We start from the raw sequence: 52,755 nt of genomic DNA, 5'->3' as shown, positions 1-52,755 counted from the left end.
CCAACGCCGGTCAGGGGGTCGGTGATCGCCATGCGCGCCAGCTGTTCATTGGTTGAGCGCAGTTTTTCGATGCGTTTTTTTCCGGAAAGAAAGCGCAGAATGCGGGCCCGCAGTTCCCGCTCGGGGATGCGCAGGGAGAGGCAGTCGGCGGCTCCCGCTTCGATGCAAGAAACCCGGTCTTCGGGCTGTTGCGCTGAAGAAAAAACCAGGATAGGAATATCCAACCAGGAGTCGTTTTTTTCGAGGCGACCTAGCCAAGAGAGGCTTTTCCTTGAGACCTGCCGAGTGCCGTGAAAAATTATGTCGACTCCGTTTTGTTCAAGACACTTCACGGCCACGCGCCCGGTCGCACAACAAAGCACCTGATCGAAGCATCCGGTTCCGGTGACGAGGTCCTTGAGTTCACGGAGGCGGTCGGTGGATTTGTCTATAATCAGGGCGGTAGCGGTCATGGTTTATCCTCGAGAAAGGATTGAGCGGTGACTTTGAGTTGCTAACTTGATTAGCAGTTATTATGCCAGCAGAAAGGTGAGTAAATAAAAATGAGGATATTTTTTTAGGCCAATTCTGAAGGATGCCATTAACATCCTGAAAAATAAGGGCCTATTGATTATTTTAGGCGGCTTGGCGAGTGCCCCGATTTTCCAGTTACAAATCTGATAATTTCCTGCTGTCGGTATTTTGACTTTTGCTGGGGTTTGTTGTGCTTTTCCGAGGTCTACGAAACGGGCTGTCGAAATGTTGACACCTTCCGTGCAGGATGGTCGACGTATACGCCATCCGCCTGGAATCAGGACTTTTCCCCGTTTACAATCAGGGGTTCCTTTCGTATAGTTGTCGCACTATCCAAGGAGGTCAGGACGTGAATAATCTTATTGATGGCAAAGCTATTGCCGAACAGATCCGTCAGACGATCGCCGCTGACGTCAGCGCGCTCAAAGCGCAAGGAACAACTCCTGGTTTGGCGGTGGTCTTGGTGGGAGAGGATCCGGCCAGCCGGGTCTATGTGTCGATGAAGGAGAAAGCCTGCGCCCAGGCGGGGATTTTCTCCGACGAGCATAAGCTTTCCGAATCGACCAGTGAAGCCGAGCTGTTGCAGTTGATCGATCAGCTTAACCAAGATTCGCGCATCGACGGCATTTTGGTACAGCTGCCCCTGCCCAAGCAGATCGACGAGAGCAAGGTACTGGAAGCGATTTCCCCCAAGAAGGATGTGGACGGGTTCCATCCTTACAACGTCGGTCGACTGGCGACGGGCAATCCTCTCTTTCGTCCCTGCACCCCCTATGGTGTGATGAAGATGCTGGAACATACCGGGGTGGATCTCAAGGGGAAGGAAGTGGTGGTCGTCGGTCGCTCCAATATCGTCGGCAAGCCGGTAGCGCTCATGTGCCTGGCCGAACACGCTACCGTCACCATCTGTCATTCCCGCACCCAGGATCTTCCTGGGCATGTCGCCCGGGGCGACGTGGTAATCGCTGCCGTCGGCCAGCCCGAAATGATCAAGGGCGACTGGATCAAGCCCGGTGCGGTGGTGATCGATGTCGGTGTCAATCGGGTCGGTGAGAAGAAGCTGGTGGGGGATGTGGAATTCGCCGCCGCCAAGGAGCGGGCCGGTGCCATTACCCCGGTGCCAGGCGGGGTCGGGCCGATGACCATCACCATGCTGCTCTACAACACGGTCGAGAGCGCCAAGCGGCGTGTTGCCGGCAAATAAAACCCCAAGACGGCGCCCGAATCTCTGCAACGGATTCGGGCGCCTTTGTCTCTGCACGGGACCACGGCGATGATCATCAGCGAACAGAAGAGCAAGGAAGAGTTGCTGGAAATTTTGGACGGCAAGGAGCGACTCTTTATCGTCGGTTGCGGGGCCTGTGCCACGGTCTGCAAGTCCGGGGGGGAGGAAGAGGTCTTCCGTATGCAGGAATGGCTGGCGAGTCTCGGCAAGGAAACGACCGGAACCGTCATTATCGACGAAGCCTGCCATATCATGCGCGCAGGGCGTGATCTGCGTCAGCTCAAAGCGCAGGTTGAGGCAGCCGATGCCCTGCTGGTCATGGCCTGCGGCGCCGGAGTCCAGTCCATCTCCAGCAACAGCGACAAGCGCGTGCTGGGCGCGCTGAATTCCCTCTTTCTCGGCAACATCCGCCGCTTCGGTCAGTATGAGGAGAAATGTTCCCTGTGCGGGGAATGTGTACTCAATGAAACCGCCTGCATCTGTCCGGTGACCAATTGCGCCAAGGGACTGCTCAACGGCCCCTGCGGCGGGATGGAGGAGGGCAAATGCGAGGCCGATCGTGAACTGGACTGCGCCTGGCACCTGATTTACGAACGGCTCAAGAAGCAGAACCGCAAGGGAGTGTTCGCGCGAACGGTCCCACCCAAAAACTGGGGGAAGGTACAAAAGCCCGGTCGCCATAAAATCCCGGGCTGATCCCCGACCCTTTCGGAAGAGCGAAGATGTCGAGACTTGCCGAACAACTGGCCGCCGGCCGCTTTGTCGTCACCGCCGAAATCGCCCCGCCCAAGGGGATCGATATCTCTCCGGCCTTGGCAAAGGCCCGGCTGATGACGGAGCTGGCGGCGGTGAATGTTACCGACAACCAGGGGGCGAATATGCGTCTTTCCCCCCTGGCGCTGTCCGCTCTTCTCTTGCGCGAGGGGATCGAGCCGATTCTGCAGCTGACCTGCCGGGATCGTAACCGTCTGGCCCTGCAGTCCGATCTGCTCGGCGCGGCCGCCCTGGGAATCGAAAATCTTCTGCTCCTTTCCGGCGATCATGCCTGCTTCGGCGATCACCCGCAGGCCCGGTCGGTTTTCGATCTCGACTCCATCCAACTGCTGGCGGCGGTGCGGGGACTCTGTGCGGGGCACGATATGGCGGACAAGCCGTTGCGCGGGGTCCCGCACTTTTTCGCCGGCGCCGCGGTGACCCCCGAGGCGGAGCCCTTTGAGCTGATGTTCCAGAAATTCGCCAAGAAGGCCCAGGCCGGGACCGCGTTTTTTCAGACCCAGGCGGTTTATGATGTGGACAAGCTGACGCGCTTCATGGAGGCGGCCGCTCCGTTGGGAAAACCCGTGCTGCTCGGGGTGCTGCTCCTTAAAAACGCGCGCATGGCCGAATTCCTCAACCGCTCCATTCCCGGGGTCCGGGTTCCGGCGCGGCTGATCGAACGGCTCGATAACGCAGCTGATCCGCTGGAGGAAGGAATTGCCATCGCCCGTGAGATGGTTGGGCATGCACGTCGGTTATGCCAGGGGGTGCATCTCATGACCCTGGGGCATGAGGAACGCATCGGCGACATTATCGCTTGACGGTTCCGCCGCCCGCGGGGCGGTCGGAACCTGTTTCCTATCGCAGGAGGAGAGTATGGAATTTCCCGAAGAATTGAAGTACACCGAAGAGCATGTGTGGGTGCTGCTGGAGGAGGGTCTCGCCACCATCGGCGTGACCGATTTTGCCCAGGATTCTCTGGGGGATGTGGTCTTCGTGGAGTTGCCCGAGGAGGGAACGCTGCTGGAATGTGGCAAGCCTTTCGGCGTGGTCGAGTCGGTCAAGGCCGTCTCCGATGTTTACGCGCCCCTTTCCGGTGAAGTCATTGAAGTCAACGAAGAACTGCAGGATGCGCCGGAGTTGGTCAACACCTCCCCTTACGAGGATGCCTGGATGGTCAAAATCCGTCTGGCGGAGAACGCCGATCTCGACGAGTTGATGGATGCGGACGAGTATCAGGAGTTCATGGCCGAGGAAGAATAAACGTCGCGCGGTCGGCGCCCGGGCGTTCAATAGAGCGACGGGCGCCGATCGAGAGCGTAATGGAAAAAAACCATGATGTTCAACTCGTCCTTGGGATAGGCGGTGGGCAGGGGGCCGTAGGAGGCGCCTTTGCGCACCGCGTTCATGGCCGCGTTGTCCAGCAGCGGATAGCCGCTGCTTTCCTTGAGAATCACCCCCTTCACCTCCCCCTCCCGGGTGATCGTCACCCGCAGCAGGCAGACCCCTTCCTGCCCCAGTTGCCGAGCCCGCTCGGGATAATTCCAGACCATATAGACATTGTCGCGGAAACGTCGGAAGAAGGAGATGAGAATGTCCTTCTCCGTATCCAGCCAGACCGTGTCGCCCTCGTCGACTTCCTCCCGGTATTTGCGCCGCCACTGCTCCCCGACGTTGGCGGCGGCGGTCTTGGCCGAAGCCAGCAGCGGAAGATTTTTCAGCTCTTCGGCCGAACGCCGCGGGGTCTGAGGCTGGGCCGGGGCGGATGGAGCAGGTGCTGTCTCCTGAGTCGCCGCCGGCCCTTCTCCCGGAGGACGCTGGGGTTGTTTCGGGGCGGGTTTGACCGCCTTCGGCGTCGGCCGAGGAGGCGTTTTTTCCGCTTTCGGAGCAGGTTTGACCGGCTTGGGGGCCGGTTGTTTCGGTGGCGCCGGTGGGGGTGTCGGGGGGGGCGCTTCGGCCTTGGGGGTGCTATCCTCAAAATCTCGCCCCTTGGGGGCACTTTCTTTTTCCACCTGGCGATCCACTTCCGCCAGGCGTTTGGCCGGGGTTTCCCGAGGTGTTTCCGGTGTTTGGGGGGTCGGCAGGTCGAGTTCCCGGCTCAGGGGTTGCGGTGGGCGCAGATCGACATAAACCGGCTTCTTCTCCGCCTCGGCCGGTACCCATGTCTGTTTGGGGGCTAGAAACAAAAAGAGCAGGTGTAAAAGCAGGGAGAGGAGGATGAATCCCAGCAGGAAGATGTCCGAGCGACGGTTCTGATTCATGGGTCCATACAAAGGGCGCTTAAATTCGTAATGCGTCGCGCCAGTATACATGAAGGCGGGAATTTTCGGCGAGGAATCTGCGGCGGGAAGGAAGAGGATATTACGGGAAAGGAGTTGACCGTCAACCCCCTATCGGTTATAAGTGTTTTCTAAATTCAAACCTTGTTTTGAAGGAGGTATTTACATGCACTTGGTGGAGAAAATCAAGGCGAAGGCACGCGCCAGTCTGCAAACCGTGGTTTTGCCCGAAGGCTATGACGATCGGATGGTGCAGGCCGCCGGGCGGATTGTCAAAGAGGGGTTGGCCAAAGTCGTGCTGCTGGGGAACCCCGATACCCTGAAGAAAAAAGCCGCCGAACTTGGCGCTTCCCTGGACGGGGTCGAGTTGCTCGAGCCCAAGGACTCCCCGCGCCTGGGCGCCTATGTCGATGAGCTGGTGGCCTTGCGCAAGAGCAAGGGCCTGACCGCCGAGGAAGCGAAGAAGCTTTTGACCGGGGCGGACAACCTCTACTATGGCGCAATGATGGTGCGCCTCGGGGATGCCGGCGGGGCCGTTGCCGGGGCCGACAATACCACAGGCGACGTGCTCCGCGCCGCCTTTCAGGTCATCGGCACCGCCCCCGGCATGAAGACCGTCTCCTCGGTCTTTTTGATGGTGACCAAAACGCCCGAATTCGGCGAGAATGGCGTCATCTGTTTCGCCGATTGCGCCGTTAATCCCAATCCCGACGCCCAGGCGCTGGCGGAGATTGCGGTCAGCACTGCCGGCAGCTGCAAAAGCTTTCTCGGAGTCGATGCCCGGGTGGCCATGCTCTCCTTTTCGACCAAAGGCAGCGCCGCCCACGACGATGTGGATAAGGTGCTCAAGGCCCTGGAAATTGCCAAAGGGATGGCTCCCGGCCTCCAAATCGATGGTGAACTGCAGGCCGACGCCGCCCTCTTGCCCAAGGTCGGCGCCAAGAAGGCGCCCGGCTCCTCCGTCGCCGGCAAGGCCAACACCCTGATCTTCCCCGACCTGGATGCCGGCAATATTGGCTACAAGCTGGTCGAGCGCTTGGCCGGAGCCGAGGCGGTCGGGCCGATCATCCAGGGACTGGCCAAGCCGGTGAACGATCTCTCCCGCGGCTGCTCGGTCGAGGATGTCATCAGCGTCGCGGCGATCACGGCGGTGCAGGCGCAAGGGTAACAGTCTTGTGAATGATGAGTGATGAATGCTGAACACAAAAAAGCCGGCGAAGATCTCGCCGGCTTTTTTGTGTTAAAAATCAGCAATCACGGCCTTTTCAACAGGCCGCTTGCCCAAGAAAGGCCGACGCCAAAGCCGCAGATGACGATGTTGCGGGCATTTCCGGAAAGTTCTTCCGCCAACAGAATCGGTAGGGTCGAAGAGACGGTATTGCCATAATCGTAGGTGGCGTAGGGGGCCTTATCCCGGGGAACCGGTAACTTGTCCGCAATCGTTTCGACGATGATCTTGCTCCCCTGATGCAACAGAAAGAGGTCGATCTGCTCCAGGGTCAAGGCGTTTTTGGCGACCACCTGGCGGATGTCGTCGGGAATGACCTTCGCAGCGAAATTGAAGACGGCCCGACCATGCATGAAGAGGACGCCGTCGTTGCAGATGAGCTTTTCATGTTCGGCGCCGATCGTGCCGAAAGTAAAGGCGCCGGAAACCAGTTTGGGCTGATCGCTGATCAGAGTTACCGCCGACGCATCGCCGAAGAGCAAGGTGGTGTTTTTGTCGTTGGGATCCGTGATTTTTGAATAGGGATCAGCGGTGAAAAGCAGTCCCTTCTTCATGCCGTTGGCCGCCATGAACGCCTGGAAGATGGAGAGGGCGTAGACAAAACCGGAACAGCCGAGGGAGATATCGAAACAAGCACAGCGGTTGGGGAGCGCAAGCTTGCCGTGGAGGATGGCTGAGGTGTGGGGGATGTTGCGGTCGGGGTTCTGGGTAACCACGACCATGGCTTCGATGTCGTTCAGGTCGATGGCGATCTTGTCCCGGAGGTTAGCGAAGGCCTTGACGCATAGATCCGAAGTCTCTTCATCGGGGCTTTTCAGGGAAACCTGACGGACCCCGATCTTTTCTTCGATGAAGTGATCGTCGATGCCGAACTGGGTTTTTCTGTCGTAATTAGAGATTCTTCCCTGGGGAATGTAATAGCCGATTTCCTCGATGCCGAGCATGTATAAATTACCTCCGTGGTGCCTGAACGATGGGCGGGTTCGTCTTTGGGGGGAGCTGCGACCGTGACGACGAAGACCGACGGAGCTCCGTCGGTCTTCGGTCATCATCGCCGCAATGCCTCGGCCCCCACTCGGACCTATTTGCGCTGGAATTCTTTATTCGAAAAAGAATATTTGAACTTCATATGGTCGGTGTAGGTCCCTTCGAGGATTCCCACGACATCCTCAGTAAAGACCAACTCCTCGTCGGTTGGGATGACAAAGACTTTGACCGGCGAGTCGGGGCGGGTGATCAGGGTTTCCTTTTTGCGGGTCATGGTGTTGCGGTTGATTTCCTTGTCCAGGTAAATGCCCATGAATTCGAGCCCTTCCAAGGTCATCTCACGAATCAGCCAGGCCATTTCGCCGACCCCAGCGGTGAAGACCACGGCATCGACGCCGCCGATCGCCGCCGCGTAGGCGCCGATATATTTTTTCAGCCGGTAGGATTCGATCTCCAGGGAGAGTTTGCAACGATCGCAACCTTCGTCGGCTCCAGAAATGACATCTCTCCGGTCGGTGAAGCGCCCGGTGATGCCGAGAATCCCGGATTTTTTGTTGAGGATCGAGTCGATTTCCTTCGAGGTGTAGCCTTCTCGTTCCATGATGAAAGCGGGAATCGCAGGATCGATATCCCCGCAGCGGGTCCCCATGACAGCCCCTTCGAGAGGGGTGAGCCCCATCGAGGTGTCCACCGAAATGCCCCCTTTGATGGCCGAGTGGGAAACACCGTTGCCGATATGCATGGTGATGATGCTGCAGTCTTTCGGGTCTTTGCCAAGCAGCACCGCCGCCCGCTTGGATACGTAAAGATGGCTGGTGCCGTGAAAACCGTAACGGCGTACGCCGTAATTTTCGTACCACTCGTAAGGCAGGGGATAGGTATAGGCATGGGCCGGCATCGTCTGATGGAAGGCCGTATCGAAAATGGCGATATGCGGAGCTTCGGGCAAGACCGCTTGGGCGGCCTCGATGCCGGCGATATTGGGAGGATTGTGCAGCGGAGCGAGGTGCTGAACCTCTTTGATGGCGTCGAGTACCGCGTCATCGATGCGAACCGAGCAGGTGAATTTCTCACCGCCGTGAACCACCCGGTGGCCGACCGCCGAGATCCGGCTCATGTCCTTGACCACGCCATGTTTGGGATCGGTCAGGGTTTTGATGATGAGATGGATTGCCACCTTGTGGTCGGGGCATTCGTACTCTTCACGATAGTTGTCTCGACCGGGCACCTCATGGACAATATAGGAGTCGCCGATGGTGACGCGCTCCACCATCCCCTTGGCGACGACCACTTTCTTGTCCCAGTCAAAAAGCTGATATTTGACCGAGGAACTGCCGCAATTCAAGGCAAGAATATCCATTAAAAATAACCTCCTCCGCGAGTTTTTTGGGCTCGATAAAAATTTTCCATTCTTACAAAATCGTGTTTTACCTGGTTTGTCCCTGTCCCCGGCAGACAACCCAGACGCGGGCGGAATCGCGGCGCTAGACGCAAGAAAAGAATGGGAAAATGTTATAGAAGAGTAAAGGAAGCAAGGGGGAATTGCAAGAATTTTATGTCGCGTTTCACGCCTTCTTTGATCTGGACAGGGTAGGGCTCGTGGTGTATGTTCTTAGCGACGTAAAACAGCGTATTTGATTAACGAGAGAGGAGGTGAAACTATGGCTCATACGATTACTGACGAGTGCATCAACTGCGGCGCCTGTGAACCGGCTTGTCCGGTGGACGCCATCAGCGAGCAGGGGGATAAGCGGGTGATTGATGCGGCTCTGTGCACCGACTGCGGCGCCTGCGTGGATACCTGCCCGGTCGATGCGATTAACGCCCCTTGATGGGAGCCGGGATACCGGCGAGGATAAGAAAAAGCCGCGTTCATAAGAACGCGGCTTTTTTAATTTGGGGCGTGCTAGCGACCTTCGCCGACTTTGGAATCCGCCACCTCCACCGTGAAATGGGTGACGTTATCCGGCAGGTCACGGAAGACGATCATGTAGGGAATGGGGGTTTCCGGCGCGATGTTGACATTGGCCAGGGCGCTACCGAAGGGGTTGCTCATGATTTCCTGAATGGCGGCGAAGGGTGCGCTTTTGAGGGTTTCCAGGTCCATGGGGTTGCCGCAGAAGACCGTCTGCCGCAAGAGCACTTCCCCCTTGGCATCATGGAGCATGCCGGTTACCGAAATGGCCGAGCGGGGCTCGGTATAGCCGTTGACTGCTTCCCCCTGAATGACGAAGAGCTGGCCGGCGTGCTGGTTCATGACAAAAAAGCTGTTCGGCAGTGGCAGGCGGATATGGACGGCGGGTTCTGCCGGCAGGGTCGTCCCGGTAAGGGTTTGCAGTTGCCCGAGAATCTGCGGGAGGCTGTTGGCGCCGCCACGCCAAATGAGGAAGCCGGCGGAAGCCGCAAGTAGCAGCAGGAGGAGAGCAAAAAGCCTCAGGACCGTGACCATCGGGCCGCGTTTTGGCTCGGTTGCCTTGGGGCGTGGTTCGCTGAGCGGTTCGGGCGTCTCGTCAGCATGGGATGCCGGTAGCCGTTCCGCCGTCGGTCGCGAGGCCGCGACCGGAATGGGGGCCTCTTCTGCGGAACGGTCTATTCCCACGGAATCTTCCATGTCGGAAAATTCAAAACCCTTTTCCTCCCCTTCGGGCGTCCCGTCAGGAAAGAGGGCATCCGCTTGGGGTCCTTCGGCAAAGAAGGAATCGGCAACGCTCGAAGGCGGTTCCGGCGCAAAGAGATCCTCTTCCTGAAAGGCAAAGGTATCGCCGTCCTCCGCTTTTTCGGGCGCGAAGGAAAAGGCTTCGACTCCTTCTTCCTGGAAGGAGAATTCGGCAATGGTCTCGTCCCCGCCGGTCTCTTCCGCGAAGAGATTGTCGTCCAGGTCTTCGGTCTTGTCGATCGGGATCTCGTCGCTTGCGGAAGCTGCAGCGAAAGGATCGAGTTCGCTATCGGGGGCATCCTCGAAAGCAAACTCCTCTTCCTCGCCCACCTCTTCAAACTGGAACTCGTCCACATCCGCCATCGGGGCGGCGGTTTTTTCTGGAACGCCTTCTTCGATGGAGGCTGTCGTTTCTCCGAAGAGGTCTTCGGAGATGAGCGGTTCCGGCGTAAAAGAAGGCAACGAAAGGTCGGATTCGACCGGCGTCGGCTCTTCCTCATCCAGGCCAAGATCGGCGGCGTCGAGATCCCCGACGGCGACTCCGGCAGGCTCCAGCGGGGCGGGGCTGAATTCTTGCGCCTCTGCCACTCCCGTTGGGCCGGGCTTGGAAATCTCCGCCCCGACATCGGCAAAGCTCGATTCCAGGGCCTCGTCCCAGCTCGTTTCGCCTTGATCTGCCGGAGACTCTTCGGGAGGGGAGTCTTCCCGCATTTCGTTGAAGCTCTCGGCCCAGGGGTCCTCGGCCTCGCCGTGTTCGGTCGACGGCCGGGCCTCTTCCGCGGCGACGGAGTCGTCGGGTTCCGGTGGGAAGAGGGCAAAGATGTGTCGGCACTTGGCGCAGCGGACCTTAATCCCTTCCGGCTTGAGTTTGTCGTCGGCGAGTTTGAAGCGGGTGCTGCACTCTGGGCATTGTATGATCATGCGCGGCTCGTCCTTTCGCTCCTGGTCAGCGGCCCTGAACCAGGTGAATGTCGGGCAGATTGCGGTATCTTTCCGCATAGTCGAGGCCGTAGCCGATGATGAAGCCGTCGTCCAGGGAGAAGCCGACGTAGTCCGAGCGGATGGAAACCTCGCGGCGCGCGGTCTTGTCGATCAGGGTACAGATTTTCAGCGAGCGCGGGCCCCGGCGCAGCAGCAGGTTGTAGAGGGATTCGAGGGTGTGGCCGCTGTCGACGATATCCTCGACGATGATCACATCCCGATCCTTGATCGGCAGCTCCAGGTCCTTGCGGATTTCCACGATGCCCGACGACTGGGTATCGGAACCATAGCTGGCGATGCGCACAAAGTCGACGATGAGCGGCGAGCGGATCGCCCGGGCGAGGTCGGCCACAAAGAGAAAGGAGCCCTTCAGAACCCCGACCAGCAAAATCTCCGAGTCGGGATAGTCGTTGCTAATTTCGTCGCCGAGTCGTTTGACCTGACGGGCAATCTCTTCCTGGGAATAAAGCAGTTTCAGGTCAAGTTCGGACATGCGGATTCCATAGGTCGGAGGTTGGCGGATGGGTGAAAAATTCTCTTGATTCTATACAAGTTTAAGCAGAGGTGTCAATTTATTCAGCAACCTACAAAGCGCTGGCCAGGGCTTTCGGGGCTGTGTTATAGTTTTTGAAATTAATGATGAAAGGGATCCGTATTCACTTAAAACGGGAAAGGATAAAGTCATGCACCGAATTTCACTGCTACTGATGACGGGACTGATGCTGGTCTGGGGCATGGCGGCCTATGCCGGTGAAGCCAAGATTTTGGTGGAAAAAGGGGACTTCGATTTCGGCGAGATTTTCGAAGGCCAGAAGGTGGAACATATCTTCCGTTTTCAAAACGCCGGCGACGAGCCGCTGATTATCGATCGCGTCCGCAGTTCCTGCGGTTGTACGGTAGCGCTGCTCTCGGCCAAGATCGTCGCTCCCGGGGATGTCGCCGAGCTCAAGACGACCTTCGATTCCAACCGTTTCGGCGGTGCGGTGGTCAAGACCATCTATCTGTACAGCAACGATCCCCTGCAACAGGTGACCGAACTGCATCTGCGCGGCACCGTCAAGCGCGAAATCGTTCTGACCCCCGCCCGTCTCGATCTCTCCAGCCTGGCCGCAGGGAGCACCCGGCAGGTCGATGTGCGCCTGGTCAACCAGAGCCCCCGGGCGATTGTGCTATCGTCCCTGCAAACGACCACCCCCGAAATCAGCGCCGAGCTTACTGCCGATACGCTCGAGCCGAACCAGGAAGTCATCCTCAAGGTCCGCGTCACGCCCAAGGAAGCGGGGACGCGGCTCTCCGGCTACATCCTGCTCAAAACCGACAGCGACTACCTGCCTGAGTTGCGCCTGCCCGTTTACGGCATGGTCGCCCCCGCCAAGGGCAAATAACCTTCTGCCGGTCCCTCTTTTGTTACATCTCCAACCGGCCCAGGGAGCCATCCCGGGCCGGTTTTTTGCGTTAAGGTACGAAATTCTCTCTCAATTCAAGATAAGCGCGGCGCACGTTCGCGCCGAGAAACTGCTCATAGCCTTTGAGCTCGGCATGGTCGGGCAGGCGCAGGCTGCGCACCGTGCGCTCCAGACTGTCTCCCTGCTCGATGTGTTTGAGCACTTCCGAAACCAGAGCCCGGAAGTAGGTCTTGAAGGCGACGATCACGCGATTGTCGCTGGGCGGGCCGAATCCCGGAATGACCTGCTTCGCCCCCAGCCGTTCGATAAATTCCAGGGCCAGCAGCCAGTCCTCCATATAGCCGTCCCCCAGGTAGCCAACGCTCTCTCCGTAGACCAGATCGCTGGTGAAGAGGATTTCCGCCTCGGGAAAAAAGACCAGGGTGTCCCCCTCGCTGTGGGCGCGCCCCATATTGGTCATGATGACCGTGGTCTCGCCCAGTTTGAGGGTCAGCCCGTCGGTAAAGAAAAAAGCCGGCCGCTCGGGCTTGCGCTTCTCCTCATCCATCGTTTTCCAGGTTGGCCAGCTGATCAGCAGGTCGACGCCGGCGGGGAACTCGTAATCGATGTGATGATAGCCCCGGTGATGGTGCGCCAGAACGAAGTGGCGCAGTGGCTTGTCGGTAACCGTCGCGATGGCCGTGACCAGATGGTTCACCGCTTCTTGAGACATGTGCGCTCCGCCCGCCACCACATACTCGGGGCCGACGACGAAAAAGGCATTCGAACTCGCCTGTCCGCCGGGGAGGGTCAGGGCCGCATAGATGTTTTCCGCCAGTTGCTCCACCGCATAGCTGGGCTGGTCACCGGCCGGGTTGCGTTTCTCTTCACCTGCCCCCGGCGTCATGGTCATGACCGCCTCCCCCGAAGGAGGAGCGGACGGCGACACGGGCTGAGCCGGGGCCGGCAGCGGCGCGGGTACCGGGAGCGGCAGTGGGTTGGCCAGCGGCTCCGGCAGGGGCGGGGTGGTTGGAAGGTCGGGGGGCGAGGTGAAGTCCACCGCTTCGCCCTGATCGGTCGCATCGAGCATTTCCTCCGTCACGGGCGCGACCGGAGGAGCTTCGACCTCGGCCGCCTCCTCCAGGGTTTCCTGCACCGAGAATTCCGCCGGAGGTGCCGCGACAACCTCCGGTTTCGGCTCATCTCTTGTCTCGACGGGGGGGGGCGACTTCGGAGGCGAGGATGCGGGGGGCGGGAGGGGGAGAGAAGACGGCGCGGACGTTGATTGACCCAGAATTGACCCGGCGGCGCCCGACTGGGCCAGGGCGGCGAAACTTTTCTGGAGCTTTTTCAGCATCCAGGGATAGAGCCCCTGGCGGGCGACAAAGTGCTCGGCCGGATTCCCCGTTCCCGGCCGAGGGTGCTCCAGCCGGAAAAACTCACCGGGAAGTTGCTTCGCCAGATAACCGCCGCTGAAGGCCGCCACATCGACCAGCCGATAGCGGCTCACCCATTCGTGCAACTCCTTTTCATCCTTGAAAAATTGCACCGCCACCTCTTCCCCCATCTCCCTTTCGAGCAGGCGGGCGAAATCCTGGGCCGCCCCTTCCGAAGAGAGCAGCGATTGCGCCTGCGGCACCACGCCCAAGGTCACCTTGGCCAGCACCGGTGAAGCCAGGGGAAGCAGCAGCAAAACAAAGAACAGAATCCTGAAAAACGTCATGGGCTGATCCTGAAGAAAGGGATTAAAAAATCGGTGCGAGATTATAACAACAACCCAGGATAAGAAAAATAGCAAGTGTCATGCCAGGCAAGAAAAATCCCGAGACCGATACGCTTTTCAGAAAAAATGGTGGTTGCTTTCCAAAAAGAGTTGCGGTATAAACATCGACTCTATGCGCCCGTAGCTCAGCTGGATAGAGCGTTGGCCTCCGGAGCCAAAGGTCACAAGTTCGAATCTTGTCGGGCGCGCCATAAAAATCAAGGGGTTACGGTTGATGCCGTAGCCCCTTTTTGCGTCTGTGGCGTTTTTGTGACGGTCCTGGGACGATTCCTTTGTCGGTTTGAGCTTTGGACTGACCAGGATTGACATTTTCCGGAGTCCAAAGGTCGGGTCTAAAATGACATTTGGCTCAAGGCGCTTTCCAACCTACCGACAAAACAGCATTAACATTCGTGCCAATCTTTTTTTTCTTCGTTAATCGCGGATTTTCCCCTGATTTTGACATTTGGCTCAAGGTCGTCACAAATTTTCGATATCTAATTGAGTCGGGACTCAACCCTTACTGTTTTCGTGTAGGGGGGAGTCGTCTGGAATATATTCGACCAAGTCCTCTATCCGACAGTTGAAGAAGCAACAGAGACGTCCAAGGTTATCGGTCGTCGTGTTGTATCCTTTCTGATTCAAAATCCGCGACAATGTGGGTCTGGCAACTTTCGATTTTTCCGCCAGTTCCCCGATAGTCAACCGCCTTCCCTCCTTGAATTCCCAGTCAGAAATCAATCGTTTGAGATAAAAACGGATCATCACACCCCCTTGTTCTTTTTTTTCAACATACCCCAAACCATGCGGCTTTCCAAGCGGATTTAAACCATCCGCGAGTCGTTTGATTCAAATATGAATCAAATTACAAAAAAACAGTCTTGACAGCACAATTAAATCATTTATGATTCATATAAATCATGGACGTGCTTTTTAGGCCCAAAACTTATTGCAAAGGAGAAATCACATGGAACAGCAGACCTACATGACCACGGAAGAGTTGGCGGCCCGGCTGCGGTACGATTCGCGCTATATCCGTAGCGCGCTCAAGGATGCGGTCTTTATCGAGGGGATTCACTACATCCGTCCCTTCGGCCGGCGCCGGGTTCTCTACATCTGGGAGGCGATCGAGCGGGACATGGTCAAGGCGTCCATGGCGCAGAAGCCGGTCATTCCCATGGTCAAGGGAGGTGTCTGTTATGGGTAAGGTCAGAGTTCGCAAGGAAACGGGAAGACTCCAGTTCGACTTTTTCTATCGGGGCCTGCGCTGCCGGGAGCAGACCTTGCTGGAGGATACGCCGGCCAACCGGAAACGGTTGGAGGCCTTCATGGCGCAGATCGATGCGGAGATCAAGCAGGGGACGTTCGCGTATGAACGCTATTTCCCGAACAGCAGCAATCTGGCGAAACTGGCGCAGCCGATTCCGACTGCCGGTCGGGTGGTTGGCCGGCCCCCTTCGGCGGGAGGAAGCCAGGGACAGACGTTCCGGGAGTTTGCCGAAGAGTGGTACCTGGAGAACGAGATTTCCTGGAAGATTTCCTACCGGAAGACGGTGCGGGGGACGCTGGAAAAGCACCTCTATCCGGTTTTCGGAGAAAAAGAGGTCAGCCACATCACCAAGGGCGAAATCCTGAAATTCCGATCCACACTCGCCAAAGTCGAAATCGGAACTCGTCTCGGGTTGTCGCCTATGAGGATCAATCACATCATGACGCCTTTGCGCATGATTCTCAATGATGCAGCTGACCGGTTCAACTTTAGCACGCCTTTTGTCGGCATCAAACCGCTAAAGGTGCCGAAGACCGATGTCGACCCCTTTAGCCTCGACGAGGTGAATCTCTTCCTTTCGCGGGTGCGGACGGACTTTCGCCTTTATTATCAGGTCCGGTTCTTCACCGGGTTGCGCACCGGCGAGATCGATGGCTTGCAGTGGAAGTACGTCGATTTCGAGCGGAAGCAGATTCTGATTCGCGAGACCCTGGTGGAAGGGCGGATTGAAACCCCGAAGACCCAGGGATCGATCCGCGAGGTGCATATGTCGGACCCGGTCTTTGCCGCCTTGAAGCAGCAATGGGAAGTGACCGGGAAGCTGGGAGGTTTTGTCTTTTGCAACAGCTGCGGCAATAATCTGCATCATATCAATGTCACCCAGCGCATCTGGTATCCGACTCTGAAGTTTCTCGGGATGAAGCGGCGCCGTCCCTATCAGACCCGCCACACTACCGCGACCCTGTGGCTGGCGGCGGGGGAGAATCCGGAATGGATTGCCCGGCAGATGGGGCACACCTCCACGGAGATGCTCTTTACCGTCTACTCGCGTTTCGTCCCCAACCTGACGCGGCAGGACGGGTCGGCTTTCGAGAATTTGCTGGCGGCGCGGATGGCGGGAGGGGGTGCCCATGTCTGAGCTGTTGGCCCTGTCGAAACTGGTGCCGGGGGCGGTCTGCGGAACCTTCCGGCTGCGGGAGGCGACCCACAGCGCCACCTGGGACGGCTATCCCTATCTGCGGGTGGTTCTGGAAGACTTCAGCGGGCAGATCCATGCTTACGCCTGGACGGATGAGTTGATCGGTCAACTTGACCGGCCCGACTATTCCCTGGTGCGAATCTGTGGCCAGGTGCGCCGCTTTCGCGGGAAGTTGCGGATCGATGTCGCCTCGGTTCAGCCGCTGTCGCAGCTTGCCGAGCGCTCCGCCGCCGCGCTCATTCCGCGCGGCATCTGCCCGGTGCCGGAGTTGCTGCCGACGCTGCTGACCGCCGTCGAGCAGATCCGCCTGCCGCCGCTGCGGGGTTTCGTCGAGGCGGTCCTGGCGGATACGGGCATCAGCTTTCCCTTCGTCTCGGCGCCGGCCAGTCTTCAGCATCACCACCGCTTTCCCGGTGGGCTGCTGCGACACAGCCTCGAATGCTTCTTCCTGGTGGCCAAGCACCAGGAGTTTTCCCGGGAAAGCTGCGAGCTGGGGATGGTGGCCGCGCTCTTTCACGATATCGGCAAGATCCTCACCATGACTCATGAGATGCGGCGGACGACCCTGGGCGCGGCCGTCGACCATGACAAGCTGACTCTGGAGGTTCTCGCTCCCCACCTGCGGGAACTCGATCGGGAGTGGCCGGAAGGGGGACGGGAGCTCCGTTACCTGCTCACCTGGAAGATGTGCGAAAAGATTCCCAAATACGACATGGCCGACCTCGTCGCCTGCTGCGACCGGATCAGCACCGGGCTGAATCGCCGCAGTCCCCACGCCCATGGCCGGAATCATCCGCAACTCGGTATCGCCGATCATCCCGCCCTGCGGATGTTGTGACAAGAAGGAGAACTGCCGATGGAACCCTTGGTCGTCATCTACCTCGGCCTCAGCGTATTCTTGCTGATTGCCTGCGCGATCATTCTTCATGACCAGATCATTGACCGGCGCGTACGGAAAGAAAGCCGCGCACTCGTCTCTACAACAGGCCGGACCACGGAAAACCGCCAAGGCCCCTTGCTGCGGCAGGTGATCGCCGATCTGGAGGAACTCCCGGATGACGCTTCTTTTACGCAGATCAAAGCCGCCCTCGACCGGGCGGCTTTTCAAACCTTGCCGGAGTCTGTCCGCCGCCGTGCGCTGGAGGTTTTCGGTGACGAGGCCAGTGCGGCGGAGTGGTTGACGACGAGAATCGTTGCCTTGGGCGGACAGACGCCGGTCGACACCTTGCTGCGCGCGAATGGGGAAGAAGAGGTGCTCGCGATTCTTGGCCGCATCGAGCATGGGGTCTTTTCGTGACGACTTGAAAACCTCAAGTCGGATTAATCACTTGTCAGGAACGGGAAGGTCGGGGTAAGGTATTCACTCATGATATGACATTGACGTGATCGGCGAGGGTGGAGATGACTCACAACCTGTGACCGCAGACCATAAAGGCCGCTCGGGATTTTGAACTCCCTGGGCGGCTTTGCTGTTTGCGGGCTGGGCTTGTTCTGGTTTTTCGGTTTTTTTCGAGGGGGCGGGTTTCGTTATGGCAACGGGCATCTGGCCGCGCACGCAGCCGCGCACGACCGACTCACACGCCGAGCAGCGGGTTTACGAAGCCCTCAAGCGGCAACTGCCGCCTTCCTGGTCGGCCTGGCATTCCCTGCGCATTCGTACCACCAAGCCTGCGGGATCTGGCCCTGACCTACGAGGACTATTGCCGGCAAAGCGACCTGGCGGCCACCGTCGCCGGTCTGCTGTTGTGGCTGCAAGGATTGGCCGAGGCCGGGGAGGATGCCTGCGCCGCCGAGTCCGGTGGCGATGCCATCCAGGTTCTGACCCATCACCGCGCCAAGGGCCTGGAATGGCCGGTGGTGATCCTCTGCGATCTGCACTTTTTCAAGGAAGGTGAACTCTGGGAGATGCAGATGGTCCCCCGCCGGGAGGGCTTCGACCTGGCCGCGCCGCTGGCGGGGCGGAGTCTGCATTACTGGCCCTGGCCCTTCGGCAAACAGACGGCCGGGATTGCCGTGGATGACCGCATCGCCGCTACCGAGGCGGCCCGGGAGATCCGGCAGCAACGGCGAGCCGAGGATCTGCGCCTGCTCTACGTCAGCATCACCCGCGCCCGGGATCTGCTGGTGTTGACCCGGCAGGCGAAACAGAAAAGTCTCCCCTGGCTCGACCTGCTCGGCGCCGAGTGGCTGACCCCGACCTCGGGCACCCTGACCCTGTCGGGGGGAGCAAGCCTCCCCTGCGCGCACCGCGAATTCGAGCCCGGCGAGGGCGCGACTGCCGACGACGGGGAGCGCCCGGCGCTGACGTGGTTTGCCGGTCGCCGCCCGCACCAGGCCCGACCCCCGCGGGAGCTTTCGCCCAGCTCCATGGCGGGCACCGACGCCGCTATTGGACGAATTATCGACCTCGGCTCGCGCCTGCCGATCAACGGGAAGCCGGAAATGGATCATCTCGGCACCCTGATTCACGACCTCATCGCCGCCGAGTTCAGCGACGCCTTGGGAACGGATGCCGAGACGCGCTGCGCCGAGCTCTTGACCGCCAACAGCCTGAGCGGCGTCGTCCGCCCCGAGGAAGCGGCGGTGTTCGGTCGCCGTCTGCGGGAGACCCTGCAACGGGAGTTCGCCGCGACCGCCTTCCACCCCGAATGGCCCATCGAATGCGATCTCGGCAACGGTCAACGCCTCAACGGCTGGATCGATCTGCTGGTGGCCACGCCGCAGGGCTGGCTGATCGTCGATCATAAATCCTTCCCCGGCCGCCGCGAGGACTGGTCCGCCCAGGCCCTGGCCTATGCCGGGCAGCTGGCTGCCTACCGCCGCGCCGTCACCGAGGCGACCGGCGCGCCGGTTCTCGGCACCTGGATTCACTTCTGCATCGGCGGCGGTCTGGTGGAGGTACTCGGCGTCTGAGCGGGGGGGAAGGGACAATCGAGGCGGGGCGAGGCAGGAAAGGGAAAACGGGGGTCAGGCGTTCCAGGGATTGAGCAGGGGAACGCCGCAGCGGGCAAAATCGGCGACATTTCTGGTGACCAGTGTGAGCTGATGACAGGCGGCGGTGGCCGCCAGCAATGAGTCGATCACCGGCAGCTTCATCCCGGCCCCTTCCGCCTCTCCCTGCAGTCGTCCCCAGGCCAGGGCGACGGTGGCATCGACCGGAAGAATCCGCGTTGAAAACCGTTCCGCCAGATCCCGCTCCAGCCAGTCGCGCAGTTGATCGCGCCGGGTGGAGACCGGCAATTTGCTGATCCCCTTCTCCAACTCCCCCAGCGTCAAGCTGCTCAGAAAGAGCCCGGCTTCGTCAACCGCATCGATCCAGCCCAGAACCCTTTCGTCGGGCCGGGGACGAACAAGCTCCGAAATGACGCAGGTATCGAGCAGAAATCTCACAGCTCCACCTCGCGCCCCGTATCGCGGCTCCGCTCCAGTTCCAGCTCCACCCCGCGCAGGGGAGAGCTTTTGAAAAACTCGGAAAGGGGTAAGCGGGGCCGGGTCAGCTCCTGGTATTGCTCGAAGGAAAGGACCACGGCGGCCGGCGTCCCCCGCAGGGTAATGGTCTGCGGCTTGCCGCGCCGGGCCTCCTCGACCACCCGGCTCAGGCGGTTCTTGGCTTCCTGCAGCTGCCACTCATCGGCGTGAAGCTCATTCTTCCTGGTTGTCGACATAGGGGCCTCCAATCTGGCTAGACTGGCTAGATTATAGCTGATGCCGGGGGATTTTCCCAAAAGATATTTTCCTCCCCCTTTACGACAGCGGCTGTCGCCTGTTCCGGTTATGCTGCCCTCATCATCACGCCGAACAAAACTCGGCGCGGTGCCGGCCGATGGGAAAAGCGAATCTATCCGGCCGCCATTCCGTAGGGAGGGAAACGATGGCGCATGAGGAACGAAAGGGCGGACTCGGGGATCTCATCTTCGGCCTGCTGGTGATCTGCGCGATCTTTTGCGCGCTGCCGGGGGTGCTGTTCATGGCCCTGTTCAAGGAAGTTTCCGGCATCCCTCTGGATCTGGGCCAGATGTGGACCTTTGCCTTCGTCGTCGCGCTGGGTTTCTATTTCCTGTTGGCCCTGCTGCGCCGCTCCTTCCTCGCCGGGTTGAAAGTCTACCTGCTCGTCTGCGTCCTCATCCTCTTCGCCGGACTGGTCGGACACTTCGGCTTCAAGGCCCCCTGGCCCGCCGCCATCGTGATCCAATTCATTCCGGAAAACCTGTAAGCGGATGCCGATGCCTGAAACAAAGAGCGGTCATAACGAGGCGATCCTTGCCCGCGCCCAGGGATGTCTTCTCGGGCAGCTGGCCGGGGATGCCCTGGGCAGTCTGGTCGAGTTCCAGTCGCCGGAGGAGATCCGAAAAGCCTACCCGAACGGTGTGCGCGAACTGGCCGACGGCGGCACCTGGAAGACCATCGCCGGCCAACCGACCGACGATTCCGAAATGGCTCTGCTCCTCGCCCGCACTCTGGTCCATCGCCGCACCTATGATCAGGAAGCCGTGCGCGAGGCCTATGTCTATTGGCTTGAAACCGACCCCTTCGATTGCGGCATGACCGTCGCCTGCGGACTTCGCAGGCGCCCGAACCCTGAGAGTCAGGCCAATGGCGCGCTGATGCGGGTGAGCCCGCTGGGGATTTTTGGCGTCAACCATCCCTTGCCACAGGTTGCCGAATGGGCGCAACGCGATGCCTTATTGACCCATCCCCACCCCATTTGCCTGCAGGCTAACGCTCTCTATGCTATGGCGATTGCCCAGGCCATCCGCACCGGTCCCGATCCCCAATTCCTTTATCACGCCATCAGAACCTGGGCCGAAGCGATGCCGGTGGCACCGGATCTGTTCGCGACGATTCTCCAGGCGGCGGAACGGCCGCCGGCCGATTACCTGCATCAGCAAGGCTGGGTTCTGCTCGCCTTCCATAACGCCCTCTGGCAACTGCTGCACGCCCCCGATCTTGAGAGCGGGGTGGTCGATACCGTCATGCGCGGTGGCGATACCGATACCAACGCCGCCATCTGCGCGGCGCTCTTGGGCGCCGTTTACGGGGTGGACGCCATTCCCCGGCAATGGCGCGAAGCGGTCCTGGGCTGCCGCCCCCAGTTCGGCCGCCCCGGTGTTCTCCGTCCCCGCCCGGACTGTTTCTGGCCGGGGGATGCCCTGGAACTGACTGGACGACTGCTCGGAACGTCGGCGATCCGGTAATTTTCCACCGGTCATCCGGCGATTGATCTGAAGCGACATTCCCTGTCGTGAGCTCCCCTTATCCTGTGATCATGAACGGACGCAGGAAAAGAAGAGCGAGGCGTATCCTCAAACGCCCACAACGAAGGGGAGTGTCCATGAATCTGCCCGCCGAAGAGAAAGCCGTCATCCTTGCCTATCTGCTCAACCTGGCCGGCCATCCGGTCTGCCGCCGCGAGTTGCTCGGGGAAATCTGCGAATTTATCGTCCATTTCCCGCAGCTGCTGGACCCCTTGCGTCCTGCCGAGCGAAAGAAGCTGACGACGGTGCAGGATTTTTCCGAATCCTACGAACATGCCGCCTGCCCTCGTGAAGAGGTGGATGCCGCCAGAACCGCGCTGCTCGCTCTGCTGACGCCGCGCCGGGTTCCCGCCAAAGGTGTCGAGCTCCCCGGAGTTTTTCAGCGGAACCTGGATACGCTCGCCCACGATCTCGGGCTCGACGCCATCGAAAACGCTTTTATGGGACTGCTCAGCCGTTACCAGGGATGGCGCGGTCTGCGCTGTTTCATCGACAATGCCAACGGGAAGTTCGGTGATCCCGTCGGTCTCTGCGCGATCTTCCTCGCCATCGATGAAATGGAGCTGGCCCAGCGCCTGCGCCCGGAAAGCCGCCTGCTCTCCTCGGGGATTGTCACCCAGGAGGATTGTCAGGGGAGCGATCTCGACGACCACTACTCCCTGATCAAAAATGTCGAATCCGCCCTCTATAAACGCCGCACCCTCGGGTCGGATCTGCGCAGCCTGATTCTGGGGGCACCGCGTCAGGCGACGTTGTCCTGGGAGAACTTTCGTCACCTCGGTGAAACCCGCGACCGGTTGCGGGAGTTTCTGCGCCGCGCCCTGGATGAAGGGTTGCCCGGGGTAAACATCCTCTTCTACGGTCCGCCGGGTACGGGCAAGACCGAATTCTGCAAGACCCTCGCCCAGGAACTCGCCGTCCCCCTGTACGCCGTGGGGGAAGTGGACGACGCCGGGCACGAGCCCAATCGCCACGAGCGCATCCAGTCCCTGGAACTCGCTCAGATGATCCTCGGCAGCAAGGGGCGGGGGTTGCTCCTCTTTGACGAGATGGACGACGTCATGGGGGGAGAGTTCAATTTTTTCGGGAAAAGACGTTCCACCGGACCGAAGATCTTTCTTCATCGGATGCTCGAAAACAATCCGGTGCCGACCTTCTGGATTCTCAACGACGTCTCCAATCTGGACGAAGCGATCGTGCGCCGCATGGCTTTGGCCATCGAACTCAAAAGCCCGCCGGTCGCCTCCCGGCGTCAGGTCTGGGAGCAGGTGCTGGAGCGCCACGAGCTGGCGCTGCCCGACGCCGAGATCCGCCAACTGGTCAAACTCGATATCGCTCCGGCGGTGATCGACAGCGCCACCCGTTTCGCCCGCTGCCTCAACGGGAGCTCGGACGATCTGCGATTTGCCGCCACGAGTATCATTCGCGCCATGAACAAGGGAGTCTCCCCGCCGCTGGAGACGGTCGCCGATGCGTACCGTCCGGAACTGACCTGCAGCAGCTTGGATGTCGAAGCGCTGGCCGGACGCCTGTCGGCGAGCGACGAGAAACGCTTCTCCCTCTGCCTGTACGGTCCTCCGGGGACGGGGAAGTCCGCCCTGGTGCGCTATCTGGCCCAGCGCCTCGACATGCCGGTGTTGCTCAAGCGGGCGTCGGACCTGCTTGACCCCTATGTCGGAATGACGGAACAGAAGATCGCCAAAGCCTTCGCCGAAGCCCTCGACCTGGGTGCCTTTCTGGTCTTCGACGAAGCGGATTCGTTGCTTTCGGACCGGCGCCACGCAGCGCGCAACTGGGAAGTCAGCCAGGTCAACGAAATGCTCACTTGGATGGAGTCCCACGCGCTCCCCTTTGCCTGCACCACCAACCTGCGGGAGCACCTGGACCCCGCCTCGCTGCGCCGGTTTACCTTCAAATGCCATCTCGACTATCTGCAACCCGCCCAGGTCGAGCCGGCCTTTCGCCACTTTTTCCCCGAAGCCGAGCTGCCTGCCGGTCTGGTTGCGCTGCACGGATTGACCCCTGGAGATTTCGCGGTGGTCGCCCGCAAAGCCCGGGTCATGGGCTGTCTGAACGATGCCGGGAAGTTGCACGGACTGCTGAGCGAAGAGATTCGGGAGAAGGGGTTGAGTGCCCAGTCTTCCGCCAAGATTGGATTTTTAAACTGAGTCAGGGAGAAAACGACATGCCGACGCCAATCAAGGGAACCATCGCCTTCTGGATTGCCCCGAGCGGGGAGATCCATCTGGTCAAGGACACCCATATCCAGTACGTCATCGATCATCCGGAGCTGTTCCAGATCTCGCTGGAGGATTTGCGCCGCCGCTACGACGACTACGGTGAGGAATGGGGGAGCGAGGGCCAAGCCCGGGAAGAGAAGATTCGCGAACTGGTCACCGAGGGCTGGATCCGCATCCGCCGCTATCCGGGAGTCTATTCGGTCAACGTCCCCGACTTTGACGGACGCAGCCGCAAGCATCTCGTCCGCTTCGCCGCCAAGCTGCTCAATGACGGTTTCGACGGCCGCTACGAGCGGGATCGCTACATGGAGCTGCGCATCCGCGCCCTCGGCGCCGGAAAGACCGAGCCGGAGCGCCGGGTGGAATTGCAGCGGATGGCGGAGGAAGCGTAAGCTGTAAAGGGTGAATCGGCTGCGGCCGCTGCTGATCGAAAGGAGATATGGAATGTCTTGTAAGGGAGAAATTATGCCACCGGCGCCTGTATGCGCCATCTGTGGCCGGCCTCTGAGCGAGACCGGAGGCTGCCGATTGATTGGCCAGCAAACCCGCTGGGTGGGTTATTCGTCCCTCAAATCCAACGAGAGAGGCCCCAAGGTTTTCAGTCGCACGGTTCCTCTGGGAGAAAAAGGGGACGGCTATGCCCTGGTTCGGGGGGAAGAAAGTTTTTGTACCGAGGAAGCGGTCCAGCGGGTGTATGACGCCCTGAAAAGCGGCTTGCGACCCTGGTTCTGTCAGCGCTGCGGTAGACGGGTCTGTTATCTTTGCGGCGCGCCTATCAACATGCCCGCCGGTTCTACCCACATGCAGGATGATGGCCGCACCGGGCACTGCCCGATGCTTGGCGTCGGCCTGGGTTGCAGCAATCCGGACTGCTCCCTTTATCACCCCGTTGAAAGGTACTTCCCCCATAAGAAGCGGGAGGAGTGATGCGTTGCCGGAATCCGAGGGGTCGCCAAAATCCGCAGCGATCCTTACAACATATCCATCATTCCTGGAGGGTCTTGATGTCCCATTTTTTACCGGCCAAGAACATCCTTGAATCACGAACCGTTAACGAGTTTGTTCGTTACTCCCTGTCCCAGGCTCTCCGGGATGGTTATTCACTGCAGGATCCATACTATCCAGCCGAGGGAAAATGCGGGGTCGAAATCCTCATCAACCAAATAGGGGATGGCCCCGAATCGAAAAATCTTCTATTCGAGGCGGCCCTGCATGTGATGCAGATCCCTTTCAGCCGTCCCTGCGGCTTGACCTATCAGGTCGACACCATCTTTCGTGCCGAAGCCAGGGAGTTCAAGAAGATGCTCCGCCAGCTCTCAGGCATCGCACCGGAAAAGGATACGTGTTTCAGGGTTTGTGACTGACTTCATTCAGAATTTTTCTCACGGTTTCCGCAATCTATTGAGCGAGGGAATGATGAACTGTCATCTGATAGCGCAGGCTAAAGCAGGGAAATTGACTGACGACGTGATCCAGAATGACGTTAGAGTGACTGACTCTGTCCATGAGTCCGATCGCTTTGACGTCAGGATCGTCAAGTGCCGCACATGCGGGCAGACCTTTGCCCATTGTTTCAAGCAGTACACCTCGCCTGCCTGGGAAGATGACTACTGGACCTTCTGGATTCCGATTGAAGAACAGGAAGTCGCAACCATCAAAGGGTCGAAGTCGCTTCTGCAACTCATGGGCAAGATGGTCCACGAACGTCCCCACATCTGCTGGCACCCTGACGGTCACGTATTCTGGGCGGAGGAGGGTTTGTCGGTGGCAGTCTTCGTGTTTCAGTAATGAGTCGAGAGAAACGGACAGCCCCTTCAACACAACCTCGAACCCTATGCTCAACTGAAGCGAGGTTGCGAACGGTCAAGGTAAACTGTTCGCAGCAAAAGGACGATTGTCATGCACAGATTCCCGTTTGGAGAGCCGCTACTTACACTGCGGCAAAACCCGTTGGCTGACGCCGGAGTCTTCGTTCTGGGCGTCTACGCGAGTGCCGTTCATGCAAGATGGCTTAACCCAGACGGGTCAACCCGAGTGACAGCGCTGGCTGTGGCGAGTGAGCCATACATCTTCTGGCGCGGTGAAGGCCAAGACGAAATCATCGGGTCTATTGACATCCCCGCCGAAGCGGGTCGCCTTGTCCCTCCCGGCCCCGGCATGAACGGGCCTTCCGGGGTGGCCCTCGACGAACTCTACTTGGAGCCACTTGGTTTGTCGCGCCAGAACGCATGGCTTTGCGATCTGCTGCCGCAAAGTCGGATGAATCCAGGCCAGGCACAAGCTGTTCGCGCCAGGTACAATCCGGTGGCGCAGGCTCTTGACTTGCCGGCCGCAACAATTCCGCCAGTTCCACATCGGTTCGCGACCGAAACGCGAGTTGAGGAGATCCTTGAAGAGTTCATCTCTTCCGGCGCAGACACGTTGATTACGCTGGGTGATGTTCCTTTGAAGGAGTTTGTTGCGCCGCTGCGACTATGCGACAAGACCTCTATTGCGAATTTCGGCATCCAATCCGGTCAGTATGGGCAGCGTCACAGGTTTTCTCTGCGGGGCCGAAGTTTTTACCTGCTTCCGCTGGTTCACCCCCGCCAAGCGGCAAGACTTGGCGCGCACAACCCGATCCTCGCCGACGCGCATGAGCGGTGGATGGTCACTCCCGAGTGAATCCCATCGGCCGACCGGGACGGTGTTCCTTGGCGGCGAGTTCCTGTTTCAGCATGTCGATCAGCAGGTCCCGGTCTCCTTCGCAGCCGATGATCCGGGCTTTCTTGTCGACCAGGGCGAAGTCGCCAGGGGTCAGGCCGATCAGACCGTCCAGTTGTCTGACCGTCGCCGTCATCCCGAAGAAGCGTTCGAAGGCCAGGCAGAGTTGTTCCTCCCCCAGATAGTCGAAATGGCACTTGAAGGTGAAGCGGCGCAGCGACGCCTGATCCAGCCGGTCCATCAGGTTGGTGGTGCAGGCAAAGGGCAGGGGGTGGTTTTCCATCCAGGTGAGCATTTCGTTGACCTGGCTCACCTCCCAGTTGCGCACCGCGTAACGGCGGTCGCCGAGCAGGGAGTCGGCTTCGTCGAAAACGAGGAAGCCCCCCTTGTCCAGCGCCTCCTGAAAGGCCTTGGCGATGGATTTTTCCGTTTCGCCGACATAGGCGTCGAACAGATCCGAGGCCCGCTTCATCACCACCGGCAGATCGAGGGCTTCCGCCAGGTGGCGGACGAAGGCCGACTTGCCGGTACCCGGAGGACCGTAGAGGCAGAGGGAAAAATCCCGGCGTCCGGTGAGCTTGAGTTGGCGCGTAATCCGCTCCAGATCGCTCTGTGTCCGGATCAGTTCCGGACAGAACGGAGTCGTGAAGGAAGGTTTCGGTTTCGGCAGGTGTCCGGACATGGCTTTGACGATCCCCCGGGTGGCGAATTGAAAATCCTCGATGCGGCCGCCGATCTGTTTGGCGACACGGGCGGCGTTGTCGACCACGGCCGGTGAAATGTCGAGCTGGGAGAGAATCCGGATGTCGTCATCCGGCAGGCTCAGGGTGTTTTTGGAGAGCACCCGCTGCCAGACCCGCTCCCGGGTCTTCGCCGGCGGAATGGACATCTCGATGGCCAACGCCATGCGCCGGATGATCGACTCGTCGAGCAGTTTGGCGTCGTTGATGGTCCAGATGGTCGGAATCGGATTGTTCTCGAAGAGGCGGTTGGTGAAGACCTTCGAGCCCATGGAGAGTTTTCCACCGAAGAAGCGCACCAGGGCGCTCCCCTCGAACAGGTCATCCATCTCGTCAAAGAGAAGCAGGCTCCGGCTCTGGTAGCGCAGCAGGCTCTGCGCCAACTGCAGCGAGCCCATGCGCTCCTTGCGGGTCGGCTCCCCGCCGTCCTCGTCCTGCTCGCCGACGGCGTAGAGTTTCACCTCCAACCGCTGGGCCAGGGTCTTGCAGAATTCGGTCTTGCCGGTCCCCGGAGGCCCCCAGAGGAGGACGTTGACGCCGGGAACCCGGTGGTCGATGGACGTCTTCAGAAAGCGCTCCAGGCGTTCGGGAATGTCGTTGAGATAATCGAAGTCTTCCCACAGCAGACTGGCCTGGGCCGTCTCCCCGAGGATGTATCTGCGGATGTCTTCCTTGACCCCGCAGGCTTTCTGCATGGCGGTGCGCACGGCATCGGGCATTTCGAACTGATCATCGAGATCGTTGCCGGTGCGGCAGGCCTGGCGGATGACCCCCGAAGCGAGCAGGGGCGCGCCGGGGCGCAGGCGGTCGCCGAGGGCATTGCGATCGGTGTCCAGACAGATGGCGCAGGTATCGAGCAGGCCCAGGTGCTCCCGGGTCATTTCGTTGAAAATCCGCTGAAACCCGGCATGGGTGAGGAACCGGACGAAGAGCCCGAAAAATCCCCGTTCGTCCCGGTCCAGTTCCAGTTCGTCGGCGAGGATCGTCAGGTTGGTCTCCAGCGGCCCCGGCTCGGCTCCCTTGAGGTCGTCGAGCCGCTGCCGCAGGCGTTTGTCGATGACCCCGGCGATGTGGCGGAAGGCGCCGCGCATCCCCTTTTTCTCATCGAGGATTTCCTGAAAGCGCATGAGGTGATCCAGAAACTCCTCGTCGTTGCGGTCCAGGCCGAGATAGGCCAGGTTGCGCTGGAAGAACTCGCAGAGTTCGCCCAGCCCCTGGGGGGAGAGACGGCTGTCGGTGGCCAGCCGCAGCAGATAGGTGAGAATGACGTGTTGCTCATAGGGTTCGACCATGCAGCCCAGCCTCCTTTTCAGTTTGCGAAAAAAGTTTCGTCGGCTCATGATCTATACATACCCGGGTATGGCGACAACCCGTGTCGTTTGTCCTGCGCAGAGGCCATGGGAGATTTCGAGAAAAGGGGAAGGGAAACGACAAGCGACACCGTTGGTCGCCGGGATCGGTGATTCAGGGGGTACCGGCGTTCACGATCACCGGATAAGGAGGGACTGATGGATACGTTGATGCGGCAATGGAACCTGTTGACTCTGGTTCCCCGGCTGCCCGCCAAAAAGACGACCGTTCGGCTGCGCGACGAACTGGAGGAGCGCGGCTATCCGACCACGCTGCGCACGGTGCAGCGCGATCTGGAGAAGCTGGAGAGCGAATTTCAGCTGAGCTCCGACGGCAACCGTCCCGCCGGCTGGTTCTGGCCCAGGGATGCCGTTCAGTTCGATATCCCCGGCATGTCCCCCTATGCCGCCCTGGTCTTCAAGATGGTTCGGCGGCACTTGGGGCGGCTGTTGCCGGAAGCCTGCCTCGATTTGCTCGCCCCCTACTTTCGCCAGGGGGATAAAATCCTCGCCGACATCGAACCGCAACCGCTGGCGACCTGGCCCGATCGGGTCGCGGTCCTGTCCCGGACCCAGCCTTTACAGCCCCCCCTGATCGACTCTCAGGTGCTTTTTGCCGTGTACGACGGCCTTCTGCACGGGCGGCAGTTGTCCATCGCCTACCGGCGGCGGGGAGAGGACCAGGCGCAGGAGCGGATCGTCAATCCGCTCGGGATCGTGGTGGTCGATCAGACTCACTATCTGGTCGCCACTTTCTGGCATTACACCGATCTCAAGCAACTGGCCATTCACCGCATCGAAACGGCACAGGTTCTCGACACGGCGGCCCTGACCCCGGAAGATTTCGATTTACAGACGTATGTCGACTCCGGCGCTTTCGGCTATCCCGAAGGGGAAGAACTGCTGTCCCTGCGGGCGCTCTTCGCCCCCGATCCCGCCCGACAGTTCGAAGAAACGCCCCTGAGTGCCGAACAAAAACTGAGCGAACAGGCCGACGGCCGCATTCTGCTTGAGGCGCAGGTGCGCGACACCGCCCAGTTGCGCTGGTGGCTGCAAGGGTTCGGCGCCCAGGTGGAAATCCTCGGCCCGCCTGGCCTGCGGGAGGAATTCGCCGAGCAGATCCGGCAGCTCGCCGCACGGTACGGCTGCTTGTTTCTCCGGTGACTAAACAGTTAATTTATGCCGCATAAGCAATTCGGGGGTGCTTGAAGTCATTGCGGACATGCTTCGGCCGGTTTTGCTGTTGATTTAATGTTGTACGGATTGTACAATTCGTACAATGGAAAGGAAGGTGCGATGTGACTCGAATGGGCGTATCGGATGCGCGGGAAAGTTTGGGCGAGGTCGTTGACAGGGCTCGCTACACCCACGAACGTGTTGTTCTCACCAAGCGCGGGAGGGAAGTCGGGGCTATAATTTCAATGGACGACCTGAAACTTTTGGAGATGCTTGAAGATCAACTCGATATCAAAGCGGCTCGGGAAGCCATCGAGGAATCTCGCGGCGAACGGATTCCCTATGAAGAAGTTCGAAAAAAATTGGGATTATAATCCGTGGTTTATCGTATTGAACTGACCCCGGCGGCGGAAAAATCCCTTGCCAAGATTGCCAAAAGCGATCGCCCTCTTCTGAAAAGAATTGACCAGGCCCTACTTGCTTTAGCTGCGAGCCCGTTTCCTGCCAATAGCAAACAGCTCGTTGGGGAAGACCCGCCTTTATACCGAATGCGGGTAGGTGATTACCGGATTCTTTATCAGGTGGAGAATGATGTACTGGTGATTCTCGTTGTCCATGTTAGCCATCGAAAGGACGTATATCGCTTTCTGAAGCGATAACTCCTGCCATGCGAAAATGTTGGTCATAGCCTGCCGGGAAGCGTCGGATAGTCGATATAGCCTTTGGCGCCGCCGACATAGAAGGTCTGGTCATCCCAGGTGTTCAACGGTGCGTTTAGCGCGAATCTGGCGACAAGGTCGGGATTGGCGATGAACGCTCGCCCGAAGGCAACGGCATCGGCCACCTCATCCGCAAGGGCCTGCCCGGCCGTTTCCCGGGTGAAGTTTTCGTTGGCAATGTAGACCCCGGCAAAGGCTTCACGGATATGGGGGCCGATACTGTCTTCGCGGCGTTCCTCGCGGGCGCAGATGAACGCGAGGCGGCGCTTGCCGAGTTCACGCGCCACGTAGGTGAAGGTGGCCAGACGATCGCTATCGCCCATATCGTGGCTGTCCGCGCGCGGCGCAAGGTGCATTCCGACCCGGTCGGCGCCCCAGACCTCGAGCACCGCATCCGTCACCTCCAGCATCAGGCGTGCGCGCTTCTCCCGCGAACCGCCGTATGCATCGGTTCGTCTATTCGTGCTGTCCTGCAGAAACTGGTCGAGCAGGTAGCCGTTGGCGCCATGGATTTCAACGCCATCGAAGCCGGCGGCCTTGGCATTCACCGCCCCCCGTCGGAATGCGGCGATGATCCCGGGGATCTCTTGGGTTTCCAGTGCTCGCGGAACAGGGAATGGCCGTTTTGGACGTAACAGGCTGACATCTCCCCGAGCCGCAAGGGCACTGGCCGAGACGGGAGGGTGGCCGTCCAGAAGGCTGGGATCGGAAATCCGGCCGACGTGCCAAAGCTGAAGGAAGATGCGACCTCCGCTGGCATGCACGGCTTCGGTCACGGACTTCCAGCCCTCGACCTGTTCATCCGACCAGATCCCGGGTGTGGCGACATAGCCAACGCCCATTCGGTCCACAACGGTGGCTTCCGAAATGATCAAGCCGGCGGTGGCCCGCTGGGAATAATACTCGGCCATGAGCGGTGTGGGTACGCGAGAATCGGAGGTCGCGCGGGAGCGGGTCAGCGGCGACATGACGATCCGATTGGGCAGGTGCAACGCTCCAATCTTGATGGGGTCGAACAAAGAGGGCATGGCGTGACTCCTTGATTTTATCTTCAGTCGCAAAACTTCAATAGTCAGCTTATCATGATCCAGGTTAATGGGGACGTAATAATGGATAAGTGTGATGCTACACATCGCTATGGAACCCACGCGCCCGGCCGGACTATTCGGGGATGAACGGTTCGAGGAATTCCTGAAAGAGCAGGCGGATGAAAGGGAGGGCGCTGGTCGGGCGGTGGTCGCTGTTGACCAAATGCAGTTCCGTCTGGTGGTAACGGGCGTAGGCGGTAACCTGGGCTTCGGGAACGATATCGTCCTGCCAGGCGTGAACGATCACCGTGCGCTCGGAACTTGCGTTTCGCGGCGGCACGGCGCTGTTCAAACTGCACATGCCGGCGGCCCGTTATTCGGAAGACATTGACCTGGTTCAGGTCGAACCCGGAGGCATCGGTCTGCTGATGAATGGCATCCGGGAAGTTTTGACCCCCTGGCTTGGGGAGCCGAAATGGAGTAAACTTCCCGTACTTTTGTGAGCTCAACCGCGATTAATGCGAAACGGGGCCTGGCCCTTGTTGAAACCATATCCCTCTCCCCAAGGATCATCCTATGAGAATTCTCTTCGTTCTTACTTCCCATGACCGCCTCGGCGATACCGGTGAGAAGACCGGGTTCTGGCTTGAAGAATTCGCCGCGCCTTATTATGTGCTGAAGGATGCCGGGGCGGAAATTGTTCCGGCTTCGCCCAAGGGGGGGATGCCGCCTCTCGATCCGAAGAGCGATCTGCCGGAAAGCCAGACCGAGCATACCCGGCGTTTTCACGCCGATGCCGCCGCCCGGAATGAGCTGGCCGCTACCCGCAGCTTGGCCGATCTTTCCGCTGATGGCTACGACGGGGTTTTCTACCCCGGTGGGCACGGCACCATGTGGGATCTGCCCGACAACCGAGAATCGATCGCCCTGATCGAGGCCTTTGTCAACGCCGATAAACCGGTGTGCGCGGTCTGTCATGCCCCGGCTGCTCTGGTCAATGTACGCGGCAAGGATGGCGACTTTCTTGTCAAGGGCCGGCGCGTGACCGGTTTCTCCAATGCCGAAGAGGAGGCTGTGGCGTTGACCGGCGTTGTCCCCTTTCTGCTGGAGGATCGGCTCAAGGAACGGGGCGGCCTCTATCGGCAGGGAGCGGACTGGGCGCCCCATGTCGAGGTCGACGGTTTGCTGATCACGGGCCAGAACCCGGCCTCTTCGGAATTGGCGGCCAAAGAGATGCTGAAACTTTTCGCTTTCTGAATGAAAGGAAGATGCGGATGTTTGCCTGGTTGAACAAGTTGTTTCGCCGAGAAACGCGCGCTGAACTTCCCGATAGCCTTGTCGATCTGCGCGGAACGGACCCCTGCTGGTGCGGCAGCGGCCGCAAATATGCCCGCTGTCACCGCCCGGAAGATCGACGGCGGATGCGCGAACTCGGCATCAGTCCGGCGGCGTACCGGGGCAACCCCTTTGTCTGAAAGCCCCGCCGCAAGGATGAGGTCTCATCCTGCAAGTGATTTGTTTGAGCTTTTGGTGGATTTGAAAAATCGCCGTCGGATTGGGCCCGGATGGCGATCATTGTTCGTTTGGTGCACGTTTGCGAGAGGTGGATTATGCGTTGGCAGGATGGTCGCAGAAGCGACAACGTGGAAGATCGGCGCGGCATGCGCAGCGCGGGGGGGAAGAAGGTCGGGGGCGGTATCGGTGTCATTATCCTGGCGCTGATCGCCATGTATTTCGGCGTCGATCCGGCCATTGTCCTCGATCAGGGAGGGGCGCCCGGCATGTCGGGTGGGGATTCGGCGGTGAGCGCGCCCCGCTCCCCGGAAGAGGACGTGCTGGCCGAATTCGTTTCGGTGGTGCTTGCCGACACCGAGGATGTCTGGAACGACCTTTTCCGGCAGATGGGGCGGGAGTACCGGGAACCGCGCCTGGTGTTGTTCACCGATGCGGTGGAGTCGGCCTGCGGCTACGCCCAGGCGGCGGTCGGGCCCTTTTACTGTCCCTCGGATCAGAGCGTCTATATCGACCTCGGCTTCTATCGCGATCTCAAGTTGCGCCATCAGGCTCCGGGGGATTTCGCTCAGGCCTACGTCATCGCCCATGAGGTCGGTCATCATGTGCAGAAGCTTTTGGGTATCCTCGATAAGGTGAACAACCTGCGGCGGCGGGTGAGCGAGGTGGAAGCCAACCAGTTGCTGGTGCGGATGGAATTGCAGGCGGACTGCATGGCCGGGCTCTGGGCCAACCATGCCCACCGTGAGCGCCAGGTTCTCGAAGAGGGGGATATCGAAGAGGCGCTGAACGCCGCCAGCGCCATCGGCGACGACCGCCTGCAGCGCCAGTCCCGGGGCTATGTTTCCCCCGACTCCTTCACCCACGGCACCTCGGCCCAGCGCGTCGAGTGGTTCACCCGGGGCGCCCGCAGCGGCGACCTGAACCAGTGCGATACCTTTGCCGCCGGACGGCTCTGAGGATTTCATGACCATGAAAAAAACGAACGGCGGGCTGGTCTATTCCAGCGAGCATGGGCGGATGTGCCCTGGCTGCAACCGGCCGAAAGGGGAGTGTGCCTGCGCCCGCAAGATGACGGCTCCGCCTGCAGACGGCGTGGTGCGGGTGTCCCGCCAGACCAAGGGGCGCAAGGGCAAGGGGGTGACGCTTGTCACCGGGGTTCCCCTCGACGAGGCCGGCCTCAAGGCCTTGGCGACCCGGCTCAAACAGCAATGCGGCTGCGGCGGCACGGTCAAGGACGGGGTCATCGAAATCCAGGGGGATCACGCCGAGTTGCTGCTGGTAGAACTCCGGAAACTGGGCTGGACGGTCAAGCGCGCCGGCGGCTAGGGCCATCCGGCTTGCCCATGGTCGTCGCCTGGTCCCTTATCCTTTACTCCCGTGAGCCCTTATGATTCCTTTCGATACCCTACTGCTGTTTTTTACCGCTTCGGTGCTGCTCGGCCTCTCCCCCGGCCCGGACAACCTCTTTGTGATGGCCCAGTCCATTCAACGCGGTCCCGCTTCCGGCCTGCTCGTGACCCTGGGGCTCTGTACCGGGCTGTTGGTCCACACCGCCGCCGTCGCTTTCGGCCTGGCGGCGGTCTTTCAGGCCTCGGCGTTCGCCTTCAATCTGCTGAAATGGGTCGGCGCCGGCTATCTTCTCTACCTCGCCGTCCTGGCCTTTCGCGCCAAGGCGGATGCGGTCGATTCTCCCGGCGCCGCTGTCGTCCCGCGTGCTCGGCTGTACCGGCGGGGGATCATCATGAACATCACCAACCCCAAGGTTTCGGTCTTCTTCCTCGCCTTCCTGCCCCAGTTCGCCGACCCAAGCCGGGGGCCGCTGGCCGTGCAGCTGCTCATTCTCGGCGGCATCTTCATCGTCGCCACCATTCTCGTCTTCGGTTCCGTCAGTCTGCTGGCGGGGGCCGTCGGCGAGCGCTTTCGGCGCTCCGGCCGGGCGCAAATCATCCTCAATCGCCTGGCCGGGACGATCTTCGCCGCCTTGGCGCTTAAGCTGGCCACAAGTACGCGCTGAGAAAGTCGCGGGCGTCGTGGCCTAGAAGGGACGTTTTATGTGGGATCAGCGCTATGCCGCCGATGAATACGTCTACGGCAAAAAGCCCAACGACTTTCTCGCGGAGGTAAGCGGAAGGCTCGCGCCGGGCAAGGTGCTCTGTCTGGCGGAAGGTGAGGGGCGCAACGCCGTCTTTCTCGCCGGGCGGGGGCATGCGGTAACGGCGGTCGACGCTTCCGCCGTCGGTCTGGAAAAAGCCCGGAAACTGGCGGCGGAACGGGGTGTCGAAATCGCCGTCCGGGTCGCCGATCTGGCCGATTTCGCCATCGCGCCGGCGAGCTGGGATGCCGTCGTCGCCATCTTCTGCCACCTGCCTCCCGACCTGCGGCGCCTGGTGCATCGGCGGGTGGTGGACGGCCTGCGCCCCGGCGGGCGCTTCATCCTCGAAGCCTATACCCCCCGGCAACTTCAGTTCAAAACCGGCGGCCCACCCACGGCGGAACTGCTGATGACCCTCGCCGACCTGAAAGAGGAACTCACCGGGCTGGATTTCGAAATCGCGGAAGAAATCGAGCGCGACATCCACGAAGGACACTGCCACTTCGGGCGCGGCGCGGTGGCGCGGATTCTCGGGCGAAAACCCTGAGTTCGGCCCGCCGCCGGGGAGAAAACGGCAGAAAAAAACTTGACCGCCGCTCCGGCCCTCTCTATAATCCACCCACTTTGCCGAAGTGGTGGAATCGGTAGACACGTCGGTCTCAAAAACCGATGCCTTCCGGGCGTGCCGGTTCGAGTCCGGCCTTCGGTACCAAGTAACAATTCAGCAAGGTCTGCAAAGACATGGGAAACCCGCCCAAATGGCGGGTTTTTCTGTTTTTGTCGTTTGGAGTTGTCCAGCGACAAACAACTTCAGCCGATAAGTTTGACGGTATTTTTTGTGGTATTTTCCGAAACTTCCAAATCCGGATACCGTCAAAAAGTGGGTTGCCAAACCACATCCACGGGTGCTCCTGAGAAAAATCTGCTTGTATTATCCCATTTTGGGTTATATGGTTCCCAATATGGGAAGTTTTGACAGGAAAACATTCAGTATCAGCGATGCGCTGTTTACCAAAACACAGCAGCAGCTGTTGCGTCTTCTCTTCGGGCAGCCGGAAAAAAGCTTTTATTCGAAGGAGATTGTCGACAAGGCAGGAATAGGCACCGGCACTGTCCTGCGAGAACTGGAAAAGCTCTCAACGGCCGGTCTTGTGACGGTAAAAAAGATCGGCAACCAGAAACATTACCAGGCAAACCCGTCATCGCCTGTGTTCGATGAGCTAAAAGGAATCGTCCGCAAAACCTTCGGTCTTGCCGATCCGTTGCATCTGGCCCTGGAGCAATTCAAAAACAAGATCAAAGTGGCCTTCATCTACGGTTCCGTTGCGAAGGGCTCAGACAACGCTGAAAGCGACATCGATTTGATGCTGATTTCAGACCAGTTGACCTACCCGGACCTGCTGGTCAGCTTTTCTGAGTTGGAACCCCAATTGGGCAGACAGCTCAACCCGACGATTTATACTGTTGAAGAGTTCCGTAGCAAGATGATTGCGGAAAACAGTTTTGTTGTCAGGGTGATCGAGCAACCCAAAATTTTTCTGATCGGATCGAAAGATGACCTCCCCACAGTTTAAGAACCTGCTAGACATCGGTCAGATAAAGCAGGAACCAGGAGATCAGAAAGAATTCGATGGTCTTCTCCATTCCGGGCGCACGCGGCTCAAGGACTCCAGGATGGATGGTCTGTCGTTGGAGAGTCGTTTCGACCTGGCTTACAATGCCGCACATGCCTTGTCGCTTGCCGCTCTTCGCCGGCACGGTTATCGTTCGGAAAACCGCTATATCGTTTTTCAGTGTCTTCAGCACACGATCGGTGTCGGTCCTGAAGTCTGGCGTGTTCTGGCTCACTGCCACAACCTGCGTAACCGGGGAGAATACGAGGGTCTTCTCGAAGTCAATGATCGACTTGTTCTTGATTTGATACAGGCCGCTGAAGCGGTGCTTGCTGAAGTCGAAAGATTGGGGCCAATCCCTTCAAGAGGTGCCCTCTAGAAGCAATAGGCCCTCCGGTCTTCCCTCCATACACCCTGAATAAAATCCCCATACACCCCATATTTGACCTTTTATTCATATATTTCGGATACTTAGACTGTTTTTAAGTATAATTAATGGATTGTGAATAACGAGAATAAGTATATTTTATTCATACGATTTAACCCCGCCTCCATCCCTCCCCAACACCTTCAGCCAAAATAAATCCTAGTCATTTCAGCATATTATAATTTTTTTAAGTTTATTCTCAGGTTTGGCATGCTCCTCGCTATATAGAAAGACAACAGCAAGGCACAACGGCCTTGGAAAGGAGCACATCATGAAACGCACTCTCTCGACTCTGATTCTCATCGCCGCCTCGGCTTCCACCGCTTTTGCTTCCGGCTCCGCCGAAGGTTCCGGCTTCGGTCTGGTAACCCTGGCGTTCCTGGGCTTCTTCGCCCTGATCATCGCGACCCAGCTGCTTCCGGGTCTGACCCTCTTCATCACCGGCGCCAAGGGCATCTTCGGCAAAGGGAACAAGGAAGCCGGCAGCCATCGGTAAACAGACAACCCGCAACGAACCCGAATCCATCGGATCCCATACTAAAAAGGAGAACATCATGAACGCCATCGCCCGCATCGCCGCCGCCACCGCCGTCCTGTCGACCGTCGCCACTTCCGCTTTCGCCGCCTCGGGTCGCCCCGACGGCAGCGGCATCCTGGTCTGGCTCTTCCTCGGCTTCTGCGGCCTGATCATCGCCGTACAGCTGGTTCCGGCTCTGCTCGTTCTCTTCGGCATGGCCAAAGGGGTTACGGCCCCCCGGGAAGAAACCGCGACCTCCAGCAACCGTTGATTCTTGCCACGACGAACTGAACGACTTGAGATAAAGGAGAACACCATGAACGCCATCGCTCGCATCGCCGCCGCTACCGCCGTCCTGTCGACCGTCGCCACCTCCGCTTTTGCCGCTACCGGCGCCGCTTCCGGCGGGGGCCTGCTGGTCTGGTTGTTTCTCGGCTTCCTCGGCCTGATCGTCGCCACCCAACTCGTTCCCGCCGTGATGCTCCTCTCCGGCATCATCCAGGGCGTGACCAGCGGCAGCGCCGCCGAAGAGTCGGCCCGCTAAGACAGAGCGACAATCCCGACCGATCATCACGACAGCCGAAGCGTAACATTCGCTTCGGCTGTTTTGCGTCAATCGACCGCCTTCGCCACCGCCAGTTCCTCCAAGTGCGTCGTGTAACGGGGCGTGCGCCGTTCGGCGCGCATCGCCCAGCGCGGGTCGCTGCCTTCCGCGCCGAGTTTCACCGTCCCCCGGCCGTAGGCCCGGTTGATCTGGTCCATCGCCGCCATCAGTGCCTGGGATCCGGCCAGCGCCGCGCCATCCTCGAAGAGGGTAGGCTGACGCAACTCTTTGGGAAGCAGTTCGGTGAGGATGACCCCGGCCTTCTGGTAGGCGAAGCCGGGGCGGTAGATGACGCGCAGGCCTTGCAGCGCGGCCTGGGCCAGCAGGCGGGTGTCGGCGGTCGGTTCCAGGGGGAAATGCCGGGAGGCGTGGTACTGGGGGAGATCGGTGCGGAATGGGTTGGTCTGCACGAAGACCCCGACCGAGCCGGCCACCAGGCCTTGCCGGCGCAGCTTCTCGGCGGCGCGAGTGGCGTAGGCGGTGACCGCTTCCTCCAGCGGGGCGAACTCGGTAAGCAGTTGCCCGAAGGAACGTGAGGAGAGGATCTGCCTGCGCGCGGCCGGTCCGGCGGCCAGGGGATAGCAGAGTTCGCCGTTGAGTTCCCGCAGGGTGCGTTCCAGGGTGATGCCGAAGGCCTTCCGGATATGTCCAGGCGCCGCCCGTTTCAAGTCGAGGGCGGTGTGGATGCCGAGGGCTTGCAGCCGCGCCGTCAGGCGACCGCCAACACCCCAGACCTCGGAGACCGGCGCCCAGGCGAGCAGACCGTCGATCTCGGCGGGGGAGAGTTCCCCCAGGGCGCAGGCCCCGGAGAACTCGGGGCGTTTCTTGGCGCAGTGGTTGGCGAACTTGGCCAGGGTCTTGGTCGGGCCGAGGCCGACCCCCACGGAAATCCCCACCAGTCGCCGCACCTCATCGCGGATGATTCGACCGCACGCCCCCGGCGTTGGCTGGGCGCCGGCCAGATCGAGAAAACACTCGTCGATGGAGTAGACTTCCTGCGTCGGACTGAAGGTGGAAAGAATTTTCATCACCCGCGCCGAGAGATCGCCGTACAGGGCGTAATTGCTGGAGAGGGCGACGATGCCGTGACGGCGGGCGAGGGCCGTCAGGGTATGCCAGGGGGCGGCCATGGGGATGCCCAGTGCTTTCGCCTCGGCGGAACGGGCGATGACGCAGCCGTCGTTGTTGGAGAGGACGACCACCGGCTTGCCAATGAGGCGGGGCTGGAAGAGCTGCTCGCAGGAGGCGTAGAAGTTGTTGCAGTCGATCAGGGCGAGGGACACAGGCGATGGATGGCCCAGCGGACCACTCCCCAGACGGTGACTTCGCCGCGCGCCTCGCGGGCCAGGGCGCGCAGCTCGCGCAGAACGAATTCGCCGTCGGCCACGGCGACGACGATATGCCCGGAGCGCGGCGTCACGCTGCGGTCCACCACCAGCAGGTCGCCGTCGAAAATCCCCGCCCCGGCCAGGGCCGGTCCCGCCGCCCGGAAGAAGAAGGTCGCCTCGGGATGGTCGATGAGGCTGCGGTCGAGGCTGATGCCGAGTTCCAGGTAATCCGCCGCCGGGGAGGCGAAGCCGGTCGGCTCCAGTCGCGGCGAGGGCGGCTCAACGCCAATGTCACGGATCATGCCGGCCCCTTGCGCAGCCGTCGGGCCAGGCCGGTGACCACCCCCACCAGGGTCAGTTCCCCCTCGGGGCGGATGTCGGCGAACTCCGGATTCTCCGGGTGCAGCAGCCAGCCTCCGCCGTCCCGCAGCAGCCGTTTCACCGTCAGTTCGCCATCCACCAGCGCCACCACGATCTCCCCCGGCGCCGCCTCCGCCTGACGCTCGACGATCACCATATCCCCGTCGAAAATGTTCGCCTCGCGCATCGACTCCCCCCGCACCCTGACCAGCAGGGTGCGCGACGGGGTATCGACCAGCAGATCGTCGAGCAGCAGCGCCGTCATCCCCGCCTCCACATCGGCGGCCGGACTCCCCGCCTGCACCACCTGCCGCGCCAGTTGCCGCTCGAAAAAGCGCCGAGCCGGCACCCAGGCGCCGTCCGGCGTGCGCTCCAGAAACTCCGCCCGCCGCAGCCGCTCCAGCACCTTTCCCGCCGCCGACCGGGAAGCCAGACCCCAGAGGGCGCAGAGCCGTTCGTAGGAAGGAATCGTCTTCCAGCGGGCGAAGTAGTCTTGCAGGCGGGCGAGGTATTCGGGATCGGACTGGGGGGTGCGCATGATGGCCTCCTGGTGTACGGGTGTTCTCTGGAGTGACTATAGAGAACATTTGTGCGCTTTTCAAGGGGGATGTGCGGAGGCGGGAGAGGGGGAGGGCGGATATCCGCTTTTGCCGCTGCGCGAGTCGTTATTCCGGCCAGCGGCGAGCGTGATGCAAAACGCGCAAGACCTGGAGTGTTCCCAGTTGCACCCGGTAGATAATGAGAAACGGAGTTCCGGTGGCCACGAGTTCCCGGGTGTTGATGACCCGGCCGGGGCGCCCGATGTTGGGTTGACCGGCAAGGGATTCGACGGCTTCCACGACGCGGGAGGCCATGCGGGAGGCCGCCGTGGGGTTGTCGCGGGCGATGTATTCGCCCGCGTCGCGCAAATCGTCGATGGCGGGACGTGTCCAATCAATCCGCATGGCTTTTGCCCCATCGGCTCAGTTCGGCGACGGCTTCATCGTGGCTGACGAGTTCGCCACGATCGGCCGCGTCGATGCCTTCCTTAATCGCGGCGACTTGCCATTCCTGAAGGGCGAGAAATTCTTCGATTGCCTGGGCGGCAAGAAAGGATTTCGAGCGGTTGGTGGCGTGCGCGAGATTTTCCAGGCGCTCGGCCACGGGATCGGATAGGCGAACGGAGACGAGAGTCTGTTTTTTCATAAAAGCACCTCTTGTAATAATGATCATCTTTTTTGATGATACTCGTCCGGTTGGCCGGTTTCAAGCACTGAAAAGGGAAATTGACAAGACTTAAGGGAGAGGCTATAAAAAACGTCTCTAATATGTGATGGTCCCGTTTTGGTTGATCGAGGGGGTAACGTGAAAAACTCCGATTGATCCTGAAAAAGTCGCCGGTTTCGGATTTCATTCCGAACAGGTGGCTTTTTGCTTTTTGTGGGCAACGGGGTTGATGCAGCAACCAGGGTTCAGGCGTTCAGGTTGACAAAGAGGAGGATGGCCGCTGAAAGCGGTCCTCGATGAGATGACTTGGCAACTTGGAAGCCTGACCCGGTAGAATCCCTTTGTTAGAAGTGCTGGGAGATGTTTAAGAATTTTGCCGATGGCGCGAAGCAGACCGTGTTATAACACAGCTTTTCGCAAACCACCTCTATGTTAAATTTAGAAAAAATGGAGACATCGAAGAATGGCTTATCGCGAAATTTGGGAAATTGAAGTTCGGCACGAGGGACTGAATAAATATCGACATATCCGGGGTTCTGATAAATATGTTGTAGAACAGAAAGCTGCTGCTCAAAAGCTCGCATGGGATGATATGTGGGAGAAAAAAAAAGCTTCTGAATCAAAAAAATGTGAACGGGAGGCGGCGATAAAAAGTAAAGAGGAGCAAAAAGAGCTAGCCATTATCAAAACAGAAGAGGCGCAAAGGGCGCTTGATGATTTGGAATCTACACTGATTCATACCCTGTCAGTCGATGATGCAATTGATTGGTCATCACTAGAAGATAAAAAGCCATTCTCCAAACCAAAACCAGGAAAATTTCAAAGTATACCGGCACCAAAAAAAAACAGCCCCATAACGTTTCCCGAGGAGCCAAAAAGATCTGATCCAAAATATTTGGCCAAGTTAGGACTTTTTGATAAGATTTTTTCTAGTCGTAGAAAACAGAAAGAAAAGGAAGCTGAAAACAGTTATTTGGCGGATCGTAGCTTATGGGTTGAAGCAAAGAAAAAGGCAGAATTCGGTAACTCACAGAATGAATTAAAATATTCAGAGAGCTTAAAGGCTTGGGAGTTGGCAAAAAAGGAAATGGAGCTTAAATTTGTCAAAAGCGTTGAGCTATGGGAGAAAGAAAAAACTGATTACGAAATAAAGCAGAAGTCAAACAATAGTATAATACAAGTCAAAAAAGAGCAGTATTTTAACAAGGAAGAGGGTGCTGTTTCAGATTACTGCGAAATGGTGCTTAGCAATTCAGTCTATCCAGATTGTTTCCCACAAGAATGGGACATTGAATACCAGCCTAAAACAAAGATTATTATTGTTGACTACTCTTTGCCTGATATTGATTCAATCCCAACATTGAAAAGCGTCAAATATATTGCGACGAGGGATGAGTTTTCAGAAACACACATATCCGCAGCAGCATTAAATAAATTGTATGATGATCTGTTGTATCAAATTGCTCTCAGAACCATACATGAATTGTATGAGGCAGATGTTGCAAATGCACTTGAATCAATCGTTTTTAATGGCTGGGTAGAATCTGTAGACAAGGCAACAGGCAAAAATGTTAATTCTTGTATTATGTCATTACAGGCTGCAAAAGATGAGTTTTTAGCAATTAATCTTGAAAAAGTTGACCCAAAAGCATGCTTTAAGCAATTAAAGGGGGTCGGCAGTAGCAAGTTGCATGGTCTTTCCCCCGTGGCACCAATCATAAACATAAACAAAGATGATAGGCGATTTGTCACCGCATATGCCGTTGTAGATGAAGTTGGCGGTGCGGACAATCTTGCAGCAATGGATTGGCAAGATTTTGAAAACTTGATAAGGGAAATCTTCGAGAAAGAATTTGTAAGTTCTGGCGGTGAAGTCAAGATAACCCAGGCTAGTCGAGATGGCGGTGTCGATGCTATAGCGTTCGACCCAGACCCAATTCGCGGTGGGAAAATTGTAATTCAGGCAAAGAGATATACCAACGTAGTTGGCGTGTCAGCAGTAAGAGATTTATATGGTACAACTGTTAACGAAGGTGCAACCAAAGGAATCTTGGTTACTACAGCGGACTATGGTCCAGATGCGTACGAGTTCGCTAAAGGAAAGCCGCTCACGCTTTTGAATGGTAGCAATTTGCTACATCTATTGGATAAACATGGTCATAAGGCAAAAATTGATTTAAAAGAAGCAAAAAAAATACTAAGTGAGAAAAAAATCTAACAATCACATGCATCAAGAAAGTCGCGGAGTCAAGCTTCCAAGTTGACAAGTTGAACACCCTTAATTTCGTGGTGATGAACAACACCGCCAACGCGCTGCCGGCCGTGCCCTAACGGTCATAGGCGTCTGTCGGGAGATAGCCGCCAACCTGACCTGATGGCGAATTTTGAGGCGAATTTTGGGTCAGGAGGCGAATTTTGGGTCAGGCTTCCAAGTTGACAAGTTGAAACATCATCAATTTCGGGGTGATCTTCAACACCGCCAACTTGTCCTGATGACCGGGGTCACCCCACCTTCCATCCCTTGACGAGTGGTATCAATAAGGATACTATTTATCCATGGCGCCGATTGCTGATCTGATTGCGCGAATGCGCGAGAATCCTGGGGGCGTCCGTTTTGCCGATCTGTGCAAGGTCTGCGATTACTTTTTCGGCCAGGCACGGCAGACGAGCGGAAGTCATCGAGTCTACAAAACACCTTGGATCGGCGACCCGCGTGTCAACATCCAGAATCGCAAGGGATGCGCGAAAGCCTATCAGGTGAAACAGGTTCTCAAGGCAATCGAACGATTGGAGATCGAACATGGCGGAGAACGCTGATAAATATACCTACCGGGTCACTTGGTCGGAAGAAGACGCCGAACACGTTGGTCTTTGTGTTGAGTTTCCGAGCCTTAGTTGGTTGGCGGCTTCTCCCGAGGCCGCCCTCAAAGGTATTCGCAAGCTTGTCGCGGAAGTTGTGTGCGACATGGCGGAAAATGGCGAGCAAGTGCCCGAACCGCTTTCAACCAAGCATTTCAGCGGCAAATTCATGGTGCGCGTCCCGCCCGAGGTACACCGTCAACTGGCGATGGAGGCGGCCGAAGCCCATGTCAGCCTTAATCGACTTGCAAGCGCGAAGCTGAGTCAATGAGCTATGCACCTTGAAAGAGGGGATACACCGTCCTGGCGGATTCAGGAATGCTCAAGGACTTTGACGAGGCAGGAGAAGTAGCGTGGTGGACGAGCTCTGGAACGATCTGCGGCGCGTGCGGGAAGAGGCGCCGCTGGTTCACAATATCACCAATTTCGTGGTGATGAACAACACCGCCAACGCGCTGTTGGCCGTCGGCGCCCTGCCGGTCATGGCACATGCCGTGGAAGAGGTGGCCGAGATGACCGCTCTCGCCGGGGCGCTGGTGATCAATATCGGCACGTTGGCGCGGGAATGGATCGAGGCCATGGCGACGGCGATGGCGACCGCCCGCGAGCGGGGGATTCCCATTGTCTTCGACCCGGTTGGCGCCGGGGCCACGACCTTTCGCACCCAGACCTGTTTCGACCTGCTCGGCCGGGTGGCGCCCGCCGTCATTCGCGGGAACGCCTCGGAGATCATGGCCCTAGCGGGAAGTGCCGTGCGCACCAAAGGGGTCGACAGCTCGGCAGCGGCCGATGCCGCCGAGGACGCGGCGCTGCTGCTGGCCCGGCGCTATTCCTGCGCGGTCGTCGTCAGCGGCGCGGTCGATCTGCTGGTGGATGGCAAGAGGAAATTCCTGGTTCGCAACGGCCATCCGCTGATGCCGAAGGTCACCGGTCTCGGCTGCACCGCGACGGCGCTGGTCGGGGCCTTTTGCGCGGTCAACGGCGATTCGCTGACGGCCGCCCGCCATGCCATGACGGTCATGGGCATCTGCGGGGAGCTCGCCGCCGCCAAAGCCGCCGGGCCGGGAAGCATGCAGGTTCATTTTATCGACGCCCTGTACAATCTCGATGCCGAACAGCTCCGCGCCCACGGGCTCGACCCCCGCTAGCTGCCCACCGTCGCGCATCCCCCGAAACACCGCTCCAGTGCCCCAACGCCGGGGTCAGGTCTTTCTTTGCCACATTCCCCGTCGCCGCATCGTCTCTTTCCTCCCGCAAAAACTTCCCGAAGATGACAGGAAAGACGCCCGGTCAAGTTTTCTCTTCGGAATCGGGATCGTGGCAACCGCTACAACGATGCCAGCATTTTGCTGATGTCCTCGACAAAAACCTCATAATATTTTTCGCCTGGGAACGAAAAAGCTCCCCTTAACGGTTGTCCCAGTCCCGCGTCTCCCAGCAACGGCCCGATCTCTTTCGCCAACCGCCGCCACTCGGAAGCCAGCATCAGCGCATCAAGTTCCTGGCGTTTAGGGTCGGCCACGCCCAGCCAGAGAATCTCCAAGGCACGAAACAGCGGAACGGAATTCACCCACGGGGTCAAGCCATTGGGGCGCAATAGCTTGTCGAGGGTTTCCGGGGCCAGAGCGTACCGTTTCTCGCGACCGCTGCTGCGTACCTGTACCACCCCGGAGTGAACCATTTCGACCAGAACATTCTGGGTCGAGCGTGGCCCCTGCCCGATCGCTTTGGCGATCCGCGAAGGATGAATTTCATCGACCGACCCGAGCAAACAAAGGATTTCGCACCGAAGATTCACGCCAAAGAGCGCCCGCAAGCGCAACAGCAGGGCCGGCATCCCTTCTCTAGGGAACGGTTGGGAAAGACCCCGCGTTTGAAGCGATGGCCGCAATAGCCCATGGCGACGGAAAATTTCATCGCATTCTTTCGGCGTCGGCATCGGTCGCCCATCCTTCATGAAGAAAAGGGGCGATTCCTCTTTTCGCGCGTATTTCGTCGCCAGTTTTTTCCACTTGAGCACCACCGAGGATTTGCGCCCAAGCATCTCCGCGACGGCGCTGAGTTCCGCTTGGGCTTGGAAGCCGGATTGTGTCACCAGATTCTGCAGGCGCTGGATGTTCATGAAATTTCCGTTGACTTCCAACCAGTCCAGGACTTCATCAAAGAGCCGGGCATCGTAGCGGGCAACCGTCATGGTCAGCAGCAACAGCGCCTCCGGGTCGATCACCCGCGACTCTTCGGACAGCCCATAGCCGGAGACGCCAAGGGCGGTCCATTGCCGCCAGAGCAGGTCAAGCAGTTGGTCGAGGACGGTTTTTTTAAATTCGCTCAACGAGATGGGCATAGCCGAACTCCCGGAAAAACATGCGGATGCTTTCCTTGTAGCCTTCGGAGGGATCGTGGGTTGTTGACCAGGCGATGGCCGCCAGCAATTCTCCGTCCGTCGGCTCCAACGCCTGAAGATCGGTGGCATGGTAGCTGCCGAACTGATCGACGGCCGCGTAAAGCTTGAAAAAAATCTGGTCGATCCGGCCGATGAACGCGACGGTCAACTTTTCACCGAACCACCGCCATTGCAATCGGTCGGCAAAACCTTCGGGAAGGCCCAGACGATAGAGTCCCCCGTCGCCGCTGCTCGGTCCGTTGTTCAGCCAATCGGCGGGAAGGTCCAGATCCTCCGCCACCTCTTTGGCTGCTTTGACCAATTCCACCGGAAGCGGCGCGGGGTCGATCAGCTCCCCCGCGTCGTTCGCCAGCGCGACGATGTCGACATCCCGGGTGGCTCGCATGGCCATTTCAGTTGCTACCAGGGCCGTGCCACCACACACGACCAGGTTGTAATTGGGGGAACCTGCGATGGCCAACCGTCCATTCAGCAGCCGCAATGCGGTATCGAACTGCTCGTATTGATATGACATTGTATCCTCTAGTTCGTTTTTTGCGAACTATAAATGACATTTTAAAGGAAGGCAAGAGGGGGCAGTCGGGGTCGGGCCTTTCTCCGACTTGTTTCCATCGCCCGATATTCCCCTCCAACTCCGTCTCGCCCATCCCCTGAGCGAAAACACGCCGCCGATCAGGCCGCTTGTTTGTCTTTGTCGGAACCCCTTCCCATCCCTTGCCACAGGGCATCGCTGGTATAGACGGCGAGGGCGGCCCAGATGCAGAGAAAGCTGATGAGATGGCTACGGGAGAAGGCCTCGTTGTAGAGACCGACGGCGAGGAGGAAGTGGAGGCTGGGGGTGATGTACTGGAGGAAGCCGATGGTGGACAGGCGCAGGCGACGGGCGGCGCCGATGAAGCCGAGCAGAGGCAGGGCGGTGACGACTCCGGCCAGGGGGAGGAGCAGGTTGAGATCGGGGGAGCCGGCGAGAAAGACGCCTTGTTCCGTGAACTGCAGATAGATCAGGTAGCCCAGGGCGAAGGGGGTGAGAAGGAGGGTTTCGATGGTCAGGCCGAGCAGGGCGTCGACCCGCGCCAGTTTGCGCAACAGCCCATAGAGCCCGAAGGTGGTGGCAAGGACCAGGGCGATCCAGGGAATGCTGCCGTGCTGTAGCGCGAGGTTGAGGACACCGAGGGCGGCCAGACCGACGCTGATCCGTTGCCACAAGGTCAGTTTTTCCCGCAGGAAGAGAAAGCCGAGCAGCACGCTGATCAGCGGGGTCATGAAATAGCCGAGGCTCGATTGCAGCACCTGGCCCCGTTGCACGGCGAGGATGAAGACCGACCAGTTGGCGGCGATGAGCAGGGTCGAGCCGCCGAGGGTAAGGAGCGTTCCCCGGTCGCGCAGCACGCGCCAGAGCGGTCCGAGCCGGTGCGACAGGCCGACCAGCAGAAGCAGGAAGGCCGCCGACCAGAAGATGCGGTGGCTGACCACTTCCAGCGGGGTGGCGGCGTTGAGCAGTTTGAAAAAGGCCGGAAAGGAGCCCCAGCTGATATAGGCCAGCAGCCCCAGGGTGAGTCCCTGGCGGGCACGGCGGCGGGCGGCGCCTTCCGGAGAGGTTTCGGCGGAAAGCTCCGCCGGCGGTCGGGAGTTCATGACGGCTCGCCCTTTGCCTAGCGCAAGCCCTTGAGGAAGGTCCCCACCGCCTCGACCCCGTCACGATCGAAGACCCGGATCGCCTGGCTGCCGACCACGGCGATATCGGCCTTACCCTTAAGAAACTCCACATCCTCCCGGCTGCCCACGCCGAAACCGAGGGCCAAGGGGAGTTCGGTGGCCTGCCGGCAGCGGGCGAGATAGGCGTCGAGATCCCGCGAGAATTCGGTGTGGGCGCCGGTAACCCCCTTGCGGGCGACACAGTAGACGAAGCCCCCGGCGTTTTCGGCGATGAGTTTCAGCCGGTAGTCGGGGCTGTTGGGGGCGAGGATGAAGATCGGGTCGAGGCCGTTTGCGGCCATTGCCCGCAGATAGTCCCCCGCTTCCTCCGGCGGTAGATCGGGGACGATGGCCCCTTTCAGGCCGCGCTCCGCCATGGCCGCCGCGAATTTCGCCACCCCGTATTTGAAGAGGATGTTGTAGTAGGTCATGAAGAGGAAGGGGATGTCGAACTCCCGGGAGACCCGCTCGGCGAAATCGAGACACTGCTCGACGGTGATGCCGGTGGCCAGCGCTTCCTGGTTGGCGCGCAGGATCACCGGGCCGTCGGCGATCGGCTCGGAAAAGGGGATCTGCAACTCCATCAGATCGACCCCGGCCTCGACCATCGCCTTGACGATCTGGTAGGAATCCTCCAGCGACGGGTAGCCGATGACAATGTGGGTCATCAGCAGGATGTCTTTGCTCTTCAATTGTTCGCGGATGGTGGTCTCAAGCATGATATTGCTCCGCCTTGTGTCGGATGAATTGCCGCCAGGCCGGATCCTCGAAAGCGTCGGCCACGGTGAAGATGTCCTTGTCGCCCCGCCCGGACTGATTGACGATGATGAGGTCGTCGGGGGCCAGCGTCGGCGCTTCCTTGAAGGCCTGGGCGAAGGCGTGGGACGACTCCAGGGCCGGGATCAGCCCTTCCTTGCGCATGGTCAGGGCCAGGGCGTCGATCACCTCGCGGTCGGTGGCCGCTTCGAAACGGGCCCGGTCGCTGGTGTGCAGATGGGAGAGAATCGGCGAGACGCCGACGTAATCGAGGCCGGCGGCGATGCTGTGGGTTTCCTGCATCTGGCCGTCGTTATTTTGCAGGAAATAGGTCTTGTAGCCCTGGGCCACGCCGATGCTGGCGTCCTTCGAGGCCAGCCGGGCGGCGTGCATCCCCGAGTCGATTCCATGGCCGCCGGCTTCCACGCCGACCAGTTCCACCGGATCGTTCATGAATCCCGAGAACAGCCCCATGGCGTTGCTGCCACCGCCGACGCAGGCGTAGACCCGCTTGGGCAGTTTGCCCTCCCGTTCGAGAATCTGCTTGCGCGCCTCCTGGCCGATGATCGACTGGAAATAGGTCACCATCTCCGGGAAGGGGTGGGGGCCGCAGGCGGTGCCGAGGACGTAGTGGGTATTGTCCATGTTCGAGACCCAGTCGCGGAAGGCCTCGTTGATGGCGTCTTTGAGAGTGCGCGAACCGTCCTTGACCGGCACTACCGTCGCCCCGAGGCGCTCCATCCAGAAGACGTTGGGGCGCTGCCGTTCGACGTCGACCTCGCCCATGTAGATGGTGCACTCCAGGCCGTAGCGGGCGGCCATGGTGGCGGTGGCGACGCCGTGCTGACCGGCGCCGGTCTCGGCGATCACTCGCGTCTTGCCCATCCGCTTGACTAGCAGCCCCTGGCCCATGACGTTGTTCGCCTTGTGGGCGCCGGTGTGGTTGAGGTCCTCGCGCTTGATATAGATTTTCGCCCCGCCGAAATGCCGGGTCAGATTTTCGGCGAAGGTCAAAGGGGTGGCGCGGCAGGAGTAGGTCGACATGATCTCAACATATTCGGCCCAGAAATTCGGGTCGTTTTTTGCCGCGTCGAAGGCGGCCTCCAGCTCGTCGAAGGTGGCGGCCAGGATTTCCGGGACGAAAGCGCCGCCGAATTCCGCGTAATAGCCACGGTTACGCATGGTTGAAACCTCCAAGGGTTTGGGAGAAGACAAAGTGGTCGGTGCGACAGTAGAGCCGGGAAAAAAAACCGGCTTCGCGCTGGGGAAAGTGCAGCAGGCGCTCGACCCGCAGGATGGCGGTCTCGGCGGAGACCTCCAGACGCTGGCCGCGCTCGCCGCTGAGATAGTCGATGGCGAAACTCTGGCGGCCGCCGGAGGGGCGCAGAAAATAGCGCTCCGCCGCCAGCGCCGAGAGGGATTTCCCGGCGAGATCGAGGCGGTCGAGGCCGGGAAAGAGGACGGCGTCGAGGTCGAGCTCTTCGAGGAGCACCGGGGTGTCGTCGCTGCGGGTCAGGCGGGTCAGGGTGAAGACTTCGCGTCCGGCGAGGGGATGGCGTTCGCCATCGGCGATGCTCCGGCGCGCAACCTGGCCCAACAGGCGGCTCTCTATGGCCAGCCCCTGCTTACGGAAGGAGGCACTGGTGCCGTCGAGGGAGAAAAGATCGATTTCTTTGGGCGCTTCGCGCACATAGGTACCCGAACCCCGCCGCCGGCTGAGCAGCCCCTGGCGCACCAGGGCGTCGAGGGCCTGGCGCACCGTCGGCCGACCGATGCCGTACGCCGTCGCCAGTCGCGGTTCCGAAGGAATGCGCTCGCCCGGCGCGAACTCCCCGGCGCGGATGGCGGCCGCCAGCCGTTCGGCCAGTTGGTGATAGAGGGGGGTGGGGGATTGGGGGTCGAGCATCGGGATGCCTTTACGAAGAAGTTGAAGGCATCTAACCAATAATCTGTAAAGTTGTCAAGACAAATTATTCGTCGTTTCTCTTCTTGCGGAGGCCGCCGGCGGCGATTAAAATTAACAGTCCGTAACCGTTTCGCCGGGCGACGGAAACGGTCGGGAGGATCCCTGAAGATCGCGGGCGGCGGAGCCGCCGGGAGGTACAAATGAGCAAGAGAATCATCATCTGTTGCGACGGAACCTGGAACGAGCCGGAGAAGATGAAGAATGGACGGCGGGTGCCGACCAACGTGGTCAAGCTGGTGCGGGCCATCGAACCCCGGGACGATGCGCGAGGGATCGATCAGGTCGTCTATTACGGTCGCGGGGTGGGGACCGGCGCCTTCGGCTACGTCGATAAATACCTCGGCGGCGGCACCGGCCTGGGCATCTCCCGCAACATCCGCGAGGCCTATCAGTTTCTCGCCCTGAACTATGTCGAGGGGGATGAAGTCTTCTGCTTCGGTTTCAGCCGGGGCGCCTACACCGTGCGTTGTCTTTCCGGCATGCTCGATGCCGTCGGGCTGCTCGACAAGAACGACCTCGACCATCTTCCCGACGCCTATGCCTATTACCGCACCCCGCCGGAGAAACGCGCCTCTTCCAAATACCATCTGCGCCTGATCGATCTGCCGCGCCGTTGGCCGAAAATCAGGTTTCTCGGCGTCTGGGACACCGTCGGCGCCCTCGGCGCGCCGACCCCCATGCTCGGGACAATTTCCAAAAAACTCTGGGTCGGTTTTCACGATGCCGCCCTGTCGAGCCTGGTGGAGAACGCCTGCCAGGCGTTGGCCGTCGATGAGCGGCGCGGCCCCTTCGCCCCGGCCCTTTGGGACCGGCGCACCGGGCAGAAAAGCGTGCGGCAGGTCTGGTTCGCCGGGGTCCATTCCAATATCGGCGGCGGTTATGCCGACGGCGGACTCTCCGACCTGGCTCTGGTCTGGATGGTCGACCGGGCGCGGGAAGAGGGGTTGTTTTTCGACGATAAGTATCTCAGGGACAGCAAACGAGTCGATCCTCAATACGCCGGCAAGCTGGAGGATTCTTTCTCCCTCGGCTACCGATTCCTTCAGGCTCTGCGGGTCAAGCCCTATCCCCGGCCTATCGGCCAATTTCCGGATATGGGGGAGATGGTGCACGAAAGCGTCATCAAGCGCCTGCTGCAACCCCATCTCGATTACCGTCCCGAAAACATCGTCGCCCCCGGGCAGGATCCCGGGACGATCATCGACCAGAACAACCCGCGCCCGACCCTCCGCATCGGCGAGCTGCTGGTGCCGATCTTCCGCGAGCGCCGGGCCGCCCGACGCGATCTCGGCGCCGAACCGGCGACCCTGATGCTGGGGGATAACGTCGCCGTCCCCTGTCAGGTTTCCAATTACAGTGACGCCGGCGGCGTGATGCTGGCCGTGCCTCAGCCGGTGGAGCCGGGGACCGAGGGGGTTCTCGAATACGGCCAGATCGGCCGGCACAAGATCCGCGTGGTCTGGCGGCGGGAGAATACGATCGGCGTCAAGTTCGCGGCCTGAGAAAGGATGGCGTTAGCACAAAAGAACGGCCCCGAGGAGTTCTCCTTCGGGGCCGTTTTCGTTAGGGGGCGGTTTAAAACCGTCGGGACTCGCCCTGACAGGCGACCTGCTTTTTGTTGGATGACAAAAAGTAGGCAAAAAAACGTCTGCCACTGCGTGGGGAATTACGGTCGCGGTCGGCAGTTGCCTTGATCGCTGTCGGTTCCAATAACGCCGACAGAGTTTATTATCTCAACTTTCGCAGCAGTATGACAGGGCCTAAAGCCCTGAAATCAAAATGATCTTTCAAAAGACATGGGCCGGAAGTAGCGTTGCTCGTCGTAACAAGGCCGGGATCTGGGCCATGAAGTCCTCCAGCATCCCCCTTAGCGAGGCGGTCGGGAGTTCGGCGAAAGTCTTCAACACCTGCTCCAGATGGCTCAAGAGCAGTCGGAGTGCTTCGGCAAAACTGACCTGCCGCA

The 52,755-nt window shown here is 59.5% G+C and carries 64 protein-coding genes and 2 tRNA genes (1 of these 66 only partly in view); 42 read left to right on the top strand and 24 right to left on the bottom strand.

Going from position 1 to position 52,755, the window contains the following annotated elements; translation table 11 throughout:
* On the bottom strand, positions 1–452 hold the beginning of the coding sequence (locus tag BQ4888_RS04210; RefSeq protein ID WP_092054068.1) for a GGDEF domain-containing response regulator. Its footprint begins 538 nt before the window's first position; 452 of the gene's 990 nt are visible here — the first part of the coding sequence; the start codon lies at positions 450–452; its stop codon lies beyond the left edge, outside the window.
* Positions 453–862: 410 nt separating this feature from the next.
* Here BQ4888_RS04210 and folD point away from each other — a divergent pair, with 410 nt between their 5' ends.
* The 4 genes from folD to gcvH are packed head-to-tail and all read left to right on the top strand — an operon-like array spanning position 863 to position 3,757.
* Entirely contained in the window at positions 863–1,717 is an 855-nt protein-coding gene (gene folD / locus BQ4888_RS04205) for a bifunctional methylenetetrahydrofolate dehydrogenase/methenyltetrahydrofolate cyclohydrolase FolD (protein ID WP_092054065.1), read from the top strand.
* 45 nt (positions 1,718–1,762) lie between these two features.
* Positions 1,763–2,434 carry a methylenetetrahydrofolate reductase C-terminal domain-containing protein gene (locus BQ4888_RS04200; protein WP_240746401.1) on the top strand — a complete coding sequence of 224 codons (672 nt, stop codon included), beginning with the start codon at positions 1,763–1,765 and terminating at the stop codon, positions 2,432–2,434.
* 26 nt (positions 2,435–2,460) lie between these two features.
* Positions 2,461–3,315: a methylenetetrahydrofolate reductase gene (locus tag BQ4888_RS04195; RefSeq protein WP_092054059.1), complete on the top strand. Its 855-nt coding sequence runs from the start codon at positions 2,461–2,463 to the stop codon at positions 3,313–3,315.
* Between the two features lie 55 nt (positions 3,316–3,370).
* A complete protein-coding gene (gcvH, locus tag BQ4888_RS04190) occupies positions 3,371–3,757 on the top strand; it encodes a glycine cleavage system protein GcvH (protein ID WP_092054057.1) in 387 nt (128 codons plus the stop codon).
* Positions 3,758–3,783: 26 nt separating this feature from the next.
* Here gcvH and BQ4888_RS04185 read toward each other — a convergent pair whose 3' ends face one another.
* The gene (locus tag BQ4888_RS04185; protein WP_170232952.1) at positions 3,784–4,755 is read right to left on the bottom strand and encodes an energy transducer TonB; all 972 of its coding nucleotides are present in this window, start codon (positions 4,753–4,755) and stop codon (positions 3,784–3,786) included.
* Positions 4,756–4,939: 184 nt separating this feature from the next.
* Here BQ4888_RS04185 and pta point away from each other — a divergent pair, with 184 nt between their 5' ends.
* Positions 4,940–5,941 (top strand): phosphate acetyltransferase, encoded by a 1,002-nt coding sequence (gene pta, locus BQ4888_RS04180; protein WP_092054051.1) that lies wholly within the window; start codon positions 4,940–4,942, stop codon positions 5,939–5,941.
* 86 nt (positions 5,942–6,027) lie between these two features.
* On the opposite strand, the gene BQ4888_RS04175 is transcribed toward pta, so the two are convergent.
* Positions 6,028–6,945: a 3-oxoacyl-ACP synthase III family protein gene (locus BQ4888_RS04175; protein WP_092054049.1), complete on the bottom strand. Its 918-nt coding sequence runs from the start codon at positions 6,943–6,945 to the stop codon at positions 6,028–6,030.
* Between the two features lie 137 nt (positions 6,946–7,082).
* Complete coding sequence (locus BQ4888_RS04170) at positions 7,083–8,348, bottom strand: acetate kinase (protein WP_092054047.1); 1,266 nt, start codon at positions 8,346–8,348, stop codon at positions 7,083–7,085.
* A 277-nt stretch (positions 8,349–8,625) separates the two neighbouring features.
* Between BQ4888_RS04170 and fdxA the strand changes: the two genes are divergently transcribed.
* Positions 8,626–8,820: a 4Fe-4S ferredoxin gene (fdxA, locus tag BQ4888_RS04165; protein WP_420841975.1), complete on the top strand. Its 195-nt coding sequence runs from the start codon at positions 8,626–8,628 to the stop codon at positions 8,818–8,820.
* A 74-nt stretch (positions 8,821–8,894) separates the two neighbouring features.
* Here fdxA and BQ4888_RS04160 read toward each other — a convergent pair whose 3' ends face one another.
* Both BQ4888_RS04160 and hpt read right to left on the bottom strand, forming a co-directional pair.
* Entirely contained in the window at positions 8,895–10,565 is a 1,671-nt protein-coding gene (locus tag BQ4888_RS04160; RefSeq protein WP_170232951.1) for a DUF3426 domain-containing protein, read from the bottom strand.
* 25 nt (positions 10,566–10,590) lie between these two features.
* Positions 10,591–11,118 carry a hypoxanthine phosphoribosyltransferase gene (hpt, locus tag BQ4888_RS04155; RefSeq protein WP_092054039.1) on the bottom strand — a complete coding sequence of 176 codons (528 nt, stop codon included), beginning with the start codon at positions 11,116–11,118 and terminating at the stop codon, positions 10,591–10,593.
* A 190-nt stretch (positions 11,119–11,308) separates the two neighbouring features.
* On the opposite strand from hpt, the gene BQ4888_RS04150 reads away from it, so the two are divergent.
* Entirely contained in the window at positions 11,309–12,010 is a 702-nt protein-coding gene (locus tag BQ4888_RS04150; RefSeq protein WP_092054037.1) for a DUF1573 domain-containing protein, read from the top strand.
* 70 nt (positions 12,011–12,080) lie between these two features.
* Here the strand turns inward: BQ4888_RS04150 and BQ4888_RS04145 are convergent, their stop codons facing one another.
* On the bottom strand, positions 12,081–13,733 hold the full coding sequence (locus BQ4888_RS04145) for an MBL fold metallo-hydrolase (RefSeq protein WP_092054035.1): 1,653 nt from the start codon (positions 13,731–13,733) through the stop codon (positions 12,081–12,083).
* 174 nt (positions 13,734–13,907) lie between these two features.
* Between BQ4888_RS04145 and BQ4888_RS04140 the strand changes: the two genes are divergently transcribed.
* Positions 13,908–13,984 (top strand) — tRNA-Arg (locus tag BQ4888_RS04140).
* 301 nt (positions 13,985–14,285) lie between these two features.
* On the opposite strand, the gene BQ4888_RS17945 is transcribed toward BQ4888_RS04140, so the two are convergent.
* Positions 14,286–14,537 (bottom strand): helix-turn-helix domain-containing protein, encoded by a 252-nt coding sequence (locus BQ4888_RS17945; protein WP_092054033.1) that lies wholly within the window; start codon positions 14,535–14,537, stop codon positions 14,286–14,288.
* A gap of 202 nt (positions 14,538–14,739) precedes the next feature.
* Here BQ4888_RS17945 and BQ4888_RS04130 point away from each other — a divergent pair, with 202 nt between their 5' ends.
* The 5 genes from BQ4888_RS04130 to BQ4888_RS04110 all read left to right on the top strand — a co-directional run bounded on the left by BQ4888_RS04130 (position 14,740) and on the right by BQ4888_RS04110 (position 19,153).
* Positions 14,740–14,979, top strand: a complete 240-nt coding sequence (locus BQ4888_RS04130; RefSeq protein ID WP_092054031.1) for a hypothetical protein — start codon at positions 14,740–14,742, stop codon at positions 14,977–14,979.
* The gene (locus BQ4888_RS04125) at positions 14,972–16,180 is read left to right on the top strand and encodes an Arm DNA-binding domain-containing protein (protein WP_092054029.1); all 1,209 of its coding nucleotides are present in this window, start codon (positions 14,972–14,974) and stop codon (positions 16,178–16,180) included. Before BQ4888_RS04130 ends, BQ4888_RS04125 begins: the two co-directional genes overlap by 8 nt.
* Positions 16,173–17,078: an HD domain-containing protein gene (locus tag BQ4888_RS04120; RefSeq protein WP_092054027.1), complete on the top strand. Its 906-nt coding sequence runs from the start codon at positions 16,173–16,175 to the stop codon at positions 17,076–17,078. The genes BQ4888_RS04125 and BQ4888_RS04120 overlap by 8 nt, the downstream gene beginning before the upstream one ends.
* An 18-nt stretch (positions 17,079–17,096) precedes the next feature.
* Positions 17,097–17,537: an antitoxin Xre/MbcA/ParS toxin-binding domain-containing protein gene (locus BQ4888_RS04115; protein ID WP_092054024.1), complete on the top strand. Its 441-nt coding sequence runs from the start codon at positions 17,097–17,099 to the stop codon at positions 17,535–17,537.
* A 446-nt stretch (positions 17,538–17,983) separates the two neighbouring features.
* On the top strand, positions 17,984–19,153 hold the full coding sequence (locus tag BQ4888_RS04110) for a PD-(D/E)XK nuclease family protein (RefSeq protein ID WP_140396590.1): 1,170 nt from the start codon (positions 17,984–17,986) through the stop codon (positions 19,151–19,153).
* A 54-nt stretch (positions 19,154–19,207) separates the two neighbouring features.
* Here BQ4888_RS04110 and BQ4888_RS04105 read toward each other — a convergent pair whose 3' ends face one another.
* Both BQ4888_RS04105 and BQ4888_RS04100 read right to left on the bottom strand, forming a co-directional pair.
* A complete protein-coding gene (locus BQ4888_RS04105) occupies positions 19,208–19,630 on the bottom strand; it encodes a type II toxin-antitoxin system VapC family toxin (RefSeq protein ID WP_092054020.1) in 423 nt (140 codons plus the stop codon).
* Positions 19,627–19,905 (bottom strand): type II toxin-antitoxin system Phd/YefM family antitoxin, encoded by a 279-nt coding sequence (locus tag BQ4888_RS04100; protein ID WP_092054017.1) that lies wholly within the window; start codon positions 19,903–19,905, stop codon positions 19,627–19,629. The genes BQ4888_RS04105 and BQ4888_RS04100 overlap by 4 nt, the downstream gene beginning before the upstream one ends.
* 206 nt (positions 19,906–20,111) lie before the next feature.
* Here BQ4888_RS04100 and BQ4888_RS04095 point away from each other — a divergent pair, with 206 nt between their 5' ends.
* The 8 genes from BQ4888_RS04095 (at position 20,112) to BQ4888_RS17485 (ending at position 26,399) form a co-directional block, all read left to right on the top strand.
* Positions 20,112–20,453 (top strand): hypothetical protein, encoded by a 342-nt coding sequence (locus BQ4888_RS04095; RefSeq protein ID WP_092054015.1) that lies wholly within the window; start codon positions 20,112–20,114, stop codon positions 20,451–20,453.
* Between the two features lie 10 nt (positions 20,454–20,463).
* Entirely contained in the window at positions 20,464–21,435 is a 972-nt protein-coding gene (locus BQ4888_RS04090) for an ADP-ribosylglycohydrolase family protein (RefSeq protein ID WP_092054196.1), read from the top strand.
* 137 nt (positions 21,436–21,572) lie between these two features.
* A complete protein-coding gene (locus tag BQ4888_RS04085) occupies positions 21,573–23,663 on the top strand; it encodes an AAA family ATPase (RefSeq protein ID WP_170232950.1) in 2,091 nt (696 codons plus the stop codon).
* A 17-nt stretch (positions 23,664–23,680) separates the two neighbouring features.
* On the top strand, positions 23,681–24,127 hold the full coding sequence (locus BQ4888_RS04080; RefSeq protein ID WP_092054012.1) for a hypothetical protein: 447 nt from the start codon (positions 23,681–23,683) through the stop codon (positions 24,125–24,127).
* A gap of 136 nt (positions 24,128–24,263) precedes the next feature.
* The gene (locus tag BQ4888_RS04075) at positions 24,264–24,662 is read left to right on the top strand and encodes a hypothetical protein (protein WP_092054010.1); all 399 of its coding nucleotides are present in this window, start codon (positions 24,264–24,266) and stop codon (positions 24,660–24,662) included.
* 77 nt (positions 24,663–24,739) lie between these two features.
* A complete protein-coding gene (locus BQ4888_RS04070) occupies positions 24,740–25,099 on the top strand; it encodes a hypothetical protein (protein WP_092054007.1) in 360 nt (119 codons plus the stop codon).
* Entirely contained in the window at positions 25,092–25,523 is a 432-nt protein-coding gene (locus tag BQ4888_RS04065; protein ID WP_092054004.1) for a hypothetical protein, read from the top strand. The genes BQ4888_RS04070 and BQ4888_RS04065 overlap by 8 nt, the downstream gene beginning before the upstream one ends.
* Positions 25,524–25,634: 111 nt before the next feature.
* Entirely contained in the window at positions 25,635–26,399 is a 765-nt protein-coding gene (locus BQ4888_RS17485) for a hypothetical protein (RefSeq protein ID WP_176374241.1), read from the top strand.
* Here the strand turns inward: BQ4888_RS17485 and BQ4888_RS04055 are convergent.
* Complete coding sequence (locus tag BQ4888_RS04055; protein WP_170232949.1) at positions 26,386–28,470, bottom strand: AAA family ATPase; 2,085 nt, start codon at positions 28,468–28,470, stop codon at positions 26,386–26,388. The two genes, BQ4888_RS17485 and BQ4888_RS04055, sit on opposite strands and share 14 nt — an antisense overlap.
* Positions 28,471–28,686: 216 nt before the next feature.
* Between BQ4888_RS04055 and BQ4888_RS04050 the strand changes: the two genes are divergently transcribed.
* The 3 genes from BQ4888_RS04050 (at position 28,687) to BQ4888_RS04040 (ending at position 30,362) form a co-directional block, all read left to right on the top strand.
* Positions 28,687–29,691: a helix-turn-helix transcriptional regulator gene (locus BQ4888_RS04050; RefSeq protein WP_092054000.1), complete on the top strand. Its 1,005-nt coding sequence runs from the start codon at positions 28,687–28,689 to the stop codon at positions 29,689–29,691.
* Positions 29,692–29,834: 143 nt separating this feature from the next.
* Positions 29,835–30,077 carry a type II toxin-antitoxin system Phd/YefM family antitoxin gene (locus BQ4888_RS04045; protein ID WP_092053998.1) on the top strand — a complete coding sequence of 81 codons (243 nt, stop codon included), beginning with the start codon at positions 29,835–29,837 and terminating at the stop codon, positions 30,075–30,077.
* Positions 30,078–30,080: 3 nt separating this feature from the next.
* On the top strand, positions 30,081–30,362 hold the full coding sequence (locus BQ4888_RS04040; protein WP_092053995.1) for a type II toxin-antitoxin system RelE family toxin: 282 nt from the start codon (positions 30,081–30,083) through the stop codon (positions 30,360–30,362).
* A gap of 23 nt (positions 30,363–30,385) precedes the next feature.
* Here the strand turns inward: BQ4888_RS04040 and BQ4888_RS04035 are convergent, their stop codons facing one another.
* Both BQ4888_RS04035 and BQ4888_RS17480 read right to left on the bottom strand, forming a co-directional pair.
* A complete protein-coding gene (locus tag BQ4888_RS04035; protein WP_092053994.1) occupies positions 30,386–31,450 on the bottom strand; it encodes an alkene reductase in 1,065 nt (354 codons plus the stop codon).
* A gap of 133 nt (positions 31,451–31,583) precedes the next feature.
* Complete coding sequence (locus BQ4888_RS17480) at positions 31,584–31,811, bottom strand: hypothetical protein (RefSeq protein WP_170232947.1); 228 nt, start codon at positions 31,809–31,811, stop codon at positions 31,584–31,586.
* Between BQ4888_RS17480 and BQ4888_RS17940 the strand changes: the two genes are divergently transcribed.
* From BQ4888_RS17940 to BQ4888_RS03970, 13 genes are all read left to right on the top strand, one after another.
* The gene (locus tag BQ4888_RS17940) at positions 31,810–31,953 is read left to right on the top strand and encodes a nucleotidyl transferase AbiEii/AbiGii toxin family protein (RefSeq protein WP_092054194.1); all 144 of its coding nucleotides are present in this window, start codon (positions 31,810–31,812) and stop codon (positions 31,951–31,953) included. The genes BQ4888_RS17480 and BQ4888_RS17940 overlap by 2 nt on opposite strands.
* Positions 31,954–32,026: 73 nt before the next feature.
* Complete coding sequence (locus BQ4888_RS04025) at positions 32,027–32,707, top strand: type 1 glutamine amidotransferase domain-containing protein (protein ID WP_092053991.1); 681 nt, start codon at positions 32,027–32,029, stop codon at positions 32,705–32,707.
* Between the two features lie 17 nt (positions 32,708–32,724).
* A complete protein-coding gene (locus BQ4888_RS04020; protein WP_170232948.1) occupies positions 32,725–32,925 on the top strand; it encodes an SEC-C metal-binding domain-containing protein in 201 nt (66 codons plus the stop codon).
* Between the two features lie 135 nt (positions 32,926–33,060).
* Positions 33,061–33,921, top strand: a complete 861-nt coding sequence (gene ypfJ / locus BQ4888_RS04015) for a KPN_02809 family neutral zinc metallopeptidase (protein ID WP_092053987.1) — start codon at positions 33,061–33,063, stop codon at positions 33,919–33,921.
* A 7-nt stretch (positions 33,922–33,928) separates the two neighbouring features.
* Positions 33,929–34,291, top strand: coding sequence for a translation initiation factor Sui1 (locus BQ4888_RS04010; RefSeq protein WP_420841974.1), 363 nt, complete (start codon positions 33,929–33,931; stop codon positions 34,289–34,291).
* A 61-nt stretch (positions 34,292–34,352) separates the two neighbouring features.
* Complete coding sequence (locus tag BQ4888_RS04005) at positions 34,353–34,979, top strand: LysE family translocator (protein WP_092053983.1); 627 nt, start codon at positions 34,353–34,355, stop codon at positions 34,977–34,979.
* A 37-nt stretch (positions 34,980–35,016) separates the two neighbouring features.
* Positions 35,017–35,604 (top strand): SAM-dependent methyltransferase, encoded by a 588-nt coding sequence (locus BQ4888_RS04000; protein ID WP_092053982.1) that lies wholly within the window; start codon positions 35,017–35,019, stop codon positions 35,602–35,604.
* 79 nt (positions 35,605–35,683) lie between these two features.
* Positions 35,684–35,769, top strand: a tRNA-Leu gene (locus BQ4888_RS03995).
* A 214-nt stretch (positions 35,770–35,983) separates the two neighbouring features.
* Positions 35,984–36,631 carry a nucleotidyltransferase domain-containing protein gene (locus BQ4888_RS03990; protein WP_205748043.1) on the top strand — a complete coding sequence of 216 codons (648 nt, stop codon included), beginning with the start codon at positions 35,984–35,986 and terminating at the stop codon, positions 36,629–36,631.
* Positions 36,612–37,049, top strand: a complete 438-nt coding sequence (locus BQ4888_RS03985; protein ID WP_092053978.1) for a hypothetical protein — start codon at positions 36,612–36,614, stop codon at positions 37,047–37,049. The genes BQ4888_RS03990 and BQ4888_RS03985 overlap by 20 nt, the downstream gene beginning before the upstream one ends.
* A 319-nt stretch (positions 37,050–37,368) precedes the next feature.
* The gene (locus tag BQ4888_RS03980) at positions 37,369–37,593 is read left to right on the top strand and encodes a hypothetical protein (protein ID WP_092053975.1); all 225 of its coding nucleotides are present in this window, start codon (positions 37,369–37,371) and stop codon (positions 37,591–37,593) included.
* Positions 37,594–37,651: 58 nt separating this feature from the next.
* Entirely contained in the window at positions 37,652–37,885 is a 234-nt protein-coding gene (locus tag BQ4888_RS03975) for a hypothetical protein (protein ID WP_092053973.1), read from the top strand.
* Positions 37,886–37,930: 45 nt separating this feature from the next.
* The gene (locus tag BQ4888_RS03970; RefSeq protein WP_092053971.1) at positions 37,931–38,158 is read left to right on the top strand and encodes a hypothetical protein; all 228 of its coding nucleotides are present in this window, start codon (positions 37,931–37,933) and stop codon (positions 38,156–38,158) included.
* A gap of 68 nt (positions 38,159–38,226) precedes the next feature.
* On the opposite strand, the gene BQ4888_RS03965 is transcribed toward BQ4888_RS03970, so the two are convergent.
* The 5 genes from BQ4888_RS03965 to BQ4888_RS03945 all read right to left on the bottom strand — a co-directional run bounded on the left by BQ4888_RS03965 (position 38,227) and on the right by BQ4888_RS03945 (position 41,091).
* The gene (locus BQ4888_RS03965) at positions 38,227–39,501 is read right to left on the bottom strand and encodes a Y-family DNA polymerase (RefSeq protein WP_092053968.1); all 1,275 of its coding nucleotides are present in this window, start codon (positions 39,499–39,501) and stop codon (positions 38,227–38,229) included.
* Entirely contained in the window at positions 39,486–39,848 is a 363-nt protein-coding gene (locus tag BQ4888_RS03960) for a S24 family peptidase (RefSeq protein ID WP_092053966.1), read from the bottom strand. Before BQ4888_RS03960 ends, BQ4888_RS03965 begins: the two co-directional genes overlap by 16 nt.
* On the bottom strand, positions 39,845–40,444 hold the full coding sequence (locus BQ4888_RS03955; protein WP_092053964.1) for a LexA family protein: 600 nt from the start codon (positions 40,442–40,444) through the stop codon (positions 39,845–39,847). Before BQ4888_RS03955 ends, BQ4888_RS03960 begins: the two co-directional genes overlap by 4 nt.
* Positions 40,445–40,571: 127 nt before the next feature.
* Positions 40,572–40,850: a type II toxin-antitoxin system RelE/ParE family toxin gene (locus tag BQ4888_RS03950; RefSeq protein WP_092053962.1), complete on the bottom strand. Its 279-nt coding sequence runs from the start codon at positions 40,848–40,850 to the stop codon at positions 40,572–40,574.
* Positions 40,840–41,091 (bottom strand): CopG family ribbon-helix-helix protein, encoded by a 252-nt coding sequence (locus BQ4888_RS03945; RefSeq protein ID WP_092053960.1) that lies wholly within the window; start codon positions 41,089–41,091, stop codon positions 40,840–40,842. Before BQ4888_RS03945 ends, BQ4888_RS03950 begins: the two co-directional genes overlap by 11 nt.
* A gap of 484 nt (positions 41,092–41,575) precedes the next feature.
* Between BQ4888_RS03945 and BQ4888_RS03940 the strand changes: the two genes are divergently transcribed.
* The 4 genes from BQ4888_RS03940 to thiM all read left to right on the top strand — a co-directional run bounded on the left by BQ4888_RS03940 (position 41,576) and on the right by thiM (position 45,119).
* Positions 41,576–43,330 carry a restriction endonuclease gene (locus BQ4888_RS03940; RefSeq protein ID WP_092053958.1) on the top strand — a complete coding sequence of 585 codons (1,755 nt, stop codon included), beginning with the start codon at positions 41,576–41,578 and terminating at the stop codon, positions 43,328–43,330.
* A 338-nt stretch (positions 43,331–43,668) separates the two neighbouring features.
* On the top strand, positions 43,669–43,929 hold the full coding sequence (locus BQ4888_RS03935) for a toxin HicA (protein WP_092053955.1): 261 nt from the start codon (positions 43,669–43,671) through the stop codon (positions 43,927–43,929).
* Positions 43,913–44,242: a type II toxin-antitoxin system HicB family antitoxin gene (locus BQ4888_RS03930; RefSeq protein ID WP_092053953.1), complete on the top strand. Its 330-nt coding sequence runs from the start codon at positions 43,913–43,915 to the stop codon at positions 44,240–44,242. The genes BQ4888_RS03935 and BQ4888_RS03930 overlap by 17 nt, the downstream gene beginning before the upstream one ends.
* A gap of 82 nt (positions 44,243–44,324) precedes the next feature.
* Positions 44,325–45,119, top strand: a complete 795-nt coding sequence (gene thiM, locus BQ4888_RS03925; RefSeq protein WP_092053951.1) for a hydroxyethylthiazole kinase — start codon at positions 44,325–44,327, stop codon at positions 45,117–45,119.
* Positions 45,120–45,298: 179 nt separating this feature from the next.
* Here thiM and BQ4888_RS03920 read toward each other — a convergent pair whose 3' ends face one another.
* The 6 genes from BQ4888_RS03920 to BQ4888_RS03895 form a co-directional block, all read right to left on the bottom strand.
* Positions 45,299–46,315 carry a helix-turn-helix domain-containing protein gene (locus BQ4888_RS03920; protein WP_092053948.1) on the bottom strand — a complete coding sequence of 339 codons (1,017 nt, stop codon included), beginning with the start codon at positions 46,313–46,315 and terminating at the stop codon, positions 45,299–45,301.
* Positions 46,290–46,889, bottom strand: coding sequence for a hypothetical protein (locus tag BQ4888_RS03915; RefSeq protein ID WP_092053946.1), 600 nt, complete (start codon positions 46,887–46,889; stop codon positions 46,290–46,292). The genes BQ4888_RS03920 and BQ4888_RS03915 overlap by 26 nt, the downstream gene beginning before the upstream one ends.
* Before the next feature lie 158 nt (positions 46,890–47,047).
* Entirely contained in the window at positions 47,048–48,010 is a 963-nt protein-coding gene (gene rarD, locus BQ4888_RS03910) for an EamA family transporter RarD (protein WP_092053943.1), read from the bottom strand.
* A 17-nt stretch (positions 48,011–48,027) separates the two neighbouring features.
* Positions 48,028–48,789, bottom strand: coding sequence for a tryptophan synthase subunit alpha (trpA, locus tag BQ4888_RS03905; RefSeq protein ID WP_092053940.1), 762 nt, complete (start codon positions 48,787–48,789; stop codon positions 48,028–48,030).
* Positions 48,782–50,008 (bottom strand): tryptophan synthase subunit beta, encoded by a 1,227-nt coding sequence (trpB, locus tag BQ4888_RS03900; RefSeq protein ID WP_092053938.1) that lies wholly within the window; start codon positions 50,006–50,008, stop codon positions 48,782–48,784. The genes trpA and trpB overlap by 8 nt, the downstream gene beginning before the upstream one ends.
* Positions 50,001–50,732, bottom strand: coding sequence for a GntR family transcriptional regulator (locus BQ4888_RS03895; protein ID WP_092053936.1), 732 nt, complete (start codon positions 50,730–50,732; stop codon positions 50,001–50,003). The genes trpB and BQ4888_RS03895 overlap by 8 nt, the downstream gene beginning before the upstream one ends.
* 200 nt (positions 50,733–50,932) lie before the next feature.
* Between BQ4888_RS03895 and BQ4888_RS03890 the strand changes: the two genes are divergently transcribed.
* A complete protein-coding gene (locus BQ4888_RS03890) occupies positions 50,933–52,294 on the top strand; it encodes a T6SS phospholipase effector Tle1-like catalytic domain-containing protein (RefSeq protein WP_092053934.1) in 1,362 nt (453 codons plus the stop codon).
* Positions 52,295–52,755 lie beyond the last annotated feature (461 nt).

This window comes from Desulfuromonas acetexigens (assembly GCF_900111775.1).
Classification (GTDB): Bacteria; Desulfobacterota; Desulfuromonadia; order Desulfuromonadales; family Trichloromonadaceae; genus Trichloromonas; species Trichloromonas acetexigens.
The sequence above is the reverse complement of the archived record's forward strand: the minus strand, read 5'-3'. Positions and strand labels throughout refer to the sequence as shown.

What these genes read in the sequence shown, in the direction of transcription:
- BQ4888_RS03955 (WP_092053964.1), bottom strand. Translation starts at nt 40,444, where the DNA reads ATGCGCACCCCCCAGTCCGATCCCGAATACCTCGCCCGCCTGCAAGAC.
- BQ4888_RS03930 (WP_092053953.1), top strand. Translation starts at nt 43,913, where the DNA reads ATGGCGGAGAACGCTGATAAATATACCTACCGGGTCACTTGGTCGGAA.
- trpB (WP_092053938.1), bottom strand. Translation starts at nt 50,008, where the DNA reads ATGCGTAACCGTGGCTATTACGCGGAATTCGGCGGCGCTTTCGTCCCG.
- BQ4888_RS04115 (WP_092054024.1), top strand. Translation starts at nt 17,097, where the DNA reads ATGGAACCCTTGGTCGTCATCTACCTCGGCCTCAGCGTATTCTTGCTG.
- BQ4888_RS04010 (WP_420841974.1), top strand. Translation starts at nt 33,929, where the DNA reads ATGACCATGAAAAAAACGAACGGCGGGCTGGTCTATTCCAGCGAGCAT.
- BQ4888_RS04085 (WP_170232950.1), top strand. Translation starts at nt 21,573, where the DNA reads ATGAATCTGCCCGCCGAAGAGAAAGCCGTCATCCTTGCCTATCTGCTC.
- BQ4888_RS04160 (WP_170232951.1), bottom strand. Translation starts at nt 10,565, where the DNA reads ATGATCATACAATGCCCAGAGTGCAGCACCCGCTTCAAACTCGCCGAC.
- BQ4888_RS03945 (WP_092053960.1), bottom strand. Translation starts at nt 41,091, where the DNA reads ATGAAAAAACAGACTCTCGTCTCCGTTCGCCTATCCGATCCCGTGGCC.
- BQ4888_RS04080 (WP_092054012.1), top strand. Translation starts at nt 23,681, where the DNA reads ATGCCGACGCCAATCAAGGGAACCATCGCCTTCTGGATTGCCCCGAGC.
- BQ4888_RS04185 (WP_170232952.1), bottom strand. Translation starts at nt 4,755, where the DNA reads ATGAATCAGAACCGTCGCTCGGACATCTTCCTGCTGGGATTCATCCTC.
- BQ4888_RS04070 (WP_092054007.1), top strand. Translation starts at nt 24,740, where the DNA reads ATGTCCCATTTTTTACCGGCCAAGAACATCCTTGAATCACGAACCGTT.
- BQ4888_RS04130 (WP_092054031.1), top strand. Translation starts at nt 14,740, where the DNA reads ATGGAACAGCAGACCTACATGACCACGGAAGAGTTGGCGGCCCGGCTG.
- pta (WP_092054051.1), top strand. Translation starts at nt 4,940, where the DNA reads ATGCACTTGGTGGAGAAAATCAAGGCGAAGGCACGCGCCAGTCTGCAA.
- rarD (WP_092053943.1), bottom strand. Translation starts at nt 48,010, where the DNA reads ATGAACTCCCGACCGCCGGCGGAGCTTTCCGCCGAAACCTCTCCGGAA.
- ypfJ (WP_092053987.1), top strand. Translation starts at nt 33,061, where the DNA reads ATGCGTTGGCAGGATGGTCGCAGAAGCGACAACGTGGAAGATCGGCGC.
- BQ4888_RS03920 (WP_092053948.1), bottom strand. Translation starts at nt 46,315, where the DNA reads ATGCCCATCTCGTTGAGCGAATTTAAAAAAACCGTCCTCGACCAACTG.
- BQ4888_RS04005 (WP_092053983.1), top strand. Translation starts at nt 34,353, where the DNA reads ATGATTCCTTTCGATACCCTACTGCTGTTTTTTACCGCTTCGGTGCTG.
- BQ4888_RS04025 (WP_092053991.1), top strand. Translation starts at nt 32,027, where the DNA reads ATGAGAATTCTCTTCGTTCTTACTTCCCATGACCGCCTCGGCGATACC.
- BQ4888_RS17945 (WP_092054033.1), bottom strand. Translation starts at nt 14,537, where the DNA reads ATGATCCGTTTTTATCTCAAACGATTGATTTCTGACTGGGAATTCAAG.
- BQ4888_RS04125 (WP_092054029.1), top strand. Translation starts at nt 14,972, where the DNA reads ATGGGTAAGGTCAGAGTTCGCAAGGAAACGGGAAGACTCCAGTTCGAC.
- BQ4888_RS04055 (WP_170232949.1), bottom strand. Translation starts at nt 28,470, where the DNA reads ATGGTCGAACCCTATGAGCAACACGTCATTCTCACCTATCTGCTGCGG.
- BQ4888_RS04170 (WP_092054047.1), bottom strand. Translation starts at nt 8,348, where the DNA reads ATGGATATTCTTGCCTTGAATTGCGGCAGTTCCTCGGTCAAATATCAG.
- BQ4888_RS04145 (WP_092054035.1), bottom strand. Translation starts at nt 13,733, where the DNA reads ATGACGTTTTTCAGGATTCTGTTCTTTGTTTTGCTGCTGCTTCCCCTG.
- BQ4888_RS03895 (WP_092053936.1), bottom strand. Translation starts at nt 50,732, where the DNA reads ATGCTCGACCCCCAATCCCCCACCCCCCTCTATCACCAACTGGCCGAA.
- BQ4888_RS04095 (WP_092054015.1), top strand. Translation starts at nt 20,112, where the DNA reads ATGGCGCATGAGGAACGAAAGGGCGGACTCGGGGATCTCATCTTCGGC.
- BQ4888_RS04100 (WP_092054017.1), bottom strand. Translation starts at nt 19,905, where the DNA reads ATGTCGACAACCAGGAAGAATGAGCTTCACGCCGATGAGTGGCAGCTG.
- BQ4888_RS17940 (WP_092054194.1), top strand. Translation starts at nt 31,810, where the DNA reads ATGCCGGCGGCCCGTTATTCGGAAGACATTGACCTGGTTCAGGTCGAA.
- BQ4888_RS03950 (WP_092053962.1), bottom strand. Translation starts at nt 40,850, where the DNA reads ATGCGGATTGATTGGACACGTCCCGCCATCGACGATTTGCGCGACGCG.
- BQ4888_RS17480 (WP_170232947.1), bottom strand. Translation starts at nt 31,811, where the DNA reads ATGTGCAGTTTGAACAGCGCCGTGCCGCCGCGAAACGCAAGTTCCGAG.
- BQ4888_RS04045 (WP_092053998.1), top strand. Translation starts at nt 29,835, where the DNA reads ATGGGCGTATCGGATGCGCGGGAAAGTTTGGGCGAGGTCGTTGACAGG.
- BQ4888_RS04150 (WP_092054037.1), top strand. Translation starts at nt 11,309, where the DNA reads ATGCACCGAATTTCACTGCTACTGATGACGGGACTGATGCTGGTCTGG.
- BQ4888_RS03960 (WP_092053966.1), bottom strand. Translation starts at nt 39,848, where the DNA reads ATGATCCGTGACATTGGCGTTGAGCCGCCCTCGCCGCGACTGGAGCCG.
- BQ4888_RS03935 (WP_092053955.1), top strand. Translation starts at nt 43,669, where the DNA reads ATGGCGCCGATTGCTGATCTGATTGCGCGAATGCGCGAGAATCCTGGG.
- BQ4888_RS04120 (WP_092054027.1), top strand. Translation starts at nt 16,173, where the DNA reads ATGTCTGAGCTGTTGGCCCTGTCGAAACTGGTGCCGGGGGCGGTCTGC.
- BQ4888_RS04195 (WP_092054059.1), top strand. Translation starts at nt 2,461, where the DNA reads ATGTCGAGACTTGCCGAACAACTGGCCGCCGGCCGCTTTGTCGTCACC.
- BQ4888_RS04090 (WP_092054196.1), top strand. Translation starts at nt 20,464, where the DNA reads ATGCCTGAAACAAAGAGCGGTCATAACGAGGCGATCCTTGCCCGCGCC.
- BQ4888_RS04050 (WP_092054000.1), top strand. Translation starts at nt 28,687, where the DNA reads ATGGATACGTTGATGCGGCAATGGAACCTGTTGACTCTGGTTCCCCGG.
- trpA (WP_092053940.1), bottom strand. Translation starts at nt 48,789, where the DNA reads ATGCTTGAGACCACCATCCGCGAACAATTGAAGAGCAAAGACATCCTG.
- BQ4888_RS17485 (WP_176374241.1), top strand. Translation starts at nt 25,635, where the DNA reads ATGCACAGATTCCCGTTTGGAGAGCCGCTACTTACACTGCGGCAAAAC.
- gcvH (WP_092054057.1), top strand. Translation starts at nt 3,371, where the DNA reads ATGGAATTTCCCGAAGAATTGAAGTACACCGAAGAGCATGTGTGGGTG.
- BQ4888_RS04020 (WP_170232948.1), top strand. Translation starts at nt 32,725, where the DNA reads ATGTTTGCCTGGTTGAACAAGTTGTTTCGCCGAGAAACGCGCGCTGAA.
- BQ4888_RS03975 (WP_092053973.1), top strand. Translation starts at nt 37,652, where the DNA reads ATGAACGCCATCGCCCGCATCGCCGCCGCCACCGCCGTCCTGTCGACC.
- BQ4888_RS03915 (WP_092053946.1), bottom strand. Translation starts at nt 46,889, where the DNA reads ATGTCATATCAATACGAGCAGTTCGATACCGCATTGCGGCTGCTGAAT.
- BQ4888_RS03890 (WP_092053934.1), top strand. Translation starts at nt 50,933, where the DNA reads ATGAGCAAGAGAATCATCATCTGTTGCGACGGAACCTGGAACGAGCCG.
- hpt (WP_092054039.1), bottom strand. Translation starts at nt 11,118, where the DNA reads ATGTCCGAACTTGACCTGAAACTGCTTTATTCCCAGGAAGAGATTGCC.
- BQ4888_RS04175 (WP_092054049.1), bottom strand. Translation starts at nt 6,945, where the DNA reads ATGCTCGGCATCGAGGAAATCGGCTATTACATTCCCCAGGGAAGAATC.
- BQ4888_RS03980 (WP_092053975.1), top strand. Translation starts at nt 37,369, where the DNA reads ATGAAACGCACTCTCTCGACTCTGATTCTCATCGCCGCCTCGGCTTCC.
- BQ4888_RS03970 (WP_092053971.1), top strand. Translation starts at nt 37,931, where the DNA reads ATGAACGCCATCGCTCGCATCGCCGCCGCTACCGCCGTCCTGTCGACC.
- BQ4888_RS04035 (WP_092053994.1), bottom strand. Translation starts at nt 31,450, where the DNA reads ATGCCCTCTTTGTTCGACCCCATCAAGATTGGAGCGTTGCACCTGCCC.
- BQ4888_RS04000 (WP_092053982.1), top strand. Translation starts at nt 35,017, where the DNA reads ATGTGGGATCAGCGCTATGCCGCCGATGAATACGTCTACGGCAAAAAG.
- BQ4888_RS03940 (WP_092053958.1), top strand. Translation starts at nt 41,576, where the DNA reads ATGGCTTATCGCGAAATTTGGGAAATTGAAGTTCGGCACGAGGGACTG.
- BQ4888_RS03985 (WP_092053978.1), top strand. Translation starts at nt 36,612, where the DNA reads ATGACCTCCCCACAGTTTAAGAACCTGCTAGACATCGGTCAGATAAAG.